The 55260-nt window shown below is 40.1% G+C and carries 36 protein-coding genes, 1 pseudogene and 1 CRISPR repeat array; of the genes and pseudogenes, 19 read left to right on the top strand and 18 right to left on the bottom strand.

Translation table 11 applies throughout. From position 1 onward, the window contains the following. Nucleotides 1-41 precede the first annotated feature (41 nt). Nucleotides 42-11541: direct repeats of the CRISPR family, unit length 28 nt; unit sequence TTTCTAAGTGGCGTATGTCGCCATGAAC. A gap of 132 nt (nucleotides 11542-11673) precedes the next feature. From cas6f to cas1f, 6 genes are all read right to left on the bottom strand, one after another. Further along, the gene (cas6f, locus tag J500_RS13455) at nucleotides 11674-12267 is read right to left on the bottom strand and encodes a type I-F CRISPR-associated endoribonuclease Cas6/Csy4 (RefSeq protein WP_004998561.1); all 594 of its coding nucleotides are present in this window, start codon (nucleotides 12265-12267) and stop codon (nucleotides 11674-11676) included. A 1-nt stretch (nucleotide 12268) separates the two neighbouring features. After that, nucleotides 12269-13282 (bottom strand): type I-F CRISPR-associated protein Csy3, encoded by a 1014-nt coding sequence (gene csy3, locus J500_RS13450; protein ID WP_004998562.1) that lies wholly within the window; start codon nucleotides 13280-13282, stop codon nucleotides 12269-12271. A gap of 24 nt (nucleotides 13283-13306) precedes the next feature. Beyond that, on the bottom strand, nucleotides 13307-14191 hold the full coding sequence (csy2, locus tag J500_RS13445; protein ID WP_004998564.1) for a type I-F CRISPR-associated protein Csy2: 885 nt from the start codon (nucleotides 14189-14191) through the stop codon (nucleotides 13307-13309). Then, on the bottom strand, nucleotides 14191-15441 hold the full coding sequence (gene csy1 / locus J500_RS13440; protein WP_004998567.1) for a type I-F CRISPR-associated protein Csy1: 1251 nt from the start codon (nucleotides 15439-15441) through the stop codon (nucleotides 14191-14193). The genes csy2 and csy1 overlap by 1 nt, the downstream gene beginning before the upstream one ends. A gap of 23 nt (nucleotides 15442-15464) precedes the next feature. After that, nucleotides 15465-18854 (bottom strand): type I-F CRISPR-associated helicase Cas3f, encoded by a 3390-nt coding sequence (gene cas3f / locus J500_RS13435; RefSeq protein WP_034699998.1) that lies wholly within the window; start codon nucleotides 18852-18854, stop codon nucleotides 15465-15467. Nucleotides 18855-19263: 409 nt separating this feature from the next. After that, on the bottom strand, nucleotides 19264-20235 hold the full coding sequence (cas1f, locus tag J500_RS13430) for a type I-F CRISPR-associated endonuclease Cas1f (RefSeq protein ID WP_004998573.1): 972 nt from the start codon (nucleotides 20233-20235) through the stop codon (nucleotides 19264-19266). Between the two features lie 571 nt (nucleotides 20236-20806). On the opposite strand from cas1f, the gene J500_RS13425 reads away from it, so the two are divergent. Beyond that, a complete protein-coding gene (locus J500_RS13425) occupies nucleotides 20807-22639 on the top strand; it encodes a monovalent cation:proton antiporter-2 (CPA2) family protein (protein WP_004998579.1) in 1833 nt (610 codons plus the stop codon). 63 nt (nucleotides 22640-22702) lie between these two features. Here the strand turns inward: J500_RS13425 and J500_RS13420 are convergent, their stop codons facing one another. Continuing rightward, nucleotides 22703-23047, bottom strand: a complete 345-nt coding sequence (locus J500_RS13420) for a hypothetical protein (protein ID WP_004998581.1) — start codon at nucleotides 23045-23047, stop codon at nucleotides 22703-22705. Between the two features lie 225 nt (nucleotides 23048-23272). Next, nucleotides 23273-24199 carry a LysR family transcriptional regulator gene (locus J500_RS13415; protein ID WP_004998583.1) on the bottom strand — a complete coding sequence of 309 codons (927 nt, stop codon included), beginning with the start codon at nucleotides 24197-24199 and terminating at the stop codon, nucleotides 23273-23275. A 143-nt stretch (nucleotides 24200-24342) separates the two neighbouring features. On the opposite strand from J500_RS13415, the gene J500_RS13410 reads away from it, so the two are divergent. The 3 genes from J500_RS13410 to J500_RS13400 all read left to right on the top strand — a co-directional run bounded on the left by J500_RS13410 (nucleotide 24343) and on the right by J500_RS13400 (nucleotide 27623). After that, nucleotides 24343-25398 (top strand): aromatic ring-hydroxylating oxygenase subunit alpha, encoded by a 1056-nt coding sequence (locus J500_RS13410; RefSeq protein ID WP_004998585.1) that lies wholly within the window; start codon nucleotides 24343-24345, stop codon nucleotides 25396-25398. A 196-nt stretch (nucleotides 25399-25594) separates the two neighbouring features. After that, the gene (gene greB, locus J500_RS13405) at nucleotides 25595-26077 is read left to right on the top strand and encodes a transcription elongation factor GreB (protein WP_004990130.1); all 483 of its coding nucleotides are present in this window, start codon (nucleotides 25595-25597) and stop codon (nucleotides 26075-26077) included. 433 nt (nucleotides 26078-26510) lie between these two features. Beyond that, the gene (locus J500_RS13400) at nucleotides 26511-27623 is read left to right on the top strand and encodes a transglycosylase SLT domain-containing protein (RefSeq protein WP_004990131.1); all 1113 of its coding nucleotides are present in this window, start codon (nucleotides 26511-26513) and stop codon (nucleotides 27621-27623) included. An 80-nt stretch (nucleotides 27624-27703) separates the two neighbouring features. On the opposite strand, the gene J500_RS13395 is transcribed toward J500_RS13400, so the two are convergent. Both J500_RS13395 and ttcA read right to left on the bottom strand, forming a co-directional pair. Beyond that, nucleotides 27704-28087: an SCP2 sterol-binding domain-containing protein gene (locus tag J500_RS13395; protein ID WP_004990135.1), complete on the bottom strand. Its 384-nt coding sequence runs from the start codon at nucleotides 28085-28087 to the stop codon at nucleotides 27704-27706. Nucleotides 28088-28299: 212 nt separating this feature from the next. Further along, nucleotides 28300-29205 (bottom strand): tRNA 2-thiocytidine(32) synthetase TtcA, encoded by a 906-nt coding sequence (ttcA, locus tag J500_RS13390; RefSeq protein ID WP_004990137.1) that lies wholly within the window; start codon nucleotides 29203-29205, stop codon nucleotides 28300-28302. 506 nt (nucleotides 29206-29711) lie between these two features. On the opposite strand from ttcA, the gene J500_RS13385 reads away from it, so the two are divergent. Both J500_RS13385 and htpX read left to right on the top strand, forming a co-directional pair. Next, nucleotides 29712-30569, top strand: a complete 858-nt coding sequence (locus J500_RS13385; RefSeq protein ID WP_004990140.1) for a lytic transglycosylase domain-containing protein — start codon at nucleotides 29712-29714, stop codon at nucleotides 30567-30569. Nucleotides 30570-30718: 149 nt separating this feature from the next. Then, nucleotides 30719-31624: a protease HtpX gene (gene htpX / locus J500_RS13380; RefSeq protein ID WP_004990141.1), complete on the top strand. Its 906-nt coding sequence runs from the start codon at nucleotides 30719-30721 to the stop codon at nucleotides 31622-31624. A 69-nt stretch (nucleotides 31625-31693) separates the two neighbouring features. On the opposite strand, the gene J500_RS13375 is transcribed toward htpX, so the two are convergent. From J500_RS13375 to J500_RS13365, 3 genes are all read right to left on the bottom strand, one after another. Continuing rightward, nucleotides 31694-32269, bottom strand: coding sequence for a DUF4112 domain-containing protein (locus tag J500_RS13375; protein ID WP_004998590.1), 576 nt, complete (start codon nucleotides 32267-32269; stop codon nucleotides 31694-31696). Between the two features lie 131 nt (nucleotides 32270-32400). Further along, nucleotides 32401-33750, bottom strand: coding sequence for a magnesium transporter (gene mgtE / locus J500_RS13370; RefSeq protein WP_004990145.1), 1350 nt, complete (start codon nucleotides 33748-33750; stop codon nucleotides 32401-32403). 239 nt (nucleotides 33751-33989) lie between these two features. Beyond that, a complete protein-coding gene (locus J500_RS13365; protein ID WP_034699996.1) occupies nucleotides 33990-37088 on the bottom strand; it encodes an efflux RND transporter permease subunit in 3099 nt (1032 codons plus the stop codon). A gap of 385 nt (nucleotides 37089-37473) precedes the next feature. On the opposite strand from J500_RS13365, the gene J500_RS13360 reads away from it, so the two are divergent. Then, a complete protein-coding gene (locus J500_RS13360; RefSeq protein WP_004998595.1) occupies nucleotides 37474-37854 on the top strand; it encodes a diacylglycerol kinase in 381 nt (126 codons plus the stop codon). 175 nt (nucleotides 37855-38029) lie between these two features. Here J500_RS13360 and J500_RS13355 read toward each other — a convergent pair whose 3' ends face one another. The 5 genes from J500_RS13355 to J500_RS13335 form a co-directional block, all read right to left on the bottom strand. Beyond that, nucleotides 38030-38308 carry a gamma-butyrobetaine hydroxylase-like domain-containing protein gene (locus J500_RS13355; protein ID WP_004998596.1) on the bottom strand — a complete coding sequence of 93 codons (279 nt, stop codon included), beginning with the start codon at nucleotides 38306-38308 and terminating at the stop codon, nucleotides 38030-38032. Beyond that, a complete protein-coding gene (locus J500_RS13350; protein ID WP_004998599.1) occupies nucleotides 38298-39290 on the bottom strand; it encodes a HEAT repeat domain-containing protein in 993 nt (330 codons plus the stop codon). Before J500_RS13350 ends, J500_RS13355 begins: the two co-directional genes overlap by 11 nt. Before the next feature lie 63 nt (nucleotides 39291-39353). Then, nucleotides 39354-39599 (bottom strand): 4Fe-4S dicluster domain-containing protein, encoded by a 246-nt coding sequence (locus tag J500_RS13345; protein ID WP_004990164.1) that lies wholly within the window; start codon nucleotides 39597-39599, stop codon nucleotides 39354-39356. An 18-nt stretch (nucleotides 39600-39617) separates the two neighbouring features. After that, complete coding sequence (locus J500_RS13340; RefSeq protein WP_034700009.1) at nucleotides 39618-41357, bottom strand: fumarate reductase/succinate dehydrogenase flavoprotein subunit; 1740 nt, start codon at nucleotides 41355-41357, stop codon at nucleotides 39618-39620. A 147-nt stretch (nucleotides 41358-41504) separates the two neighbouring features. After that, nucleotides 41505-42248, bottom strand: coding sequence for a GntR family transcriptional regulator (locus J500_RS13335; RefSeq protein ID WP_004998605.1), 744 nt, complete (start codon nucleotides 42246-42248; stop codon nucleotides 41505-41507). Between the two features lie 552 nt (nucleotides 42249-42800). Between J500_RS13335 and J500_RS13325 the strand changes: the two genes are divergently transcribed. The 12 genes and pseudogenes from J500_RS13325 to J500_RS13275 all read left to right on the top strand — a co-directional run. Continuing rightward, on the top strand, nucleotides 42801-43295 hold the full coding sequence (locus J500_RS13325; RefSeq protein WP_004998607.1) for a rhodanese-like domain-containing protein: 495 nt from the start codon (nucleotides 42801-42803) through the stop codon (nucleotides 43293-43295). A 50-nt stretch (nucleotides 43296-43345) separates the two neighbouring features. After that, the gene (epsC, locus tag J500_RS13320; RefSeq protein WP_004998609.1) at nucleotides 43346-44284 is read left to right on the top strand and encodes a serine O-acetyltransferase EpsC; all 939 of its coding nucleotides are present in this window, start codon (nucleotides 43346-43348) and stop codon (nucleotides 44282-44284) included. Between the two features lie 255 nt (nucleotides 44285-44539). Next, on the top strand, nucleotides 44540-45472 hold the full coding sequence (locus J500_RS13315) for a family 2A encapsulin nanocompartment shell protein (RefSeq protein WP_034699991.1): 933 nt from the start codon (nucleotides 44540-44542) through the stop codon (nucleotides 45470-45472). Continuing rightward, complete coding sequence (locus J500_RS13310; RefSeq protein ID WP_004998611.1) at nucleotides 45447-47399, top strand: family 2A encapsulin nanocompartment cargo protein cysteine desulfurase; 1953 nt, start codon at nucleotides 45447-45449, stop codon at nucleotides 47397-47399. Before J500_RS13315 ends, J500_RS13310 begins: the two co-directional genes overlap by 26 nt. A 360-nt stretch (nucleotides 47400-47759) precedes the next feature. After that, nucleotides 47760-47881, top strand: a pseudogene (locus J500_RS17730) (transposase); the annotation flags it as partial. Nucleotides 47882-48045: 164 nt separating this feature from the next. Beyond that, nucleotides 48046-48573: a sigma-70 family RNA polymerase sigma factor gene (locus J500_RS13305; RefSeq protein WP_004998613.1), complete on the top strand. Its 528-nt coding sequence runs from the start codon at nucleotides 48046-48048 to the stop codon at nucleotides 48571-48573. A 9-nt stretch (nucleotides 48574-48582) separates the two neighbouring features. After that, on the top strand, nucleotides 48583-49584 hold the full coding sequence (locus J500_RS13300) for a FecR family protein (RefSeq protein ID WP_004998617.1): 1002 nt from the start codon (nucleotides 48583-48585) through the stop codon (nucleotides 49582-49584). A 149-nt stretch (nucleotides 49585-49733) separates the two neighbouring features. Next, nucleotides 49734-52325: a TonB-dependent siderophore receptor gene (locus J500_RS13295; RefSeq protein WP_004998621.1), complete on the top strand. Its 2592-nt coding sequence runs from the start codon at nucleotides 49734-49736 to the stop codon at nucleotides 52323-52325. A 14-nt stretch (nucleotides 52326-52339) separates the two neighbouring features. Further along, a complete protein-coding gene (locus tag J500_RS13290) occupies nucleotides 52340-52669 on the top strand; it encodes a DUF3649 domain-containing protein (protein ID WP_004998624.1) in 330 nt (109 codons plus the stop codon). A 1-nt stretch (nucleotide 52670) separates the two neighbouring features. Further along, complete coding sequence (locus J500_RS13285) at nucleotides 52671-54332, top strand: PepSY-associated TM helix domain-containing protein (protein ID WP_004998626.1); 1662 nt, start codon at nucleotides 52671-52673, stop codon at nucleotides 54330-54332. Next, complete coding sequence (locus tag J500_RS13280) at nucleotides 54329-54616, top strand: DUF3325 domain-containing protein (protein ID WP_004998629.1); 288 nt, start codon at nucleotides 54329-54331, stop codon at nucleotides 54614-54616. The genes J500_RS13285 and J500_RS13280 overlap by 4 nt, the downstream gene beginning before the upstream one ends. 270 nt (nucleotides 54617-54886) lie before the next feature. Continuing rightward, nucleotides 54887-55260: IS1595 family transposase (locus J500_RS13275; protein WP_034700000.1), on the top strand; the 374-nt coding region annotated here is incomplete at its 3' end.

The raw sequence follows: 55260 nt of genomic DNA, 5'->3' as shown, positions 1-55260 counted from the left end.
GCCATGAACACTATTCATTGTTTATGACTGCCGCAATGCAATTTCTAAGTGGCGTATGTCGCCATGAACGCAGGCAAGCGGATGGTTTGGTCATTTTTGTATTTCTAAGTGGCGTATGTCGCCATGAACGAGAATCATGAGGCTGGTCAAGAGTTTGATCATTTCTAAGTGGCGTATGTCGCCATGAACGCTGAACTGCTTGTGTTGCACGTTCAGCCACATTTCTAAGTGGCGTATGTCGCCATGAACTATTTCTATTTATATTGGTTATCGCATAATTATTTCTAAGTGGCGTATGTCGCCATGAACATTGTCCAGTCGATAATAGTCTTGATCTATTATTTCTAAGTGGCGTATGTCGCCATGAACGTGAAACATTATCTAGCCCAGCGTTAATTACTTTTCTAAGTGGCGTATGTCGCCATGAACATTGTCCAGTCGATAATAGTCTTGATCTATTATTTCTAAGTGGCGTATGTCGCCATGAACGTGAAACATTATCTAGCCCAGCGTTAATTACTTTTCTAAGTGGCGTATGTCGCCATGAACATTGTCCAGTCGATAATAGTCTTGATCTATTATTTCTAAGTGGCGTATGTCGCCATGAACTCCATTATCAACATGCATGCATTTATGCATATTTTCTAAGTGGCGTATGTCGCCATGAACCGTTCATATCCATGATTTAAAACACGATGTTGTTTCTAAGTGGCGTATGTCGCCATGAACACGAACACCAGATAGACTTTATTAATAATCTTTTTTCTAAGTGGCGTATGTCGCCATGAACAATAATTGCATTCATGAATCAATCCTCAATATTTTCTAAGTGGCGTATGTCGCCATGAACCAGCGCAGTTAAGTGTGTTGCGCGATGCATTATTTCTAAGTGGCGTATGTCGCCATGAACACACCTCTTTTTCACTGAGCTTGACCGGTTCATTTCTAAGTGGCGTATGTCGCCATGAACGCGTGATTGTTCCGCTGTTAATTTCAATGCTTTTTCTAAGTGGCGTATGTCGCCATGAACTGATCATGGCTGAAATGACAGGCTGGTCGTCATTTCTAAGTGGCGTATGTCGCCATGAACAGTTTTCATCGGGCGCAGCAGCTAGCGAGGCGTTTCTAAGTGGCGTATGTCGCCATGAACGAACTAGCTCTTATTTTTTTAGCAGAGAAAGATTTCTAAGTGGCGTATGTCGCCATGAACGGGTTACTAATTGTTAGCTGCTAGGTTTTAAATTTCTAAGTGGCGTATGTCGCCATGAACCAGATGGGAAAAAGAATCGAACCACCGCAGCATTTCTAAGTGGCGTATGTCGCCATGAACAGAAATTAGAATGACCGTGACGCCTCCAGTCTTTTCTAAGTGGCGTATGTCGCCATGAACCCACATACCAACATCGAATCCCGCCTTTAATTTTTCTAAGTGGCGTATGTCGCCATGAACTTGAAGCACTGGAAAAAGAAGCTGATCGAACATTTCTAAGTGGCGTATGTCGCCATGAACTGGGGCAGCTTATATTTGACTATTCTTGCAAGTTTCTAAGTGGCGTATGTCGCCATGAACGCCTGTTTGATTTCTTTTGCTGCCAACCATAATTTCTAAGTGGCGTATGTCGCCATGAACTTGAGTATGGTTCAGCAGTTAAATCAACAAATTTTCTAAGTGGCGTATGTCGCCATGAACATTAATAAAATATATTGCAATGCACCGTTAAACTTTCTAAGTGGCGTATGTCGCCATGAACCAGAACCATTCGGCAGATCTCGCCAATCAAACTTTCTAAGTGGCGTATGTCGCCATGAACCAGCACTTTTATTCGTAGCTTCCATTTCTGGTTTTCTAAGTGGCGTATGTCGCCATGAACAGCAGCAGTATTTAACGTTAAGAAAGAGTTAACTTTCTAAGTGGCGTATGTCGCCATGAACTCAGTCATAACGCTATCGCCTTATTAATTAACTTTCTAAGTGGCGTATGTCGCCATGAACTGCAGGAACTGTCGCCGCACCTACGGCTGAAATTTCTAAGTGGCGTATGTCGCCATGAACAAAGAATATTTTGAATTAATTCCGCTCAACGATTTCTAAGTGGCGTATGTCGCCATGAACAGTGTCACGTGTAGCTGTATGTCTTTTGCCAATTTCTAAGTGGCGTATGTCGCCATGAACATGACACGATCAACGCAATTGCGGAATATACATTTCTAAGTGGCGTATGTCGCCATGAACAGCGACTTGCTAGGCGTCTACCTAAAGCACGGTTTCTAAGTGGCGTATGTCGCCATGAACAAGTTGGCTATAGCGACCCGATGCTGCAAGTCTTTCTAAGTGGCGTATGTCGCCATGAACATGTTGAAACGCGCGTACAAATATCCAGTTGCTTTCTAAGTGGCGTATGTCGCCATGAACTTGATAATAATTAGTTTGTCCAAAGCGATTTTTTTCTAAGTGGCGTATGTCGCCATGAACAAGTCAAAGTATTGGCATCTTCATCATATTTATTTCTAAGTGGCGTATGTCGCCATGAACGTTGCTGATGCACATACTGATGCAGTGTTGGATTTCTAAGTGGCGTATGTCGCCATGAACTCTTCGGCAGCAGCTTTGCCAAATAGTGTACTTTTCTAAGTGGCGTATGTCGCCATGAACTCGATGATATTGAACAGACGATGGCTGGTTATTTTCTAAGTGGCGTATGTCGCCATGAACAGAGAATAATATTGCTCTGCGTAATCGCTTGCTTTCTAAGTGGCGTATGTCGCCATGAACTTGTTCGGGGTTTTTTATTGCCTAAATTTTCTTTTCTAAGTGGCGTATGTCGCCATGAACAGTTCTCCAGTACGGACAATTAATGACCCACTTTTCTAAGTGGCGTATGTCGCCATGAACGGGAGTCTTTTTAGGACATCATGTAAATGTTCTTTCTAAGTGGCGTATGTCGCCATGAACGGTTTTAGACAAGCTTATGAATCAAACTTCATTTTCTAAGTGGCGTATGTCGCCATGAACACGCAGAGCTTTGGAGAAAATGGCGTCCCTACTTTCTAAGTGGCGTATGTCGCCATGAACGTAGTTAAATGGTCTATCACCATCTTCAACAATTTCTAAGTGGCGTATGTCGCCATGAACAGGTTAATTAAAATGGCTATATATCTTACAACATTTCTAAGTGGCGTATGTCGCCATGAACAGTTCTCCAGTACGGACAATTAATGACCCACTTTTCTAAGTGGCGTATGTCGCCATGAACATGCGCTGCACAAAATGATTCGTCACTCGGACTTTCTAAGTGGCGTATGTCGCCATGAACAATAAGCGCTATTTTTATTAAATCTTTCGTTTTTTCTAAGTGGCGTATGTCGCCATGAACTAACGCCAATTTAACCCCACCAATTCCACGCTTTTCTAAGTGGCGTATGTCGCCATGAACGCCAATCGTTGCTGCAACTGAAGTTTTGATAATTTCTAAGTGGCGTATGTCGCCATGAACTATTTCCTGCACCATCTTTAACAGAACCAACATTTCTAAGTGGCGTATGTCGCCATGAACAGTTACACCTGTCGCGGTTGCAGCAGGCAAGCTTTCTAAGTGGCGTATGTCGCCATGAACTTAACGCTATTGATTTAGCATCGGCGACAATTTTTCTAAGTGGCGTATGTCGCCATGAACAAGCCACAAGTAGCATTTTTGAATCCCTGAGATTTCTAAGTGGCGTATGTCGCCATGAACTTTGGAACAACCAGATAAAACCTTCAGGTAGTTTTCTAAGTGGCGTATGTCGCCATGAACGATAAAGGCAAGTCCTGCGAAATTATTGCAAGTTTCTAAGTGGCGTATGTCGCCATGAACCTAGTGCGGACCAGTACAGCTCGCGTAGTTCATTTCTAAGTGGCGTATGTCGCCATGAACGGTTTAGACAAATCTATGCCACGTGTCTATGATTTCTAAGTGGCGTATGTCGCCATGAACCACACTGCCGTATGCGGGATCTAAACTTTCACTTTCTAAGTGGCGTATGTCGCCATGAACGTATTCCATTTATATTCGAGCTCATCGAAATTTTTCTAAGTGGCGTATGTCGCCATGAACTCGATGTGAATCGGCGCTTTGTCACGCACATTTTTCTAAGTGGCGTATGTCGCCATGAACCGCCTGAACCTGAGCTTTTAGCGGATCTGACCTTTCTAAGTGGCGTATGTCGCCATGAACAGTCGATATAATCAGTTGTGCGGACTTTTTCATTTCTAAGTGGCGTATGTCGCCATGAACATTTACTTTCCTGACGTGTAGGTTGTGCAGGTTTTCTAAGTGGCGTATGTCGCCATGAACCATGGGTGATGAAGCGAAAAAGATTGACGACGTTTCTAAGTGGCGTATGTCGCCATGAACAACCACTTGAGGAGATGCGCTTGTTGCACAAATTTCTAAGTGGCGTATGTCGCCATGAACAGGTAGATGGGTATTAGACTACTTTGCACCATTTTCTAAGTGGCGTATGTCGCCATGAACCAGGCGGCATTGTATACAGTCTTTGAAAAGTTTTTCTAAGTGGCGTATGTCGCCATGAACCACCGAAACGTCACATCATGCAGATGCTTCACTTTCTAAGTGGCGTATGTCGCCATGAACCTCAAATGTGTTGGCACACACAGGAAGCCTAATTTCTAAGTGGCGTATGTCGCCATGAACCGCAGCGCAAGTACCGAAAGCACCTTCTTGCATTTCTAAGTGGCGTATGTCGCCATGAACGAGTTTTCACTATTTTTAGTGATGGCTCTGGTTTTCTAAGTGGCGTATGTCGCCATGAACGCAAAAGGCATGTTTTTAGAACCGAAGCCTTTTTTCTAAGTGGCGTATGTCGCCATGAACAAAACCCTACGAGTGGGTCGATTTCTTCGGGGTTTCTAAGTGGCGTATGTCGCCATGAACCAAACTACTCCAATTTTATATCAACACCCTACTTTCTAAGTGGCGTATGTCGCCATGAACTTTTGGTTTGGATCTCAGATTTAAACACGCTCTTTCTAAGTGGCGTATGTCGCCATGAACAGACACGAGTTAGTAACAAGCGTTATGACTCTATTTCTAAGTGGCGTATGTCGCCATGAACTCAACTGCTTAAGACCTGTTATGTCCTTATCATTTCTAAGTGGCGTATGTCGCCATGAACGTATTGCGAATACGCTCTATACCGATTCTGAGTTTCTAAGTGGCGTATGTCGCCATGAACTTTTGATGTAATTCGGGTTGCTTTTTAAGACGTTTCTAAGTGGCGTATGTCGCCATGAACCGCCACCATCAATTTTATCTAATACATTTGAATTTCTAAGTGGCGTATGTCGCCATGAACACACAAGGATAAAATGTTCTATACACAAGAGTTTTCTAAGTGGCGTATGTCGCCATGAACAAGCGGTGGGCTTTACTGGAAAGCAAGTCGATTTTCTAAGTGGCGTATGTCGCCATGAACTTATTGCAAGCTTCATTAATGCTTCCACCATTGTTTCTAAGTGGCGTATGTCGCCATGAACATGCGCTTATTGCACAAGGGCAACTTCGAAATTTTCTAAGTGGCGTATGTCGCCATGAACTTTGAACGTAATCTTGTCCTGCCTGTGTGCGCTTTCTAAGTGGCGTATGTCGCCATGAACGATATAATAGTAAAGCCAGAACTTTTGCAGTGTTTCTAAGTGGCGTATGTCGCCATGAACTTTATGCGGAACTTAAACTTATCTCCTAAGAATTTCTAAGTGGCGTATGTCGCCATGAACAGGTGCTTGAAGAGAAAGGATACCCAGTACGATTTCTAAGTGGCGTATGTCGCCATGAACTTAAAGTCTTTTTCAGGAACCAATACCTCTGATTTCTAAGTGGCGTATGTCGCCATGAACTTGTTGCTGTTGCGCACGTTGTTGACGTAATTTTTCTAAGTGGCGTATGTCGCCATGAACATTGCTTAGGGGACCTTCGCGCATTGCAAAAATTTCTAAGTGGCGTATGTCGCCATGAACTGGAAGGGGTATGCGGAACGCAATGGGGTGTTTTTCTAAGTGGCGTATGTCGCCATGAACCTTTTAACAAAATATGTGGAGTGCCGATAGTATTTCTAAGTGGCGTATGTCGCCATGAACACCAAGAACGAGACGAATTAATCAAAGAGGCTTTTCTAAGTGGCGTATGTCGCCATGAACTTCAGTCAGTTTGCGATGAAACAGCTTGGTTTTTTCTAAGTGGCGTATGTCGCCATGAACCAAAGCCCTGTGAAATCACATTACCTGTATCTTTTCTAAGTGGCGTATGTCGCCATGAACGGGCGACAGGATCACGCCCGTTTTACGATCACTTTCTAAGTGGCGTATGTCGCCATGAACCAGAACACGCACAGCGTATGAAAAATCTAAGATTTCTAAGTGGCGTATGTCGCCATGAACTGTGGAAAATTTAATTTTAGACGTAGAACTTTTTTCTAAGTGGCGTATGTCGCCATGAACCTTAATACCGTTTTCACCAACTTTTGATGCACTTTCTAAGTGGCGTATGTCGCCATGAACAGAACAGCGCCCTTCTCGTTGGCAGTATGTTTTTTCTAAGTGGCGTATGTCGCCATGAACCTGGTGGTGAATAAGCGAGCTATGTGCTCTATTTTCTAAGTGGCGTATGTCGCCATGAACATTATTAAACTTTCTTCAGACTGTCGCCTTGTTTTCTAAGTGGCGTATGTCGCCATGAACTTCCTGAAAAGGTAAATCTCTATCTTGCATAATTTCTAAGTGGCGTATGTCGCCATGAACATGTTTAAAATACAAGGCCGTAATCCTGATAATTTCTAAGTGGCGTATGTCGCCATGAACTAAGACTGAGGATTGACGCTTACACTAGAAGCTTTCTAAGTGGCGTATGTCGCCATGAACGCCTTGTGGCTTGGCTCTCAGCAAGAACACAATTTCTAAGTGGCGTATGTCGCCATGAACTTGCGCTCATTGCACTGGCACAAAAGCTTCGTTTTCTAAGTGGCGTATGTCGCCATGAACGATCAGTTGCAAAAATCAAAACACCTTACGGTTTTCTAAGTGGCGTATGTCGCCATGAACTACCCCTTGTAAAGCTTGTACGTTTGGTTTGCTTTCTAAGTGGCGTATGTCGCCATGAACACACTTTTTGACTCATCGATGGGCTTGCGCATTTTCTAAGTGGCGTATGTCGCCATGAACGAATTTGTGCCGTACGGGTGTAGTTTTCAAAGTTTCTAAGTGGCGTATGTCGCCATGAACACATCAGCTGTATCTGTTGCGCTCATTGCACTTTTCTAAGTGGCGTATGTCGCCATGAACTTCGAGTTGCCGTGGCTGGTGACACTACTGATTTTCTAAGTGGCGTATGTCGCCATGAACCCATCAGCTAAGGTTTTTTGTGCATGTTCAATTTTCTAAGTGGCGTATGTCGCCATGAACTAATATTGCAGCGGATTTAAAAAGCTTGGTTGTTTCTAAGTGGCGTATGTCGCCATGAACAATTTCTAGGTGCAGTTAAAAAATATGGTTTATTTCTAAGTGGCGTATGTCGCCATGAACTGACCTTCAACAAGTGGTGTACAGTTAGAAACATTTCTAAGTGGCGTATGTCGCCATGAACAGCAACATTATGGCTCTGCTTCTAAATTTCTATTTCTAAGTGGCGTATGTCGCCATGAACAAGAAAACGCTGCTCGCGTAAAGCAACATTATTTTCTAAGTGGCGTATGTCGCCATGAACTTTGGACAAATGATTGAGCCGTTTTGCGTTCTTTTCTAAGTGGCGTATGTCGCCATGAACAATTGCTCTGAACATTCGGAGTTTCATTATTTTTTCTAAGTGGCGTATGTCGCCATGAACGAAATACAATCTTGATCATGATTAATGGTCGTTTTCTAAGTGGCGTATGTCGCCATGAACTTAAGCAGTTGATCTGGCGTGTAGAACAAACATTTCTAAGTGGCGTATGTCGCCATGAACACACATCACAACAACCAATTATGACAGTAACATTTCTAAGTGGCGTATGTCGCCATGAACATCGGTAAAAAGTCTACTGATTACAAGATTAATTTCTAAGTGGCGTATGTCGCCATGAACTTATGACAGTAACAGGCATCCGTAAAGCAGCGTTTCTAAGTGGCGTATGTCGCCATGAACTTACCCGCAGATGCAAAGATGATTTTTGATTGTTTCTAAGTGGCGTATGTCGCCATGAACATTCCGATCGTGAGAAAGAGCAAGGCGCGATCTTTCTAAGTGGCGTATGTCGCCATGAACCTTTTGATCTTCAAAGTCACCCGCTGCTTTACTTTCTAAGTGGCGTATGTCGCCATGAACAGCGTATCCGACATTAGCTCGAATGATCGATTTTTCTAAGTGGCGTATGTCGCCATGAACATTATCCATTTGCTTTTGGCTAAGTTGTGTCTTTTCTAAGTGGCGTATGTCGCCATGAACCAAACCATGCCGATGTTGATTTACCCCAGTGTTTTCTAAGTGGCGTATGTCGCCATGAACGGGGTGCTGCCGGCTTTGTAATTTCCTTAAAATTTCTAAGTGGCGTATGTCGCCATGAACCCAAAATTATCTTTACCCGCTTTAACTTTTATTTTCTAAGTGGCGTATGTCGCCATGAACCAACTGGTGAATATGGCGCAGCATCGGCAACTTTTCTAAGTGGCGTATGTCGCCATGAACGCATGGCGTTTTAGCCGAGTAAACGGTGTAAATTTCTAAGTGGCGTATGTCGCCATGAACGCAACTGGAAACCGTGGCGCAGCATCGGCAACTTTTCTAAGTGGCGTATGTCGCCATGAACTCAGGTACTCAGACTGCAAACGTCCGTACATTTTTCTAAGTGGCGTATGTCGCCATGAACGAATGAATAAAATCTCATTACCGACTCGGCAATTTCTAAGTGGCGTATGTCGCCATGAACAAATAAGGTATGCGCCAAAGTTCCAAAATCGATTTCTAAGTGGCGTATGTCGCCATGAACGCAACTGTTTTATCGGTTCAACACGTTCTGATTTTCTAAGTGGCGTATGTCGCCATGAACGCACTTCATCAGCCGTTCGCATGATTGTTTGCTTTCTAAGTGGCGTATGTCGCCATGAACCAGCAGATAAAGTAAGCCATATGCAAGATGGCTTTCTAAGTGGCGTATGTCGCCATGAACGCTAAATACCAAACCGCCTTTAACATCCACATTTTCTAAGTGGCGTATGTCGCCATGAACGATCTTGTGGCATCTGGATACGCTCTACCTGTTTTCTAAGTGGCGTATGTCGCCATGAACCAACTGGTGAATATGGCGCAGCATCGGCAACTTTTCTAAGTGGCGTATGTCGCCATGAACGATTTTTTATCAATGGGTTGGCATCGATTAAGTTTCTAAGTGGCGTATGTCGCCATGAACTAAACTTACTCTGAGGTTTCTCATACCACTCATTTCTAAGTGGCGTATGTCGCCATGAACAGCCTGCTTTTGCTTTATTTGCGGTCGTCTTATTTCTAAGTGGCGTATGTCGCCATGAACCATCAAGTTGAAACAGTAATTGAGCTTCAGCATTTCTAAGTGGCGTATGTCGCCATGAACTAGTAACAAGCGTTATGACTCTACGACTTACTTTTCTAAGTGGCGTATGTCGCCATGAACCACGCATGAAGAAGCGTTGGTTAGAACGTAATTTTCTAAGTGGCGTATGTCGCCATGAACAAACTGTAACAACTGTGTTGCTCCAGTCGATATTTCTAAGTGGCGTATGTCGCCATGAACTTTTTTTATTTCGCCAGATGCTTTGTGTAGCATTTCTAAGTGGCGTATGTCGCCATGAACTCATCTGTTAAGCGCATGGTTTGACCTTTTAATTTCTAAGTGGCGTATGTCGCCATGAACTATCTGAGGCCGATTGTAAAAAATGGCTATCCTTTCTAAGTGGCGTATGTCGCCATGAACTTGAGGATTAGAATAATCTGGATGGGTATGATTTTTCTAAGTGGCGTATGTCGCCATGAACAATACTTAGGTTCAAGCTTAGGAGCTAATTGATTTCTAAGTGGCGTATGTCGCCATGAACTCCAGTTCCAAGTTTATGCGCTTTTATGAACGTTTTCTAAGTGGCGTATGTCGCCATGAACAGCGTTCAGATCAGATGCTTGGACGTTTGCAGTTTCTAAGTGGCGTATGTCGCCATGAACTCTAGTGATGTTTGTATTAGTGATTTGTGGATTTTCTAAGTGGCGTATGTCGCCATGAACTTATAAAGCAGTAAAGGATACAACTGCTGAAATTTCTAAGTGGCGTATGTCGCCATGAACTTCGTTGGATTGATAATCCATCTTCTGGTATTTTTCTAAGTGGCGTATGTCGCCATGAACGCAAAAGCTAATCGCATTATCTAAAGCCAATCATTTCTAAGTGGCGTATGTCGCCATGAACACCCAACCCATGTGCGGCGATTGCTTTAACAATTTCTAAGTGGCGTATGTCGCCATGAACGCTGTACGATCAATCTTAGCTTTGTAAAGCATTTTCTAAGTGGCGTATGTCGCCATGAACAATTATGACATAAAGCTGGCGAATGCTTACAATTTCTAAGTGGCGTATGTCGCCATGAACCTGGCAATCAAATTCTAATAAGCGCCTTCTTATTTCTAAGTGGCGTATGTCGCCATGAACCAGGTTTAAAGAAGTTAAGAGCATCGCAAACATTTCTAAGTGGCGTATGTCGCCATGAACAATAAAGATTTGTGGTTAATCACTCAGGATTCTTTCTAAGTGGCGTATGTCGCCATGAACTATGACGATGAATAGTTAAATCTTTAATCATCTTTCTAAGTGGCGTATGTCGCCATGAACTCATACGGGTGCAGATCTTCGAAAAAAACTAATTTCTAAGTGGCGTATGTCGCCATGAACTACTGCTAACAAGAAAAAAATGGGTACTGTTGTTTCTAAGTGGCGTATGTCGCCATGAACCGTGAATGAAAGTTACACAACAGGCTTCAATTTTTCTAAGTGGCGTATGTCGCCATGAACCGACACATTGTAAAGCGATGGTTGAAGCGCAATTTCTAAGTGGCGTATGTCGCCATGAACGTCTTTTTAGACAATTGGTAACACGTTCTTTATTTCTAAGTGGCGTATGTCGCCATGAACTGATGTAACACCATGAAGAACAACTGTTTCATATTTCTAAGTGGCGTATGTCGCCATGAACAGTCATCTATTGTGTACCTCAAAGAACTTATATTTCTAAGTGGCGTATGTCGCCATGAACCTTTTGGGATAAAGTAACTGATTGGTTTTCTTTTTCTAAGTGGCGTATGTCGCCATGAACATTCTGTGATTGGGCTGCTGATAACTGCGAATTTTCTAAGTGGCGTATGTCGCCATGAACGAAGGACAGGCTGCGTTACTTGGCTTAAGTAATTTCTAAGTGGCGTATGTCGCCATGAACTCCAATCTGGAATAACACCTCGGTTGCAGTCTTTTCTAAGTGGCGTATGTCGCCATGAACAATAAGAATAAAGCAAAAAATAAAGTTATAACAGTGCTTTAACCCTAAAAAGTATGTAATACCCAAAGTTTTAAAGCAAAGTTATAACTTATTGATTTTATTAAGCTGTTAAAGAGTCTAAAAAATATTGGGTTAAAACTCGGGTACTGTAGATGTACGACTTAATCCATAGCTTCCAAATTTTCCAATATTTGCTTCATCAACACGTCTTTTTCCAATAATCAAACGGAAGTTCATATCATTAGTTTGACTTTTCATATTAATATAAGGTTCAAAAGTCTCTGTCAGATCCAATGCTTTAAAGTGTTCCTGTGCTTCTTCAATTGAGATTCCACGACGTTTTGCCTGATGAACAACACGCTGCTCAACCGTCAATTTTGGATTAACTTTAAAATAAGTAGCATAGCCGTTGATCTTATCCTCAGGAACTTTACGAGCAGATAAGACATGTACATAATCTTGCAGCCTTGCTAACCAATGAGTTAGATTCAGTTGCTCCAATGCTTCGACTGAATCCGCAAAAATACGAATTTTATCGCCTAAATAACCCAATTTTTTCTGTTGAATTAATCGATATTTAGGAAAAGATACACCGTAACTAATCTTTCCCTCTTCATCGGCTTGTTCAACAAAAGCAATATGTAATTGGGTATAAACTTTTGACCAAATTAAATGCAGAGGTATTTCCTCCTGCTCTAATAAAGTAATTTCTAAATAATAGAGCATATTAATCCTTGCTACTTTGACCAAAGACACCACCCCGTACTAAAACTGCCATGACATAATGCTCTTGTTCAGGATTTTCAAGTGATTCACCCAAAGCATATTTATCAAATAAAGTAAAAAAGTCTTTTTTATCTTTCGGGGTACGATAGGCTTTGCCAAGGTTAGTCACAGCACCATATGGCTCAATCGCAATTGCTGTTTTTTTCTCATCAAATTCTGGATACCAAGTATCAATTGTACGTAAAGCATTGCCTAACTTTTGTGAATGTATTGCTGCTACCTCATTGACGTGATAAAGAATTTTACTTTTTTCACCTTTACCTTTATCTAAGACAAGCTCTTCACTTGGATAAACCTCCTGTCCTTTACCTACTAAAGCATAAGCTTCAACTTTAATCAGTAAATATGGAACTTCTCCTTTTAGGGCGCTTGCAATTTGATGAGCCAGATTTTGTATATTTTCATCACTAGCATCAAAATTATGCAACGGATAATTTAAAGCATTAAATGTCACTGCTGCTTGATCATTCACAGTCACAACCACTTCTACTTTTTCAGCACCTACGCGGTTACGCCATAAAAAGCGCGCATTGGCAATATTCAGTGCATAACGTTTTGCAAGCTCATTAAAGCCATACGTAGTAATATAATTTTTAGCAACGTCATTATATGATTTTAAGAAAATTTCATTATTACAAGCAGATGGATGTTCAACTCCACCCAATACTTTTAGGGTAAATCCAACTTTTAAAGTATCTTGATTCTCACCTAAAGCACAAGCATCAACCTTTTGTAAATTAGCCTTTTCAACTTCTGCATTCAACTTTAATGGATCACCTGCAACCGCGGGTTTTAAACGGTTTGAGATCGTACCACGCACAGATTTTTCAATCAGTTTTAAAGCGCTTTGTTCATTTCGTTTATCCCAATTTGTTCCATATAAATAACCGTCAGATGGAACCAATTTTTTTTCAAATGCAAGTACACTTGCAACTACTTTGTCATTTTTAGCCATGATTTTTCCCTTTTAAAGATTAAATTAGTTTGTTGTTAAGTTTTGGCAAAGATACAGATTATTTTCTAAATCAACATGATATTGCCATAACAGTTGATCAATATTTTCAATGCGATAAGGCATAACAAATTCGCCTAAAGTTAAAACAGCTTCAGCAAAACGGTGTGGTGTGTCGGCATCACGCTGGTTTTTAGCAATACCTAATTCAGAAATTCCCTGAAAACCCACCGCAATAGGTACAAACCACCCCTTTTCTTTTCGGCTACTTGACCATGTGATTTTTCCATTCTCATCAATTTGTGAACTATGTTTGACTTTTAAATGGTCTAAAACAGCATCTAGAGCATCCTGCCCATCTTGCATACTTTGAATGACTAAATCACGACGCTCGATCAACACGTGACCAAGCATAAGTTTATTTAAAATTGGCTTGAGCTCTTGATCTTTTTGACCGTCTTCATCAAAATCTAAAATTTGCTGGTCGTACACAGCCAAAACATCCCCACCCGCAAACTTCATACTATTTACAATTTCAGGCAGAATAGTTAAAAGCCCCTCTCTTTGTTTTTTTCCCAAATTTTCTACTTCAATTAAAAGAGAAACCTCTAAATGACAACGTGCTTCTTCAATAAATGCAGGTCGGCTACCATCCTTATCTAGTGGATTTGCTGTACCAATAATGGAATGAACAAAATCACTTTGTCCTTTATGTGTTTGCAAGCTAAAGTCATGACAACTCACAGCAAGTCGCCTCAATTCAATATCATGCCCCTTGGCATTTAATTTACGCTGTAAGGCATGCATTGCCCCTAGCCATGCCGTTATCGCAGGAAATCCAATGCTATACGGACTGCTCATGGCATTGGCATTATGAATTTTTAAATGTGGAATTAAAATAAACCGGCGCATTAAAAAAACTCCTTGATCTGTTGTAACGATTTCTCAATACGCTGTTTTACATCTAGCAACTCACCAGTTCCCAATATATAAGCATCGCTAATCACTTTTTCATAGCTACGAATGATCCATCGTGCAATTTCTCGACTCAACTCATCTCGCCATTCTGTATTTTCTTCACGTTCTTCTTTATAAATTTGATCCAACCAAATGCGTTGTAATTTGGGCAATCCAACATAATAGTCCTGATTTGACCATCCACTTTCGGCATATTGTCGTGTTTTTAAAGCCTGTAAGAGAACTTGATCAATGACAAATTGAATAATATTTCGAATCGCTGTACGAATATCAATATTATTCAGATCCAATTGCATAAATTTATGCAATTGAACAAAACTCTCCTGATAATTTCTTCGATATAAACACTGTGCAAAAAAATCTGTTTTAGGCAAACGAATCGCTCTTTTTTCAATTACAGGCGGACAGCTTGAAAGTAAATAAGCTCGCCCTGCATTTTGACTATTTAAAACACTCACATTTTGTGGTTGAGTTCCGCCATAGGCAGTCACTGTTAGATCATAAATATCAGCATAACCAATCTCATTTAACTCATTCTTCTTACGATTTTCTTTAGCTTGTTTGGTTTCTTCCGAAAAACGAATTTGATCAATGGTTTGTTTTAACTTTGTGATTAAACCTGATGGCGTTAATAACGACAATAAATGATATTCGCCCTCTGCTATTGGAAAATACACCTGTTTTACCAAATGATCTGTTTTCACAGAAGAATCCGTTGTTTTTATTTTTAAAAACTCAAAACTTAACTGTTCAAAATCAAGCTTATTTTGAACTAAAAGTTTTTTTAAATCTTCATTTTGCTGCTCAAATCCATCTAACACTGTTGATTGATCAGTCAAAGGTAAAGATAAAAATTTAAAAACATCCATTGCAGCCGCATTACCAAAAACATCCAAACTATAATCAACATTACCGCTACGCAGATAACCATCACTCTTCTTATTCGATGTAGCAATCACACTTGATGTTTTAGCGCTTGGATGGCTGAATTTACTTGGATGGCTCACCATTGAAAGCTGAGAAACACGCTTTGCCGCATCAGGCAACCATTCATTTAAGCTAAATTTATCATCTGCCTGTTGATTTAATTCTAAGATTACAGTTTCATCTTCTGCCTTTTTTAAACGATCTTTTAACCACAATTCTTTACGCTCGTTTAAAAAAGCATGAATATTCTCAGTCATACTTTCCCCCTATGTTGTTATTACTATAAAATGGTTAGTCCAAATTGTTCTGAATAATTTAATTGTTTATCTTCATCATATTTGGGCAACATAACTTCCCCATAACGCCTTGATAATTTTTCAATCTTTGCATTAATATCCTCATTTTCATTTAATTTATCAAGTGCCATACAACTTAAAATGTCGTGATAATCACGATTTAACCATAATCGCTGTTGTTCAATGACATTTAATTCATACGGCTTAATCTTGTAGAGACCACTACGATCAATATACTCACCAAAATCATCTCGTTCACAAAATGCAAGCTTGCCATTTTTCAACACAGCAAAAAGCTGAATGTTGGCGGTACTCTGTCGAAATGGCATAAATTGCTGCGGCAATGCGGTTAAAAACCATTTTTGCGTCAACCATGCATTCAAGGGTTTAGCACCTTGTTTTTGATATGATGTAAGCGCATCAATCATGACCGCATGCTCAAGATCTGCTAATTTTTTAATTGCCTGCAAAGGCTCATTGGCTCGAATTCTTGGAATGGCATTAACTTGTACTAGATTTTCAATATCAATCAGTTTAGATAAATCTTTTGTCTCCAAAATAAAATTCGCTTTAGCAGAATCAACCTCAAACCCTGGTTTTTCAAAAGCAACTTTCGCCCCTCGCAGACCTTTCAAATTATATTGCATCAATGCAATATTCGGCTGCTGTATATCTCGCTCTAATTTTCGATGCCGTAAAACACGTCCTGCTAACTGAATAATCGAACGATAAGATGATGGCTCGATAATAGCCCAATCAAAATCATGATCTCGTCCGACTTCTTCAACTGGTGTTGCAACGAGAATAAAAATTACATCACCGCAATCTGTGGTATCTAAATGTTGACGAATAACCCCATCATTGCCTGTTTCTAAAAATGCCTTAGGCTGTTCACCCTGTTTTTCTTTACGTTTCAGCGTTTCATCTAAATGTTGTTCTTGTTTACTACGCAATAACAGCACCTGCCGACTATGATAAGCCATCACCCGTGGTGCAACATTTTCCGACCATTCGGCGTTTAACAAATATCGGGTGAGTGCAACACAAGGCGAAATATTGGCAACACGTATCACGCCAAAAGAAACTTTTTTCCCAGTTTTGGCATCAATACTATGATGTGCTTGATGCAGCTTTTCAGCTTCAATTTTGATTCGTTTGAAATATTGCTGTTGAATACTTTCTTCTAAACGGGGCTGTTCTTTTTCAGCCACCAAATCCTTACAATCAACAATATAAGCTTTGTGCTTAATGATTTGCTGATTTAAGGCATCTGCACGGATTTTCACAAATTGAGCATGCGCCGTTTGATAGTTTTGAATACTATTTTTTGGCTCAAGTAAGTCAATCGATTGAATTTGCGTTTTAAACTCATCGACCCACATACACTGCACATCTGTTTTTTTTATTTTTTTAAATGCACAATACAACTGCCACCCTTGCTGGTACGCATTGAAAAACCCTTCTGCTAAAGCAGGTGGAATGGTTGCCGATGAAATCATGACTTTACGTCCAAGCATGCCTGCCAAATGCACCAGTCGCGCAATCGCAATTAAATCTTGCCCATTAAAATCATCCACTTCATCAATCACTAAATCGGATGATGATAATCGCAAACTCGGTAAAATGTATTTTCCACCTCGTTTGGTTTCAGTTGCCGAGATAATGTGATCAATGGTACAGACTAAAACAGGTTTATATAAAAAAGCTTTGTTGCGCTCGGCTTGATGTTGAGGGAATAGTGCATCCATAAAATCAGCTTTTGGCATATTGTCATAAATCAGTTCATTGCCTAATAATTCTTCTAAAGACTCAGAACCCAGTTCCTCAATATCCGCTTCTTCAGATTCATGAATCGATTTATTTTTTTGTTGATGTAATTCCTGCACTGCTTTGGAACCAATTAGAATTGCCAACTCATCTTTAGCTAAACCAATATCATGTTGATAAGAATCACCCGTTTGCAAAGTTAAAGTTCTTAACCCTAGTGCCAAAATATAACGTAATGATTGCGCATCTTTCGAAAGAGCCTGCATAATTTTGGCATTGGCAATGGTTTTGCCTTTACCTGTACTGGCCATATTGACAATAAACCAGCCTTGATCGGCTGCAATTTCATTTTTCTGGATAAAATGCTGAATGCCTTTAACCGCTTGATCTTGCCATTCAAAACCTTCTGGGCTTTTCTTTTTTAGCTTTTTCAAGTCATAAGCGGGTTCCATCTCGTCAGCCAAACGACTCAAAGACTGCGCGACTCGCATGGCATTATCACTGACACGCACCAAATGCTCATCAAGCTTTTGTTTGCCCTGTTTAGTTTTTGGATCGGTATTCGCTATGAGCGATAGACTGGTTTTCCAATTTAAATCAGCATTACAAGATGAATAATAATGATCGCCTAACATTAAGCAGAGTCGAGCATGGTGTAAAACGACTCGCCAACTGCCATCGTTAAAAATTTGCTCAAAGGAGCTTAACTCTTGGACTAAACGTCCCGCCCATTTTTTTAATTGTTTTGTCCATTCAACCGATTGGCTTAATAGTCCTTGTTCAAACTCGAAACATAGCTTTAAACGTTGCTTGTACTCCGTTTCATCCTGTTTATTTTGATAGCCCCAATTAGCCTCAATGAAATCAAATAAATCTGTTAAATTTTTGGCAGGTTCATCTATATATGACTTTAGTTCTTTATCATCCCGAATATTAGGCAACCGATGGTGCGACACGATCAACCATGCCACTAATTGCGCCAATGGCGGGAGTTGGTCAAGCACTTTCGATTGATCTGTATTCTGTAACAGCGTATTTTTGAGTGTTTGTTCATCCCAACTGTGTTGCATGAGTAAACCTAGCCATGCTTCATCAGACTGATTATTTCCTGATGATTGCACCAAAGCATTGAGTAATAAACAAGAAATCCATTCATGTCGTAAGGTATCTCCTTTTTTTGCATTTTTACTTTTGCGCTGTAATTTTTCTTGAAATAGAACAGTAGCTTTGCCCCAATCATGCAATAAAGCAGATACTGCCACCAATGCTTTGATTAAGGGCAAATAATGCCAATCGTTTTCCCATTTATTTTGATCTAATTTTTTCTGTGTGGTATTCACAGGAACAATACCTTCACTATTAAACTTGTTCCGATTCCCTACAATCCACATCAACTCACTTCTACGCCGCCCGCGTATCCAGTGACATGAAACAGCGGTATTTTTGGTCACAGTTTTCTTGAGGAGACGCTTAACCGCTAATAATCCATCTTCGGTAATGACCGTTTGCCATGTGTTATCACCGATACGATCTGCAAAAGCATCAAGGACACGACGCGTGCGGGGAATCGCTTTCTTTTCACATTGGGAGATAAAGGTGACGATCATGGCTAAACATCCAGTGAATAAGTTTTAAATTTATCAGAGAAAAAATTCCTCTGATAAATAAGGTTTTAATTTATAAGCGGCGTATGTCGCCGTGAAATTAACAGCATATTGCACATTTTCTAAGTAGCGTATATCGCTGATTTTTCTAAAAGCCTCCTACATTAATTACGACAGAATTATTATTGAATATTTGATTACCTGAATAAATAATCAACATCACAATAAAAATCAAAACTCTTTTTTTATACATACAACCCTCCTTACATTTTTTAGTTGATGTAAGAAAAGCATAAAGCACTATCCGCAAAATTAAAATAATTATCCATGTGAAATATACTGTTAAATATTCATAAATCGCAACAAAATGTTTTAATTCCAAATAATATTCATACAAATTAAATTAACAAGTCTAAGAATCAGAATCACTCTTATTATCTTTAAGATCTCTACAAGCTTGTAGTTTCACTTGATCAAACATCCAGTCCAGACACCGATATTCTGTGAATTTTTGCAACAGCTGCTGACGAAACTCCTGCTCAGACATCCCCTCTTTTGCACAAATAAATGCCCACGGTAAAACCACGGCATCTTTAATTAAATCAGCTACATCAAACACCAATGCACCACGGCGGGTTTTGCCGTGCATGACTGCAAAACTGTGTGAAATACCTAATACCCAAAGTGTCGTAGCTGCCAGTCCATAAGCCAAATAGTTGCCATGATTTAAAAAATCGTTGGCTAAATCCCCTTGCTCAGGGTTTCGCTCAAAACTGAGTTTGCAACGCGTCGCTGCGATTTTATAAAGTTGCTTGGTCGTCTGTGCTTCAGCAAGCAACAAATCACCGACTTTGCTTTGATGTGGAATTTTCTTTTCAAAACCCGTTAAAGCTTGTTGAATATCTGCATCATCCAGATAAAAGCCTTCATCTTTGAGGTCTTTGTCTTTTGCCCAAATTTTGCGAATAAAATCGATGCGGGCAAATTGGAACTGTTTTGCGACATCTAGCCGTTTAGCATCGTCAAACCAGAAACTCATCCAACCTTGCATATATTCCGTTGGTCGATATTCACTTTGCGGCATCATCCATTCAATTTCGGATCCCATAAAGAGAGGTGTGCCACCACCACCTGTAAATCCAACCAGTACCCCTGCACTGGCTAGCATACGCATGGCTGCTTGCGTAATCGATGTGCCTGTCCCTAATAAAATTACTGTGGTATTGGCAATCGGAATATTCCAGTATTGGTTTTCATTTTTGGCTTCGGTTAGATAAAGAACTCGCCCATCTTTTTGCATGACTCGACAGTGTTCGAGATAGTAAAGATTTGCTCGCTTAGAATGTAATATCGCTTTTAAGTCTGATGGTGAAAGTTGTTCCATTTTTATAATCGTATTGCTTTGATGTTATTAACTAAATTAACATACCTCCGTTTTTTGTTTTACATCATTTTTCTGTTAAACGTCATCAAATGTCGTGTATATTTATCCTTAAAGACAAAAAATATTTTAATTTGCGATCATCACTATTCGCTTTAAATCAAGTATAAAATTGCTTTCATATTGATCAAATTTCTCTTTGCCCTACAGATATCAGTTTAAAATAAATTTTATTATGACAGATCAATCTAACTGATAATTTAAACACGCAATCTCTCCATCAATCTCTAATTTGTATGATGATAAATGAATCAAGTAAGATGATTAGATCAAGGTGTATTAGTACAATATTTTGAACGTTTTATGATTTTTTAATCATTTTAATTTCAAATCTTCCAAAGTCTTTTTATGATTTTCACTGATTTATCAATAAATTTAAGCAAATTTTCAGAAAAACTTGAGTTAAAAACTCAAGTTTTCTCTATATAACAGCAAAACATTGCTATGATCTATCTGACATATAAACAACGATGATCTATTTTTTAACACCATTTTGTTCTTTGGACACATTTTCATGGCAGCAGAAGCACATTCTCTAGGACTACTCAGCCCTGTTATTTTACTGGCTGCGGCTGTGATCGCAGTCCCAATTTTTAAACGCTTAGGGCTTGGATCAGTCCTTGGTTATCTTATTGCAGGCTTAATTATTGGTCCATTTGGTTTTGCGTTTATCCATGATCCCGCTTCTATTTTACATATCGCTGAACTCGGCATTGTCATGTATCTGTTTATCATTGGGATGGAGATGCAGCCTTCTCATTTATGGAATATGCGACGTGATATTTTTGGTCTAGGCACACTACAAATCACATTTTGTACAGTAGGACTCACTGCAATTGGTTTGCTGTATGGTTTTGCATGGCAAATTGCCTTTATTGGTGCGGCAGGTTTTGTTCTCACATCAACAGCCATCGTGATGCAAATTTTGGGTGATCGTGGTGATTTAAGTCAACCCAATGGCCAAAAAATTGTCGCTATTTTATTGTTTGAAGATCTCCTGATTGTGCCATTGCTTGCCATTGTTGCATTTATGTCCCCCAATCAAGTGGTTGAAAGTACACCAGATCGTTTAAAAGATATCGGAATTGCACTGGTAGCTATCGCAGGTCTCATTGCGGCTGGCTGCTGGTTGCTCAATCCATTATTTAAACTTCTGGCAGCTGCCAAAGCGCGTGAAGTCATGACAGCCGCAGCATTGCTGGTCGTTTTAGGCGCAGCATTACTCATGCAAGTCAGTGGTTTATCTATGGCAATGGGCGCATTCCTTGCAGGTGTTTTACTCTCTCAATCGACTTTTCGCCATCAGATTGAAGCTGATATTGAACCATTTCGCGGTATTTTATTAGGTCTATTTTTCCTTAGTGTAGGAATGTCACTTAATCTATCGGTTGTACAAAATAACTGGCTCCTTATTCTCAGTAGCGTCATTGCGTTGATGTTCACCAAAGCTGTCCTCATTTATTTTGTTGCGCGTCTCACGAAAAGTAGTCATGCGGTTGCTTTAGATCGTGCGGTACTGATGGCTCAAGGGGGTGAGTTTGCATTTGTGCTTTTTACAGCCGCGGCAAGTGCGCAAGTGATTGATGAAACAATCAAATCCAATCTCACGGCGATTGTGGTTTTATCCATGATTTTTACCCCCCTGCTTGGTATTTTGGCCAAACGCTTCATCAGTCCAAAAAGCTCTGCCTCTCTTGACCATATCGAAGTCGCCAATAATTTACATGGGCGTGTGTTACTCATCGGATTTGGACGTTTTGGACAAGTTGCCAGTCAGCTTTTACTGGCGCGTGGCGTGGATGTCACATTGATCGACACTGATATCAACATGATTCAAAATGCCACAAAATTTGGTTTCAAAATTTATTATGGTGATGGAACTCGTTTAGATATTTTACATGCATCTGGAGCCGCAAATGCTCAGGCAATCATGGTATGTGTGGATGATAAAGAAACGACCAACCGTATCGTTGAATTAGTCAAACATGAATTTCCACTGGCCAAATTGTTAGTGCGCTCTTATGACCGTGAACATTCATTATCATTGGTCAAAAAAGATGTCGATTACCAAATTCGGGAAACCTTTGAATCAGCATTGCTGTTTGGCGGTGCCACACTTGATGCTTTGGGAGTAGAGAGTAATGAAATCCACGCGATCACCAAAGAAATACGAGAATTGGATAAAGAGCGTTTTGAAACTGAAATTGCAGCGGATGACATTGATGCAGGTATAGGTTTTCAATTTTCAAACACTGAACATCAACCTCGTCCAACTTCACCACTGATCAAACCTAAAACCCACAGTCAAATTTTAAATGATTCAGATGAGTCGGCTATGAAACAATAACTGAATCTTTATATCCTTCTTTTCCGCAAATATGAATAAAACCGAGTTGGACATGATTCGGTTTTATTTTTTTACTGTTAAAAGACTATCAGCAGGTGTGATGACTGCTCTTTTCTGCTGTCTTTGATACAAGCAAAGTTCACGTCCTTTTTTATTCTTCATATGTTTCTGCGGATAATTTCCTTCTAGGACTACAGCCGAATAACCCACACGATCATCAAATAACATAATATCGCTGACTGCTTTTACATTTTTTAAGGTACTGGCTTTCGCACATGCAGTTTTAATCGCCTGATCGTGCTGTTTCCATGCCTGATCTGAACTTGCATGCGTCATTCCTGCAATAACACTACATACAATTAATGATAATTTGAAAAAAATTGACGCTTTATCTTTACAGTATTTCATTATAAATACTCAATCGTTTATTCACATTTATCATGAAATGAATCAGGACAAACTCATAGCGTTTCACACAAGATTTAACAGCATTACTTGGAAAGATTACATATGTAGTAGTCAAAGCAAATAAACTCTAAATCTTTTATTTTAATTATGCAGGAGACCGCTTTGATCATTGTTTAAATCCTCTTGATTATTCTCCCATGTGACGCTTTTAAATAGGCTTACAAATTATTTTTGGTCGTTAACATGGACTTTTAATGTTTCCATCTTTTGACTCAATTGTTGTATCAAGATTTGAGAAATTCTGGAAAGTTGACGACGTTGCCCTGCACAAAGCGCCAATGTTAAAGGCTGAATCCCCTTTTCATGAATCGGAACAAACACTAACTCTTTATTTGCAACCGCTGTGTAAACATCCAGATAACTTAAAATTGCAATGCCCATATTTCTTTTTAACATGGAAATCATAAGACGAATATCATTGGTCAGGGTTTGATGTATAGGCACGATATGCTGCTTTTTATACATAGCCATCACTCGCTCATGAATAATTAAAGGAGCATCTGCCATGATATGACGACTTTCAAAGGTATCCGCCAGTGTGAGTTTGGACTGGTTAGCAAGAACATGATCTGGACTCATGACAAAACCGATTGGAATTTCAATGAAAGATAAAACATCAAGTTGAGTATGAATGATAGGATCTAAAATCAAACCAAAATCGATTTCGGTGTTGATAATTTTTTGAATAATCACTTTACTTTCATGGGTATGAATATTGAAGCTAATCCACGGATATTGCTGCTGTAAATCGGCCAAGGATTCAATCACAAAACCATCACTCAAAGCAGAAATCAATCCTAATTCGATAGAACCACGCTTTAGCCCCTGTATCTCATCAAAACGAATACGGGTTTGCTGAAATTCTTTTTTCCAACGTAACAAATCTGAATAAAGCAATTCACCTGCGAGCGTTAGTTTTAAACCATTGGGCAAACGTTCAAAAAGTGCAATATCTAATTGTTCTTCAGCGAGCGTTATTTGGCGGTGCACTGCTGACACAGAAATAAAAAGCTGTTCTGCCGCTTTGTGTAAATTTTCGGTTTCAGCCACCACCAAAAAGTACTCAGCAAAGCGTGAAAATGGGACGTTCATCAATGTCATGGCCTAGCAAATGCATCACGTTTAAGATCATTCTGTTTTTTAGAACAGTTTATACAAATCATTCTAATAGATAATATACAGCATCTATTCAATACTGCATCCAATCTCAGCACAATTATCTACAAGGTGCAGCCATGAATGCCATCCCAGTGATCAATTTAATCAATAAACCGTGCAATAGCCAATTCGAAGATCGGGATTGGGAAATTCTTTCTCAACATTGGTATCCAGTGGCTCGCATTGAAGATGTTTCAACTCAACCGCAACAAGTGACATTGTTAGATGTCAAAATGGCATTGTATAAAACTGAGTCTGGCGACATCCATCTGGTACGGGATATTTGCCCACATCGTGGTGTTCCTTTAACAAAAGGATGGGTGGAAGGTGAAGAAATTGTGTGTCCTTATCATGGTTTACCCTATAACGCAGCAGGCCAATGTACAAAAATACCTGCGCAGCCAGAGCTGACCAAGATTTCAGATCGCTTTCGTCTAAGCAAATTTCCTGTTGTGCAAAAATATGGTCTGATCTGGACCAGCATCCAAAACCACGATGTCGAATCTGCTCATTTCCCAGTGCTTGATACATGGAAAGATCCAGCTCATCAAGCCATTTTACCACCTTATGTAGATATCGCAGGTTCAAGTGGTCGTCAGCTTGAAGGATTTATTGATGTGGCACATTTTGCATGGGTACATCATGAAGCTTTTGCGAGCCGTGAAAATCCTGTCGTTCCTAAATATTCAACTATCAAAACAGATTATGGCCTACAAACGGAATATGTCAGCGATGTAAGCAACTACCCGCACGGTTTGCAGCACTTAGCTCCTGAAGGTTTTTTATGGAAACGTGTGTTTGATGTTTATCCACCATTTTCGGCCATATTAACTGTTCATTTTCCTCATGATGGGATCCTCAAGATTTTAAATGCTTGTTGTCCAATGTCTCATAATAAAACTCGTTTATTTGTACCACTCACCCGTAATTTTGATACAACAGGTGATTTACAAGCTGTGTACGACTTTAATGCACAAATTTTTGCAGAGGATCAAGATATGGTGGAAGCACAAAAGCCTGAAGAATTACCGCTTGATTTGATGATGGAAGCACATTTTGAAGCCGATCGCTCTTCAACAATGTATCGTCGTATCTTGGCGGACTTAGGCTTGAGTAAACGCTATACAGTATGATGTATAGCTCAGGCTTTAACTCGACAGTCTACGGTTAAGATACATCGGGTTGTGATCATTCCATTATTCAAAGTACTGAAAACATAAAAAAACTTGTCGAAACTTTACAATGCAGTTTTAACATGTTGGAGATAAAAATGACCACCAGTTTGCGGACTGGTACAATCAGTTACTTTTTTGAAATATGGAGGGGTGGATGAACCGAAAATTATTAACAGCGGAAGGCTATCAACGTTTGCAAGATGAGTTAAATCATCTGGTGCGCAAAGAACGACCTGAAATTACTAGTATTGTGTCTTGGGCAGCCAGTCTCGGCGATCGGTCTGAAAACGCAGACTACCACTATAATAAAAGAAAATTAAGAGAAATTGATCGTCGAATCAGATACTTGACCAAACTTTTTGAGATTGCACACAAAGTTGAATATAGTCCCGAACAAGACGGTAAAGCATATTTTGGTGCATGGGTGGCGTTAGAAAATGATGACGGAGAAACCATTCAGTTTCGTATTGTCGGCGATGAAGAAATTTATGGTCGCAAAGATTACATTTCCCTCCAGTCACCTATGGCAAAAGCGTGTTTAGGGAAAAGCATCGATGATGAAGTACAGGTCTTAACCCCCTCTGGCAAGAAAAACTGGTATATCATTGGGATCAGTTATTCAAATCCATCTGCATGAATCTCATGCCAGCCTTTAAAAAAAGCCAACTGGTTTGGTTTTGCGCCGATGATGCTCTTTAAGTGAAATTTCATGATCTCCACCAACTAAAACACAACATTGTCTTTACAAGAATTAGCATTTTATCCGTGATTTCAACATGTAGAAATTATATAAATACATCTCTTTTTTAAATCATTAACTTAGCAATTGGTCGGTATGTTTTTTATGCAAAATATTTGACATTTAGATTCAAGGTGATTATTATTCGCCCTGACTTACATTTGGTCATTTTTTAAACTATGTAGTATTTCTACATAGTGTCAGTTTTTCCATAGTCATTTTTTGAATGACGTCATGACTGCCCACCCCTCTTGGATTTACCAACTTGTTGAAAATCTGGAAGCATTTTGTCTGGATTTTTAGGGCGTAAATTATCTGTAGCGGAGACAACATGCACAGTAGTTCAACCACTGGATCGAGGCTTGGCCTAAATTCACTATTTCCTTCCATCCCATTTAGAGCCTTAGCGCTAAGCACCGCCCTCATTCCTTTTCATAGTATTAATGCGGGTAAAACACATCAATATAATGATGTCGTAAATAGCAGTACACTCACCGTTGTCGCAGTTGAATCTCCCACGACTGTGTTTAAAGAAGGTCAGTTTTTACATGGTTTTGGCTACGACCTTACCAGACAGTATGCAAAAAGTTTAAATGTTAAGCTGAATTTTAAAACTGTGAAAGACAATGCGACCGCCTTAAATATGGTTGCACAAGGTAAAGCAAACTTTGCCATGACTACTGCAACTTTTAAAACGGTCGAAAATAAGCATTTGATTTCATTTTCAGCCAGTTGCGGTGACGACGCCAATTTGGCCAAAAATGGTCTAAATACTCAACTGAATTGGGTATTTAAATATGCCGACGATCCACTTTCACAAACGGCCAGTGGATTTATTTGTCAAAGCAAACAAAACGGTATTACCGGCCAATTAGCGTCATTTTATAATCGCAACGTGGTTACACCTGAATCGTGGCCCACCATTAAACGTGATTTAGATAATCGCTTACCGATCTATAAGGCAAGTTTCAAGAAAACTGCTGAAAAGTATGATTTGGACTGGCAACTACTGGCTGCGATTGGTTATCAGGAATCGTATCTGAAGCCTAATTCAGTTTCACCTACAGGTGTCCGTGGGCTGATGATGCTCACCAACAATACCGCACGGGCAATGGGTGTAACCGATCGTGTTGATCCAGCACAAAGTATTCAAGGTGGCGCTAAATATTATGATCTGATGCTCAGTCAATATCAGGATATCCCCTACCCAGACCGTAACTGGTATGCCTTAGTGGCTTATAACATGGGACCAGGTGCCGTGAGTCAGATCCAGAAGCGTTTACAAAACCAAGGTAAGAACCCAAATAACTGGGTAGTTTTTTATGATTATTTAAATCGTAATAAAGCCAGTAATGGTCGTTATCGTCAGGCTGTACAGTATGTCACTCGCATTCGAGCCTATGTAGAGCACATTAAAACCAGTGAACGCTGGATTGATGTTTAATATTTGGATTTATCTTAAAGTCTGTTGCTGTTTAGAAAAAAGCTTAGTCCAAACAGACTAAGCTTTTTTATACCGCACGATTATGCTGTTTGTTCAAGCACTTTTTTGAACAAAGTTTTTTGTTCCTGACTCGGTTTAGCAGTCTGCAATGCCATCAATTGAGACATATCACCCTGTACTTTAATTTTACCCGTCATAAATGCCTGCATAGCCGCAGCCATATCAAACTCTAGAAACACTTTACGAAGAGTTTCAGCATCCATATTCAATGTTGTTTTTGCATTTGATGACAAACCCTTTTGAATTTTTCCGCCATCTAAAGCTAATTCGGTGTTGCCAGTAGAATCGGTAACAACAAGATTAATTGCCAAATTCGCCAATGCTGGTGGTAAATTTAAGTCACCTGCCTCAGCAGTTAATTGGTCGACAGTAGAAAACCAGTCATCAGTTAAAAATGCAGGCATGTTTTTTCCTCAAATATATTTGTTCAATTCCTTGTGTTGACTAAATCAAGCATAGACAACATCATTTTGAAGCAATTTGCTTGTGCATTGTTATAGCACGTTCTTTTTATTTTGAGCTAACCTTTTTTGTACGCACCATTCATTTCTGATTATTTTCAAACTCATTGTGTAAAAAAAATGCTAACTTATAAGTAAGTTAGCATTTAAATCGCTTATTCGGCAGCAAAACTCAGATTAACAACATCCAGTTTTTTCTTGATTTCTTCAGGGTCTTTAAAATCCAATTCACGTTGTGAATCAAGTACTTCAAAATCAAACAATTCACGATCTGCCAATTGTGATGGTGAGACATTTTGCAAAGCACCAAAGATACTGTGTAGGCGTTTTGGATACTGTTTGTCCCATTCACGTAACATGTCGTTCAACATGGCACGTTGCAGGTTTTCCTGAGAACCACACAAATTACATGGGATAATTGGGAACTGACGCATTTCGGCATATTTGATGATGTCTTTTTCTTCAACATAGGCCAAAGGACGAATCAAAATATTCTTTTTATCTGAAGATAAAAGTTTGGGTGGCATCGCCTTCAGACTACCGCCATGAAACAGGTTTAAAAAGAAAGTCGCAATAATATCATCACGATGATGTCCAAGCGCGACTTTGGTCGCCCCAATTTCCTGAGCAAAACCATAAAGCGAACCACGACGTAACCGTGAGCAAACGGCACAATAGGTTTTACCCTCAGGGGTTAAACGCTTGGTAATGGTATAGGTGTCTTTTTCCAAAATGTAATAGGGAATATGATTTTCTTCCATATAACGTGGCAAAACATCTTCTGGAAAACCCGGCTGTTTCTGGTCCAAATTTACTGCAACGATATCAAAATTAATCGGCGCGATACGTTTAAACTGCAATAAAATATCCAGCAAAGTGTAGCTGTCTTTGCCACCAGACACACACACCATGACTTTATCGCCATCCTCAATCATCTTAAAGTCACGAATCGCATGACCGACCTGACGGCGGAGCTTTTTGAGCAAACGATAATATGCTGAACTGGTTGGCAGCTCAGGTTTAAAATTAAATCCCTGATCGGACTCAACTGGCGAGTACATAGACACACGTTACCATAAGAAAAATACCGCATAATTTTATCCGATTCATCCATGAAGCGCACCTAAAGAATTTTAATTTCTCTGCTTTGTCATTTTTAAGATTTATACTGGTGAGCTTTAAAGAAAAAATTAAGCCTGATTGAGTAAGATTTGGTCAAGATGCTTATATTTTGGACTTTTCCACAGTTTTCCACAAAACCTGTGGATAAAATTGTGGATTTCTTTAGGCTTGACAAAGTATTGTGATGTGAAAATAAGGCTTTTGTTTAAATTGATCATTTTTTAATCAATTATTTTTATTTATATTTTTCAACAATTTAATCATGTCAAGCAGACTTTTCTAAAATATTTTTTAATTTTTTTTTGATGAAGATTCAGACAAAAAAACTTGATTTTATTTGTCAAACAGCTTTAAAAAAAACTAACATCAAATCTAGCCAATTTACTTTTTTTTGTTAAACTAGATTACGTGACGTTACACATTTTGATACAGCGAATAATATACAATGAAAAAGAGTGTGCATTTTTCTTTACATTTTATTTTGGGGGCAGTCGTTACAGCCATAATGACTGTAGCTACGCATGCTGGACAAATTTACATTTATAAGGATCGAGAGGGCGGCACCTTACTGACCAATCGAAAAAGTTCGGATCGCTCACTGACAAAAATTAAAGCCACGTATTATCCAGACAGTAATATTCATTCTTATCGCAACTGGGGCAACTCTGAAGCCGCCGTTTTACCAAGCTATAGTAAAAATAAGAATGCATTTGATCAAATTATTCGTCAGGCGGCTCAACAGCATGGTATTTCTGAAGGTTTGATTAAAGCCGTCATGCATACTGAGTCGGGTTTTAATACCAATGCCCGCTCGCCTGTAGGTGCACAAGGTTTAATGCAACTGATGCCTGCGACAGCGAAGCGTTTTAATGTGTCTAATGTTTATGATCCCTACGAAAATATTTTTGGCGGCGCCAAATATTTAAGCTGGTTGCTGAAACGCTTTAATGGTAATACTCAACTCGCATTGGCTGCGTATAATGCAGGCGAAGGTAATGTCGATAAATATGGTGGCATTCCCCCTTTTCGTGAAACACAAGACTATGTGCACCGTGTGACCAGTCGCTTTAACAATCTTTACGCCTCAGGGGTGAGTAATAGTTCGACGACCACACCAGCGCCTCAAATTATCGCCCAGTCTGCCAATTATAGCTCGGCGACAGCCGCTAATCCGCGTACCGATAACCCAACTAAATATAGTCGTCAGGTTATTTCTGTGTCGAATAACAGTTTTACCGATGCGCCAGGTACCTATGTGACTGATAATGCGACAGCATCTGCCAGAATTCATATTTCAAATTAGAGAGTTAGACTACATACAATAGTTAACTTAAAAACTCCTTAAATAAAATAATAGGTCTTGAATTTTTAAGAAAAGCCCCTCATATTTAGCCTAATGATTTTAGGATCATGCTGTATTTTATTTTAATACCCTAAAAGAGGATTTACTCAATGATGCGGATTGGTTTGTTTTTGCTAACCAACCTCGCGGTACTGGTTGTAGCTGGCATTATTTTGTCACTCTTCGGTGTCGGTAGTTACCATGGCGCGGGTGGCTTAAATCTAGGCAACCTCTTGGTCATCTGTTTTGTGTTTGGTATGGTTGGCTCTCTCGTTTCACTGTTCATGTCTAAATGGATGGCGAAAAAAACCACAGGCACAGAATTGATCGATCCGAATGCTCCACGTAATCAGGCGGAAGCATGGTTATTGCAAACTGTTGCAGAACTTTCGCAACGTGCAGGCATTCAAATGCCCGAAGTGGGAATTTTCCCCTCTTACCAGTCCAATGCATTTGCAACCGGCTGGAACAAAAACGATGCGCTTGTATCTGTGTCAAGTGGTCTGCTTGAGCGGATGAATAAAGACGAATTACGTGCAGTACTGGCACATGAGATTGGTCACGTTGCCAATGGTGATATGGTCACGCTTGCTCTGATTCAAGGTGTCGTCAACGCCTTCGTGATGTTCTTTGCGCGCGTGATTGGTGATTTTATCGATCGTAACGTATTTGGTCGCCAAGACGGCGAAGCGCCAGGCATGGGTTATTTTGTCGTGACCATTGTACTGGATATCGTGTTTGGTATTTTGGCTTCAACGATTGTGCTATGGTTTTCACGCCAACGCGAATACCGTGCCGATGAAGCAGGTGCACGTTTAGCCGGTAAACAAGCCATGATCTCTGCATTGTTACGCCTACAAGCTGAATCTGAACTGCCTGATCAAATGCCAAAAGAAATGAAAGCATTTGCGATTGCTGAAGGTAAAGAACAAGGCTTTAGTTTAGCCGCATTGTTTCATACTCATCCGAGCATTGAACAACGTGTTGCTGCGTTGCAACAGTTAAATTGTCCATAAGTTAATGAAGCAATGAAAAAAATGCCAGTCCTGATTGACTGGCATTTTTTATTGATGGGATCACAATCACTAACGACTTTGATACAGTGACCAAAGATAATGCGTTCCCATCCACAGACCGGCGACTAAGAATATTAGAAAAATCAATCCAATCAAATCTGGTAAATGCAACCAAATCCAGCTCACCACAGGATTTCGCCAAAATGCAGACTGTTGCTGTTTTCTTTCCAGCGCTTCATGCAGATACGGGTGTATCAGATGTGATTGACTTTGAATTTGATATTCTTCACGAATATGTTCATGTACGATATCCAGCGCCTTGCGACTCGGGCGAATAAAAATATCAAATAATGTTCCTGCAACTGGAATACAGCCTACCACCGCATCCATCGCAGCCAGTTTTATTACTGGATTCAACTTATGTTGCGGTACGCCAATTTGCCTGGCTTTGTAAATGGCATAACAAGTCAACGCAAATCCTGCTGCATCGCCAGCAAAAGGAATTGTACTTAAGGCGGCATCTGCTCCTACGCCTTGCTTGGTAAAAGGAATACGCACCACGCTATCCATCATATTGGCGAACTTGGCCAAATCGCGCTCTAGCTTAATGACTTCGTGTTCTGTTAATTTTTTTTGTTCCGTCATAAAAACTCTAAATCAAATGGATTGAAGTAGTTTAATGCATTCCAGTATTTTTGTTCTGACTTTCATCAAGGGTCTGGTGATCTTTCACAGATATTACAACTAGGAATGAAATGTCAGTAGATCGTAATTCTCTAGATGTTCACTTGATTCAACAACTGAGCAGCAATAAATAAATAAATGATCACTCCTGTTGCATCACAAATCGAAGTGACTAATGGAGCTGATGCACTAGCAGGGTCTAAACCGAGTTTATCTAAAATAAAAGGCAAACTCATTCCAATGATACTACCAATCAAGACAATGCCGATCATGCTTAAAATGAGCACTAATGCGACCATCGCATCGCCACGAATATAGCCTAATATTGCGACTGCAATGGCCATGGTAATTCCTAACCCTAAGGCGACCAGACATTCTCGACCAAGCAATTTAAACCAGTCTTTCATGACCACGTCACCCGTGGCTAAAGCACGAACCATCAAAGTGGCCGATTGCGAGCCTGCATTTCCTCCACTTCCAACCAATAATGGCAAGAAAAAAACCAATACAATATTAGATTGAATCACCGATTCAAAATGTGAAATCCCTAAGCCTGATAACAAACTGCCAAAGACCAGAATCACCAGCCAAAATACTCTTTTACGATAAAGTAAGAAAAGCGATGCTTCCTTGATATTTAAACTGGGTGCTGAAGCCTCTACCCCACCCACTTTTAAAAAGTCCTCATTGGCTTCTTCACTGGCGACATCCATGGCATCGTCATAAGTTACAATACCCAACAAAGTCCCTTGATGGTCAATCACTGGAAGTGCAATTAAGTCATAATGCGCGATTTTCTTAGCAACTTCATCTTGATCATCATCCACATAGGCACTAACCACATCAGTATTCATTAACTCTCGAATCAACTGTTGTAAGGGCGCTAAAACCAGTTCATGCAATGACACTACCCCGATCAGATGACGTTTTTCATCAATAATATAAGATTCATAAATGGTTTCCGCATCAGGTGCCTGTAACCTGATCGTCTGCATCGCCTCTGCAACAGTCATGTCCTGATTTAGCGTGACATATTCTGATGTCATGATTGCGCCAGCGGTTTCCTCCTGATAAGTCGAAAGACGGCGTATATCTTCGCGTTGTGCTTGAGCCAACGCGGGCAGTAAAGCTTGTTGTTCTTGAGAATCCAGACGTTTGAATAAATCGGTACGCTTATCTGAGGGCATTTCAGAGACGATTTCAGCTAAACTCGCTCGTGAAAACTCATGTACCAACTTGGCTTGATAAGCAGGATCAATTTTGGCAAAGATTTTCGCACGGCGCGGTAAGTGTTCCAAAAGCTGACAACTGAATTGTGCTGGCATGTGTTCTAACACTTCGGCAATATCTGCCTTTTTCATGCCCGCAACCAATGTAATAGCTCGCTCAATATCAAATTGAGTCATCGCTTCATAGACTTGAGACAAAAGCGCAGCATTCATGATCGACCCTCAAAAACTGAAGCAGTGCTTCAAACTTCATCTGTTTATGCTTATAAAGTATGCCTAGACACGAATAAAAATTAGACTATTCTGTCTGACTTAATTTTATTTTTTACCTGAATTAATCGATCGAATACATATCAAAAAGGTAACGATGACTTGAACGGCTATCAAATTTTCAATCAAGATTCAGCCGTTCAATTTTTGGTTTTGTTTTTCATCAGATAATCTTTTTGATTTCATCGTTTAGCTGGCTGGTATTTAAACATAGAGCGAATCACGACATACATCAATGGAATGAATAGAAGAACCAGAATCGTGCCGAATAACACCCCACCAAAAACACTATAACCAATGGCCTGACGGCTGAGCGCACCTGCGCCCGTAGAAAACATCAACGGTACCACACCTGCACCAAAAGCCAGTGAAGTCATGAGAATAGGACGTAAGCGCAAACCCGCAGATTTTAAGGCAGCATCAATTGCACTGGCACCCTGCTCTTGCAAGTTCGCGGCAAATTCCACCATCAAAATCGCATTTTTACAAGACAAGCCAATCGTGGTCAGTAAAGCAATTTGAAAATAAATATCATTGGCAAAGTTAAACCAATAACTAAACAGAATGGTTCCACCAATGCCTAATGGAATCGCCAGCATCACCACGGTTGGAATCGACCAACTTTCATAGAGCGCAGCCAAGCATAAAAAGATAAATGCAATCGAAATAATATATAGCCAGATCGCCTGATGACTCGATTGCAATTCTTGATATGAGAGCCCACTCCATGCCAAACCGATATCTGGCATATCAGTAACCATTTGGCTGATCTGCTGCATCGCCTGACCTGTACTAGAACCATTGGCAGCATCGGCTTCCAGTTCAATCGCAGGATATCCCATAAACCGCTCCAACAAGGGCGGCGCACCTTGCCATTGCACAGCACTAAACTGATTAAACGGGATCATTTGACCTTGGCTATTTTTGACAAACCAGTAACTTAAGTCTTCAGGTTTAGAGCGATAAGGGGCATCACCTTGCAAATAAACCCGTTTGATACGACCACGATCAATAAAGTCATTGATATAAGTACCGCTCCATGCGGTTGATAAAGTTCGATTGATATCATTGACATTGACACCATTTGCCATCGCAATCCGATGATCGATTTTAATGTTTAATACCGCCTGATCATCATTACCTTTTTTATCAAGATTGCTGACTTGCTGACTCTTTGCACTTTGCTGTTGTAGATTTTGAAAACTAGCAATCAGTTTGTCACGCCCCAAACCTTTGACATCCTGTATCCAGAAATCCACTTTATCTGAATTCCCCAAACCACGAATCACTGACGGCATTAAGACATTAATTCGTGCCTGATTATTTTTTGAAAAATATTTCGAAGCTCTGGCACGAATTTGTTGTGCGCTATTTTGATTACCCTTACGATCATCCCAATGTTTTAATGATACATAGGCTTGCCCTAGATTTTGCCCTGTTCCTGAAAAATTACGACCATTAATCACCATAATGCCATTGGTGTTGTTCTTTTCAGTGGTCTGAAAATAATCAGAGATTTGTTTACCAACTTCTTCAGTTTTACTCAATGGCGTCCCTTCAGGTAAAGTGAATTGAACCATTAAGGCGCCCTGATCTTCCTGTGGCAGGAAACTCGTCGGCAATGCCCGATAAATCAAAACAAAGCTGACAATCAAGAGGATAAAAGCAGCACCAGAAATATATTTAAAATCAATGGATTTTTTAGAAAGTGTTAAATAATGGTTTTTAAGTTTATCCAGACTGCGATTAAACCACTGTGCCCATCGGTACTGCTTGTTTTGGGGTTTGAGAAGTACAGCACATAAAGCAGGCGTTAAGATCAAAGCGACCATTAAAGACAGTGCCATCGCTGCGACAAGAGTAATCGAAAATTGTCGATAAATAATTCCCGTTGCGCCACTAAAAAATGACATCGGAATAAAAACCGCGGTGAGCACCAAAGTAATCCCCACCAAAGCGCCACCAATTTCCTGCATGGACTCAATACTGGCTTGTCTGGCATCGACCTGTTGCTCATGCATAATCCGCTCGACATTTTCAACCACCACGATGGCATCGTCGACCAATAAACCTATTGCGAGTACCATGGCAAATAAGGTCAAAGTATTAATACTCATCCCCAGAACGGACAAAATCGCAAATGTCCCTAATATCACCACAGGGACGGTGATCGCGGGGATTAAGGTGGCGCGCCAATTTTGTAAAAACAAAAACATGACCAAGACCACCAATACGATGGCTTCTACCAATGTTGAAACGACTTGAGAGATTGACTCTTTGACAAACGGCGTATCATCACGTGGATAAATCACAAAATAACCGTCTGGTAAATTTTTCTTGAGGGTTTCGACTTCGGCGTACACCGCTCTTGCGGTTTGCATCAGATTTGCACCTACTGCAAGGGAAATCGATAATCCTGAACCTGGATAACCATTGAGTCGGTTAAACACCTGATAGTTTTCAGCACCAACCTCGACCCTTGCTACATCTTTAAGATAGACAAAACTGCCATTTTGATTGGCTTTGATAATAATATTTTCAAATTCTTCTGGCGTTTGCAGCAGTGAACCCGATGTCACTTTGGCATTCAGATATTGATCATGACTGGCTGGTAATTCACCAATTGCCCCTGCCGCAACTTGGGTATTTTGATTTTCAATTGCAGTACGGACATCACTGACCATAAGCTGATACTGTCTAAGTTTGGTTGGATCTAACCAGATCCGCATCGCGTATTGCGAACCAAAAACATTGACCTCACCAACACCTTCGATACGGCTTAGATTCAACTCAAAGTTATTGCTTAAATAATCAGAAATATCAATATTGCTTGAGCGACCAGAGCGATCACCCAATCCAATCACCATAAATGAATCACTTAAGGATTTACGAACCGTAATCCCTTGACGCTGTACATCATCTGGAAGACGATTAATCGCACCATTCACAGCATTTTGCACCTGAACCTGTGCTTCATCAGGATCTGTCCCTTGCGCAAAATACAGGCTGATGCGACTGCTACCATTGGCATCACTACTGGAACTAAAGTACAGTAAATGATCAATTCCCTTGATCTGTTGCTCCAAGACTTGAGTCACGCTATCTTCAACAGCCTGTGCATCGGCACCGCTATAGCTTGCAGAAACCGTAATCCGTGGTGGCGCAATATCTGGATAACGCTCAACAGGCAAATTTAAAACTGAAAACAAACCCACTGCCATCACAATAATGGCAAGTACACAAGCAAAAATGGGACGATCAATAAAAAATCTGGAGAGCATGAGCGCTTTACTTCCAATGTAAGGGAGCGAAATGTCAAATAAAAATGTTCAGTTGCAACGATGATCAACTTGAATAATCTATTGATAATCAATGAGTCTTTGCTTAAATACAAGTATTTTTAATATAAATTTTCGGAGAAGAAAAAAAACGGATAAATCATGGAGATTATGTATAAAGACTGCGATTTTAAGGGCTTTTCTTCATCAAAAAAACATCAAAACGTCATCACCTTGTCAAATTATATCGTCATGCTACCCAATCAACTTTTTTTAAATCAGGTTGTTGAAGATCGATAACAATCATCAAAAAATTTCTACATTCCTCATATAGTCTTAAGTAAAATTCTTCAAACTTCAAAGCATCTTTTGATAACGGTAAATGTCCATGAAAACCACGTCTCCTTCTCCATACAAAGGTCAGCACGGCATCAAGCGCATTCTCAATGCGACAAGCTATTCCATTTCGGGTTTTAAAGCTGCATTTAAACTCGAAGCCGCATTTAGACAAATTATCTTGCTGAATATTGTGTTATTGGTGGTGAATTTCAGTCTGGATTTTAGCCCAGTTGAACGGATTTTACTGATTGGCGTTGGTTTCATTGCCATTATTGTTGAATTATTTAATTCTGCGATTGAAGCTGTGGTGGATCGAATTTCACTTGAAAAACATGAACTGTCTAAAAATGCCAAAGATATGGGTAGCGCTGCTCAATTTGTTGCCTTAAGCCTGATCGCAATCACTTGGTTGATTGTTTTATGGGGATAAAAATAATATCTCTAATTTTATGATGGGCAAGGCAAAAAAATCAAAGATGCTTATACCTATTTAAATAAGCTATAAACATCCCAATATCAAAGCCATATTTTACAAAGTTTAGAAAGGAAAAAAGTAAATAAGGAGACCCTAAGCTTTTAGCCAATAGGCTAAAACAAAAAGTGAGCTATAGATCAAGATTTTTCAAAAATACCCATGGAAAAATACCTTGATCATGTCCATCACTAAAACAGATTTGAGCGCCATATCCCTGATCAAACATAGCGGTAACTTGCACAGTATGTGCATCTACAACCGCTTGGTGACGTAGACGTTTGGCCTTACAGAAACCGCAAGGACAGATTTCACGAAGTTGTTGATGGCTGATGAACAGATCCTTATCTGGCCATTTGAATGCAACGGTGTGTTGCTGTACATCGACATGGATATTCGGTTTAAGTTGCATGCGCATATTCTCGAATCTGATCCAGACCGATACGAATTGCTTTACGTACTTCAGGATCAGGATCCTGTTCATGATCGCGGAGTAGTTGCATAGATTGCTCGCCACCAATCTCCCCCAGTGCCAGTGCAACTTCCTTACGTAAATTACTGATCTCATGCTTGAAATTTTCTGCCAGACCCTCCAATGCCAATCTGGATTTTAACAACCCCAGACTTCTGGTCACCGCAATTCTGACCTGCCAGTATGGATCCAGCAATAATGGCAATAAGGCTTGCTCAAGTGCAGTCGCCCTAAGTTTACCGATGGTCAAAGCTGCTTCGACCCGCAATTGCCAATCAGGAGCGTGTAAAGCACTTTCTAATGCAATGCTGACTTGCGTCGATATCTGCTGAGTATAGCTCAGCCCCCCAGTCGCAATACGACGTGTTTCTTGATCAATATCGTTCTGAGCAATATCAGCCAAAATGTCTACGGCCTGCTGCTGTTGCAACCAGCTTAAAGCACTGACTGCCTCGCGACGTACATGAATATCGCGATGTTGGGTATGTTGCAAAATACGGTCATATGAAGCAATTGATCGTAATGGTTTAAGTGCACGTAATATGGCAATTTTTACCATGCTATCGTTGGAGTCCAGATAAGCTGCAAGAATCTTGGCAGATTCAGGATTTTTTACTTCACTCAGGCTGTGTGTCGCCGCATCGACCACCATCATTGAGTCATCATTCAAGGCATTTGCCAATGCCTGTAAGGATGCAGGATCTTCCCAACCCTCTAGTCGTTTTGCCGCTTCCTGACGAACGATTACTGCGGGATCATGCTGTAGTGCATAATGTAACCATGGTAAAAGTTCTTCGCGTTCTTCTTCTGCAATGTGCATCAGGGTAATGAAACGAATTTTTTCATCATTTGTATTCAACTGCCTAAAAAAATTTTGATTATCTTCATCAAGATCAAGCACTTGTGGGTATTGAATAGACATGTATTATCCTTTTACTATGTTATGAATGCAGCTGTTAACCCTCTAGATCATTCTTCCAATAAATTATTTCAATAAATATGGAATATTGACCTGAATCGCATCTGTCGGGCAGTCCTTTTCACACGGCATGCAGTACCAGCATTCATCAAACTGCATAAAGGCTTTTTGGGTATGCGGATCAATCGCCAGTAAATCCAGCGGGCAGACATCTACACAAACCGTGCATCCCTTGTCAGCAATACATTTATCTTCATCGACCAAAACCGGAGCGACGCTACGATGATTAATTTCTTTAAAAATAAGTGCCATTTGTCATGATCCTTCTATTTAACCTGTCACAGTTTCTTTATGCGTTTTCTGGATACGAAGCTGATCATAGGACTGCGCTTCACTTTCATGAATCGGAATCACATAGGGTTCAATGGCCTTCTTAAAACTCACCATGTTGCCATGTTCATCTTTTTTCAAATGGGCATGACAAAACCAGTTTTCGTTATTTTTTTCGGGAAAATCTGCACGGTAGTGGTATAAGCCCCAACGACTTTCAGTCCGAAAGAGTGATGCTCTAGCTGCCATTTCAGCGCAGTCCCGAATCACAGATACCTCTGCGGCGCGCATCAACTCATGTGGGTTGTGGACCGCAATCTGCAAAATATCCTGCTTGATTTCTTCAAAACGGCGCAAACCGATTTCCATCTTTTGTCGTGTTTTGGGCGGCTGTAAATAATCATTCACAAAGCGACGTAATTTATATTCGACCTGTTCAGGTGATAACCCTTCCTGACGAGATAACGGTGCATAGATTCTGGCTTTTTCCAGTTCAATTTCCGCCTGATTGAGGTTACTGTCTTTGACATCCATCACATATTGCGCGGCATTGACCCCAGCAAACCAACCATAGGTAAATGCACCTAACATATAATTGTGCGGTACAGCGGCCATATCACCCGCACTATATAAACCTTTGACCGAAGTTTCCGCTTTCTCGTTCACCCATACGCCTGATGCACTGTGCCCACTACAAAAACCAATCTCGGAAATATGCATCTCGACCATATCTTGACGGTAATTTGTACCTCGCCCCTGATGAAAACGACCTCGGCTCGGACGCTCATTGCTATGTAAAATCTCCTCAATCGTCTGGATAGTCTCTTCCGCCAGATGATCAACTTTAAGGAATACAGGACCATTGCCACTTTCCAGTTCCTGATAAAATTCCCACATCATCTGTCCGCTCCAGTAATCACACTCAATAAAGCGTTCACCTTTACTATTGGCGGTGTAACCGCCTAGTGGTCCAGTAACATAAGCACAGGCAGGACCGTTATAATCCTTAATCAGTGGATTAATCTGAAAGCATTCCAGATTGGATAATTCCGCACCAGCATGATAAGCCATGGCATAACCATCACCCGCATTGGTCGGGTTCTCATAAGTACCCATGAGATAGCCTGATGCTGGTAACCCCAGACGACCTGCGGCACCGCAGCATAAAATGGCAGCTTTGGTTTTGATCACATAAAACTCACCAGTACGACAGTCAAAACCGAGTACACCATTAATCGCCCCCTGTTCATTCTTCAACAGCTTGGTGGTGACAATACGATTATTAATTTTTACCTGCGCACGCTTGAGCTGGCGATACAACACTTTCTTTACATCATGCCCTTCAGGCATCGGTAATACATATGCCCCCATGTGGTGGACTTTTTTAACTGCAAACTCGCCAGTTTCATCTTTCTCAAATTTAATTCCCCATTCATTCAGTTGCTGAATGGTTTTAAAACTATGTTGAGCATAGGCATAAATCGTGGTCTGGTTGACGACACCATCATTGGCAATGGTAATTTCCTTGGTATATTGTTCTGGCGTGGCATAACCGGGAATGATGGCATTATTCAGACCATCCATGCCCATTGAGATTGCACCACTACGTTTTACATTGGCCTTCTCAATCAGCAAGACATTAAGAGCAGGATTTTCCTTTTTGGCTTTAATCGCCGCCATAGGTCCAGCCGTTCCTCCACCAATCACCACGATGTCAAATTCCAGATATTTAGTTTCCAGACTTGAATAATCGCTCTGGACATGATTCGTTTGAGATTCCATATCTCTCTCCAAAATGACAAAGCCTGTGATCATTCCAAAAGCGTTGTCATCACTTAAAATATGTTTGTAAATAAAAGTTCGGAATGGATTGATCCGACATTCTTCCTAACGATAAATACGTAACTGGTACTGAAAACTTTCCCCTGAAAAATACAAAAACTCATAATCCAGCGGATGGTTTTGGGCATCATGAGTCAGGCGTTCAACCCTTAGGATTGGTGTATGCACATCGATTGACAGCAGTTCAGCCAACTCATCGTCGGCAGTAATCGCATCGATATTGAGATCGGCATAACCCAGTGGAATCTGTAAATCCTCTTCCAGAGATTTGAAAATATCCGTGCTGCGCAAATCTACCTGTTGCTCGAATAATTTTTTGCCGAGGACTTCGGGTAAATAAGTCAGTTCATAAGACACTGGTTCGTTGTTTAATAGACGAACCCGTTTGATTTCAGTGACTTCGCTACGGACAGGCAACTTAAGCTTTGCCGCAACTTTTAAAGGTGCCGCCACAAACTTTACCGATAACACCTCATTGACAATATGATGTCCCGAATTAGACATTGCCTCGGCAAAGCCCTGTAATTGGCTAATGTTCTGATAGGCTTTGGGTTTACTGACAAATGTCCCCTTGCCATGAACCTTAAAAATCACGCCTTCCTGTGACAACCTGTGCAAAGCTTGTCGAATCGTAATTCGACTCACATTGAATTGTTCCGATAATTCATGCTCGGACGGAAGTTGTGCTAAAGGAAGGTAGGTTCCCTCATCAATTTTTGCCAGCAATTGCTCTTTGACTTGTTCATACAACGGTCGCTGGCTATTTGGCTTGCTTGTTTGTTCTATCATGTCGATAAACTTGTTATAACAACTTGGTTAAATAATAAGTTGAATTTTTTTCTGCTTAAAATAAGGATTCCTCATATACTTAGTTAAAAAGTAAAAATAAATATTAACTAAGAAAAAAATAAGAATTAATAATATGATTTTTATAGATTATTAAAATTTTTATCAGATTTAATGCAATCAATATCAAAATAAAAGATAAAGAAGATCGCAGTTTTAAATAGCTCGACTTGTATTAGTTTAATTTCAATAAAATGTCTAAAATATTCTAAGTGGATCTGAGAATTTACTAGACTTCTTTCATCATGGTTGAAACCCTCTTTATTTTTTCCCATAAGGAGAAATAAAAGAGACGGATGAAAGAAATTTATTCATCAATCAGCAAAAAAGATTAAAAACCTGATCATAGGATTAGCTTGATTCATTTAAAAGGATCAACATTTTGTTTTTCATATTTCATATATAGAAATTATATTTACTTATTTTTAAGAATAAAGAATTAGGCATAGCATATTGTTAATACTTATGATGATTAACGATAAGGATGTTTGTTTCATGAATGCCAAAATTAACACACCAGACCATTTACCATCTTCTGAGAAAGTGTCTTCAGCGCATATCTTTCAACAGGCACAACAATATGCAAAACAACACGAGCTTCACTTTACCGGTAGTGTCTCTCCCGTAGATGCATGGCATTTAATTCAACAGGAACACGCCGTTCTGGTTGACGTTCGCACCAATGAAGAACGTAAATTTGTCGGCTATGTTCCAGAAAGTGTGCACGTCGCTTGGGCAACCGGTACTGCTTTTAACCGAAATCCGCGCTTCTTAAAAGAGCTTGAAAATAAAGTCGGTAAAGATAAAACCATACTATTACTTTGTCGTAGCGGCAAACGTTCGGCGCTTGCCGCGGAAGCAGCATTTCATGCAGGTTTTCAGCACATTTATAATATTTTAGAAGGGTTTGAAGGTGATCTGAACGAACAGCAACAGCGTAATAGTCATAATGGTTGGCGCACGCACCAACTGCCATGGCAACAGGATTAACTCAGCATTTATACAGCCAATCATCTCAATCACTAAATCAAGGAATCAATGTGGCCAAATGGGATATCTCTCCTGTTGTGCAAGGTTTACAACAGGCGCGTCATGAATGGCGTGAACGTCAAAATCGGATCAAGGAAATCGGGGGGCGTGAGTTACCATCCAAAGAGATTTTAAAATCAATTCTTGAGGATTTGTGTGGCATCCTTTTTCCAATGCGTCTGGGGCCAACAGATTTACGTCAGGAAACTGAGGATTATTATATCTCTTATACCTTAGATCGTGTTTTGAATGGGTTATATGCTCAAGTAAAACTGGCCTTGGACTATGAGTTAAAAACCAAATCTAGACCTTCATCCAGACACAGTGACGGGCATGATCAGGTAGAAATCAGCCAAAAAGCAGAAATTATTGTTCAGGATTTTGCCAATACCTTGCCACAAATACGGCGCTTATTGGATGCAGATGTTTGCGCCGCCTATGAGGGCGATCCGGCTGCACATAGTGTAGATGAAGTCTTGCTGTGTTATCCGGGTATATTGGCGATTATTCATCATCGTCTGGCTCATCAGCTCTATCCGCATGTTCCTCTGTTATCAAGAATTATTTCCGAACTGGCACATTCTGCGACCGGCATTGATATTCATCCAGGAGCAAGCATAGGTTCAGGTTTCTTCATTGATCATGGCACTGGTATTGTCATTGGAGAAACGTGCGTTATTGGTCAAAATGTCAGAATTTATCAAGCGGTCACTTTAGGCGCTAAACGTTTTGAAACAGATGCAGATGGGACGCTTAAAAAAGATTATCAACGTCATCCGATCGTAGAAGATCAAGTGGTGATTTATGCAGGTGCAACGATACTGGGCAGAATCACGATTGGTCGAGGTTCGGTCATTGGCGGAAATGTCTGGCTGACACATAGCGTACCCGCTGGTAGCCAAATTTTGCAATCGCCTTCTGAGTCACATCACCAGCAAAAAACAGCTTAACATCCAATTGATTTTTAAAAATATGAGGTTTTTAATTAATAACATGGGTTGTAAAGAAAATTAAATCTCTTTTTTATAATATTTTCTCATAAATATATATTTATGAGGAATAAGTGAAATATTAGCAGGAGGTTATATTAATTTATTATTTTTAAAAACTTATAAAGCAACTTAGTCTGCTAAGAGAAATAAAAACTCAATATTTAACGATTTACCTTATAAATAACATGACTGTCATATCAGGAAACCTTATCCATGACAAAAAACACCGACAAAGCGCAACTTGCACTTGGGGATCATGCAGCTAGACAGCTCGCAAATGCCACTAAAACTGTTCCCCAACTTTCAACAATTACACCACGCTGGTTGACTCATCTCCTACAATGGATTCCTGTTGAGGCAGGTATCTATCGGGTCAACCGCGTCAGTAACACCGATGATATTCAGGTTGCCTGTACACAACGCGATGAAGCCACCCTCCCACAGACCTTTGTCGATTATGACCCTCAGCCAAGAGAATATTTTCTGAATGGCGTTTCTACTGTTCTGGATATTCATACCCGTGTCGCTGATCTTTATAGTAGTCCGCATGACCAGATTAAAGAACAACTGCGTTTAACGATTGAAACCATTAAAGAACGTCAAGAAAGCGAACTGATCAATAACCCTGAATACGGTTTATTGGCCAGTGTTTCAGATGAACAACGTATTTCAACACTGAATGGCCCCCCTACACCAGATGATCTGGACGATTTGCTGCGTAAAGTATGGAAAGAACCTGGATTCTTCCTTGCGCATCCAGATGCAATTGCAGCATTTGGTCGTGAATGTCCCCGCCGTGGTGTACCGCCACCAACCGTCAGCCTGTTTGGTTCACAGTTCATCACATGGCGCGGGATTCCACTGATTCCTTCAAATAAAATCCCAGTTGAAGACGGTAAAACCAAAATTTTACTGCTTCGGGTGGGTGAAAAGCGTCAAGGGATTGTGGGACTATTTCAGCCGGGTCTTGCGGGCGAACAATCCCCAGGCTTGTCCGTTCGCTTTATGGGAATTAACCGTAATGCGATTGCATCCTATCTGATTTCTCTGTACTGCTCACTTGCGGTATTAACCGAAGATGCTTTGGCTGTATTGGATGATGTGGAGGTCGATAAATATCATGACTACCCAGTTAACTACAAATAATATTGCGGGTAGTCCAAACAGTGAAGTGGCTGGAATCTCACCTCCAGCCCACTTTCCTGATGAAGCCACCCTTTCACGTCTGGCAAGCGAATTTTTTGCCGCATTGCCAAGTTCTGGTGGTCATTCATCAGGTCTCAATCTGGACTTACCCAATGTCGGTACGCCGCCCCATGCGCCACAGCCCATCGAACCTGTGGCGGCATTGAGTGGACGTGCACCTAATATTGCTTACCAGAAAAGCTTGAATCCAGAATATCCTGAGCATATCCCCAATTATCCGGATTATCCTGAACGGCGTGCGATCGCCTCTTCTCCTGTGATTGGAGGAGCTAATTTACCACGTCCACCGATTGAACCTCATTTTCCACAAGTGATTCATCAGGAGCCAAATGTTCCTTTGCTGAGCCCAAGTGCGCCATCAAACAATGAATCCTCTCCTTTTTATTTCTTAAATGATTTTTCTGCCCCAACCACCTCGAGTTCAGATTTTGATGTGACAAGTCATACCACACCACAATCATTTCAGTTGCCCCAAGGGGAAACACTCAACGTGCTGTTACGAGAGGACAGTCCAAAGGTTGCAGCGGGAAATCAACCACATACGCCGTCATCAGGATTTTACTTTCTTGATATTCCCAAAGTTGATCAGCCCTATCAAAACTATGTACCCTCTCAATCCACATTTCTGACCAATAGTGCTCAACCCCTCGATGTACAAGCGATACGCCGAGACTTCCCGATTCTTCAGGAACGGGTGAATGGGCGGCCTCTGGTCTGGTTTGATAATGCAGCCACGACTCAAAAGCCACAAGCAGTGATTGATCGGATTGCTTATTTTTATCAGCATGAAAATTCTAACATCCATCGCGCAGCGCATGAACTTGCGGCACGTGCAACAGATGCCTATGAACATGCCCGTAATGTCGTTGCCAGATTTATTGGCGCATCGTCTTCCAAGGAAATCATTTTTGTTCGTGGAACTACGGAAGGCATTAATTTAATTGCCAAAACCTGGGGTGAACAAAATATTGGTGAAGGTGATGAAATCATTGTGTCGCATCTGGAACACCATGCCAATATTGTGCCCTGGTATCAACTCACCAAAAAGACCGGAGCCAAATTACGGGTGATTCCTGTTGATGATAGCGGTCAGATCCTGCTTGAGGAGTTACCTAAACTCATCAATGAACGTACCAAACTCATCTCCATCACACAAGTTTCCAATGCCTTAGGAACAGTCACACCTGTTGCTGAAGTCATTAAAATTGCGCACAGCAAAGGGGTTCGTGTATTGGTCGATGGCGCACAGTCTGTTTCACATATGCCAACCAATGTTCAAGCCATTGATGCTGACTTCTTTGTATTTTCAGGTCATAAGGTATTTGGGCCAACGGGTGTGGGCGCTGTTTATGCCAAGCCTGAAATTCTGGAGAGCATGCCGGTCTGGGAAGGCGGTGGCAATATGATTGAGGATGTGACTTTTGAACAAGTGATCTATCAACCTGCGCCAAATAAGTTTGAAGCGGGTACAGGTAATATTGCAGATGCGGTGGGTCTTGGAGCTGCACTGGAGTATGTAGAACGCATTGGCATTCAGAATATTGCCCGTTACGAGCATGATTTACTTGAATATGGTCAACATGCCTTGAGTAGCGTAACTGGTTTACGCCCTATTGGAACAGCCAAAAACAAGGCCAGTGTGATGTCCTTTGTTCTGGATGGCTATTCTACGGAACAAGTGGGCAAAGCTCTGAATCAGCATGGCATCGCTGTGCGTTCTGGACACCACTGTGCACAGCCTATTTTACGCCGTTTTGGGGTTGAACAAACAGTCCGCCCATCGTTGGCTTTTTATAACACCACTGAAGAAATTGACTTAATGATCTCGGTTTTACATCAGCTTAGTCGAAACAAACGTGGTTACTAAATCTATGAAAGTTATAAGTTCAAAGCTGCTTTTGCAGCTTTTGACTTAACCCAAGTGCTGCTTAGAATCATTAGTTTGCTTGGGCCACTCAACTAATCGCTTTTGCTCTTTTTCATATCAATTTTTTATCTGTAATTCAAATTACAAGAGATGGTGGATAAGAGTGAATTATCAAGAGCTGACTAACATAGAACAGTGTGTATTTACGCAGGATTTGTATAGATAATAACTTGTTTTAGGAAAGTCAGTAATAAATCTCTGAATAGCCACTGATTTTGTAAACAGCATTAACTTAGATATGGACTGCCACAACTCTCCTAGACAAATTTCGTCTATTCTTTTTGCATAGGAGAAAACATTATGAGTGGGCAACGATATACCCCAGAATTTAAAGATAAAGCTGTAAATTGATTACCGAATGTGGATATTCTGTCACTGATGTTGCAGAACGTTTGGGCGTATCACAGCACAGCATTTATAAGTAGTTAGCCCCCTTCACCTCGTATTTCAAAATTAGCAATGTAATCATTCAGTTTGGAACATACCAATATTTTCTGATCATCATCAATCAAAAATAAATGGTAATTATTATCATTTATATTTAATATACGTATACCTTAGCAATTTTTCTATGCGAGGCTCTTAAATGAAAGAAGCCCATACATTTATTCAAGATCATAATGAATGTTTTAGTTGTCTCTATGCAGAAAACTATGCATGGTTGTCACGTTGGTTATATCGACATTTAACTTCTACACTATATTTAGAAGATATTCTTCAAGATACTTTTTTAAAGTTATTCATTTCTAAACAAGCACATCAAATTCGAGAACCCAAGGCATATCTGGCTTCTACTGCCCGCTGTATTGCAATTGATAAAGCACGTAGAGAGATTATCGAAAAAAAATATCTAGAATTCTTAAAAGATAATCCCAATACCACAATACAGGAATCACCTGAACAAACCCTGATCGTCATTGAATTATTACAGAGAATTACTTTAGCGATTAGTGACTTACCTGATCGACCAAGATTATGCTTATTATTGTATTATATAGAAGGACTTAAACAGGCTGATATTGCAAAACAGCTTAATCTGACCACACGCACTGTACAGCATGATTTAGCCAAGGCTATGGTACATTGTCATCAATGGATTCAAAAAAACACCTGATTATCTCTTATGAACCAGCATTCACAACAGTCCACAGATGAAGTATCTGATATTGAATTGATGGAACAGGTAGCGATCTGGCTATTGAAACTCGAAAGTGAAGATTGTACCGAGCAGGATCGTATTGATTTCATTCATTGGCAACAGCAAAATCCAAAACATGTTGAAATACTGAAACAAATGCAGAATACCTTTGAGCAATTCTCAGGCTTAAAAAAACAGTCTAAATCGATTCCCTATAAAGTGATTGAGCAGACCATTCAGCAATCAAAAACTAGATCTATTTTTAAATCCAATCCAATATTCATTGTTATCCTGACAACATTATTAACCAGTACTTTTTTATGGCAGATCCTACCCACTTCTTATTGGTTAGCAGACACTCGAAATAATTATAATCAATGGTCTGAACATACATTAACTGATCATTCAGATATTAAAATTAGTGGAAATTCTGCGTATAACATTTTATTTGATAAAGAAAACCGTATCATTGAATTGCTTAAAGGTAATATTCTGATCGATGTTGCAAAAGATACAAATCGTCCATTTATTATCAAAACAGAGTCTGCCCAGATTCGTGCATTAGGTACACGTTTTATTGTACAACATAACAAGCAGACCACTGTATTGACTATGCTGCACTCAACCACAGAAGTTACAGTCAAATTAGCAAATGGACAATCACAGGTACAACAGGTTCATGCTGGAGAACAGATTATCATTGATCAGGATGGGTTGCATCCTAAGCAAAATATTTCTGTTGAATTGACAGAAAAAGCATGGAATGAACAAATGCTGATGATTAATCTGATGCCACTTGATCAATTACTCAATATTTTACAAACCTACGAAAAACAAAAGCTTAAATATGATGCCGCAACCTTACATCCAATTGAAGTCACTGCCACATTACCTCTTGATGGAACTGGTTTAAAATTATTACAACGTAGTTTACCCATTACAGTCCAAACCGATATGTTTGGACGAAAAGTTATTCAAAAAAAATAAAATTCTTTTTAAATCAAAATTTAAAGAACAATATTAAAAAATATTTACCTTTTTATTTCGTGTTTTTGCTTCTCATCCGTCCTACATATGAAAAATGCAAAAGTTTAGGCTTTTTATCTGTCATTTCATTCTTTGTTCGGGGGACCAAAATGAAAGAAACCCATCATCGTTCCAGTTTTATCGTGAAACCCATTGTACTCTCCATTCATCTTGCTTTAAGCTCAGGCTTGATCTTATCTAGTCCATCGGCTTTAGCTAAAAGCAATCAGAATATCCGTTATAACATTCCAGCAGGAAAGTTAAATCAGGTTTTAAATCAGTTTGCAGCTGTTTCTGGCGTTGCTATTTCCATGAATGCTACTGAACTTTCCAAAATTCAGAGTCAGGGACTAAATGGAACATACACCATTGAACAGGGCTTTATTACCTTATTAGCAAACACATCTTTAAAAGCACATAAAACAGCTGATGGTTATATTCTAAAAGATCGAGTAGTTTCCAAAGATACAGCCCCGCCTACCTTCCGCTCCTCCTCCCAGCAGAATGAAGTATCTTTACCCATAATTACTGTGACTGCTGACCAGACCAATCCTTATTTGGCAAATAGTCCAAGTTCCGTCGCAACCAAAAGTGAATTAACTCCCAGGGAGACACCATTTACCATTAATCAGGTATCACAAGAACTGATTCAAGAACGTGGTGATCAGTCAATTTTTGAAACTCTAGAAAGTTTTGCAGGAATTACCAGTGCCAGTAATCCAGGTAACATCGGACAAGGTATGAATCGTAACCTGAGTGTGCGTGGTTTTGAAATGGGACAAACCCTACTCAATGGTCAACGCATGTACAGTACAACAGGAGATGCACAAAACACCGATAATTTAGAAAGAATTGAAGTATTGCGAGGACCTGCTGGATTGTATTACGGTTCTGCCGAACCTGGTGGTGTGATTAATTTAAGTTATAAAAAGCCTAAAGCAGAAGCTGCTTATCAATTCATTACCCGAACCGATAGTAAAGGATCTTACGGTGGTATGTTTGATGCTACAGGATCGCTTACATCCGATCAAAAATTACGTTATCGGGCAGTTGTTAGTTATAACCATCGTATTGATGATCAGGAACATACATGGTCAGAACCCCAAAGTGGTATGGTCGCATTAAGTTATTTACCTACTGACAATTTTGAAACTTCTTTGACCTATGAAAGACTAGAGACAAATTCTATTCCTGAACGGGAAAATAATTCGATTGATTACCGAACAGGAAAATTTTATGACATCCCGAGAGATTTTTTCTGGGGAAGTCTTGATGATCTTGCAACACAAACCACAGATAATATTTTGTGGGATATGAAATGGCAGCTTTCAGATGCCCTTAAAGTAAGTGCTAACTGGAATATTCAACAAACTACACAATTTTGGCAAATTACTCGTTCCGTTACAGGTAAAGGTGGAGCATCCGATTTAGAGGGTAATGTTGACCGTTTTGTGAATGCTCGTGATGCTAAAGGTCATAGCTATTCTGGAAATATTGATATCAGTGGCAAATTCAACCTCTGGAATTTTGAAAACCAATGGTTGGTTGGAGCTGGCTTAGGTTCAACTGATAGCAGTGCAAGTAGCGGAAGGGCTGTATCATCAGGTTCAAGAATTGGTCAAAAAGCTCATGTCGGCACAATCAACATTTATGACCCGATTTATCATGACTGGAATCACCGTGAACTGATTTATGCTGATGCCCGAACGCCTAGGGGTCAGCAGGAAGATAAAAACGTGTATTTACAAAATGTTCTCACTTTTCCTAATCAAAAAACTCGTCTGATGATAGGTGCGGGATGGACAGAATATAAAAGTACACCAGGTGTCGTAAGTACAACCGATCCAGTTAGAACTGAAAAAAAATGGACTCCTCGCATCGCAATAATGCATGACGTACTGCCAACTGCTACAGTCTATGCCAGTTATGGTGAAAATTTCACCCCAAATGACTTAGGCAAATATGATATGGCAGGGAAACAAATTACTGATGCTGTCCTTTCAAGCCAATTTGAAATCGGTTATAAGCAGGAACTTTTCAATCAACAAGCTTTGGTCAATTTGGCACTATTCAGACTGGATAAGGAAAATATCCTTTCCATGGTACAAAAAGATGGTGTGAGTTGTAATGCTGACCTAGAAACCATTCCTGATACGGCAGGGGGTTATGATCCAGTAAATTCAGATTGTCGTTATGCCTTGAATGGACTGGAACGTTCTCAAGGTGTGGAACTCAGTGTATCGGGTCAAATCAATGATTGGTGGTCAACTGATTTTTCATATGCCTACATCGACGCAAAATATAAAGAAGCAGATAATCCTATAAATGTGGGTCGCACCAAACCAAACATCCCTGAGCATAATTTTACACTTTGGAATAATTTCAAGCTCTATGACACTGACAGTTTTGGTCGTGTAAATGCAGGGATTGGTGTAAAAGCATGGAGTAAAGCCCACGATGCATGGGTACAGGACAGTTCAACTGAAGAAATTCGCAGCAATATTAACCCAGGTTACACCCTTGTCGATTTATCCCTATCATGGACAAAACAACTGACAGATAAACAGAAAGTTAATCTTGGATTTACTGTCAAAAATGCTTTGGACAAAACCTATTATGACCGCAGTCGTTTTGCTAATAGTGGCACGATTATCTGGGGTGATGAACGTCGTTATTTGCTTACTGCAAAGTATGATTTTTAAGTTAGGTGACGTTCATGCAATTCAAAAATTTTAATCTCCCCCTATTTCATCGATGGTCAAGTCTACCTGTACTGACTCGTTATCGTCTGGCCGTATTTTCTCGTTGTACAGCAGCAATCTTTGCAGGCTATTTACTTGCTGCATTATTCACAATGGTACTCAGTCTAACCTTACCGCTAGAGAAACCTGACATGGTACGGGTGGCAACCATGTTGTCATTTATCATTCACACCATCGCCATATTGTGGGTTTTTTTATGCCGTAATGCACTACAAGCTTGGTTGGGACTTTTAATTCCCAGTCTGTTCTGCTGGTTCATCTATTTAATTCTTCAGGTGGCATGACATGAGAATAGACAATAAAAAAGAAAGTGTACGTCAATCCATGTCATGGCTGCATACATGGTCAAGTCTGATATTAGGTTGGCTACTTTATGCAATTTTTGTGACAGGCACGTTAAGTTTTTTCCAGAATGAAATTAGTATCTGGATGAAACCTGAATTGCATCAGTCCCTCAATAATCATAACCCAGTACAACAAACAGAGCTTGCGCTTAATTATTTACAGGAACATGCACCTAATGCTGCTGCATGGACGATTAATTTACCTAATGATCGACAAACCACACTAGAACTGAGTTGGCCTAAACAAGGTAGTGGCGGAGAAAATCGTCGTGGTGGTGAAAGACGTACTTTAGATGCTGTCACAGGCGAAGAAATTCACGTCAGAAAAACTCAAGGCGGAAGTTTTTTATATCGTTTCCACTTTGAATTGTATGCCATGCCCCGTACATGGGCGAGATGGATTGTAGGCATCGCTACTATGTTTATGCTGGTTGCCATTATCAGTGGTATCATTACCCATAAAAAAATCTTTAAGGATTTTTTTACGTTTCGTCCAAAAAAAGGACAGCGGTCATGGCTAGATGCTCATAATGCTACAGCCGTAATTGCCCTACCTTTTCATATCATGATTACCTTTAGTGGATTACTGTTACTCATGTATATGCTGATGCCATGGGGTATCACTGCGGCCTATCAACAAAATCGGGATGGATTTATTGCTGATTTGCGTAGTCAGGGTAAGCCACCTCAAGCAGCAGTACGAAATGAAGACAGGCAAAGAAATCGTTCAAGAGAACATCGAAAAAGTGATCAGTCATCTCAGCCTTTGGCATTCACTCAAATAGAAGATATCACGCCTTTTATTCAAAAAGCCCGACAGGAATTCGAAGATATTCCTCTTAGTAGCATGACCATTAAAAACCCAAATACAAAGCGGGCTGAAATTGAGCTACGAGCAGCTTATTCACAAAGTTTACTAAAACGGGGCTCTGCTGAAACAGTCAGCTTTAATCTTAGTAGTGGTAAAGTAATTGAGCCAGAGTATCGAGCAACTACTGTGGCCCGAGAGGTTTATAGCGTTCTTACCACATTACATGTTGGGCGTGGAGCAGAAAGTTTATTGCGCTGGCTATTATTCTTGTCTGGAATCCTAGGTACAATCATGATTGCCACAGGATTAATTTTATGGGTGGTTAAACGCTTACCTGAACGGAAAAAATTAGGCAGTACACCTTTTGGTCATCGCTGTGTTGAGGTAACAAATATAGCAGCAATTGCTGGACTTCCTTTGGCAATTGGATGTTATTTCTGGATAAATCGCCTGCTACCATTACAGTTGGAAACTCGAACTTTGTGGGAAATCCGCTGTTTCTTTATTGTATGGCTATTGTCTTTTATCCATGCCGCCTTACGTCCTACTCGTCAGGCATGGCTTGAACAACTTTTCATTACCACGTTATTGTTTATCCTGATTCCAATTTTGAATCCATTGACTGGTGGGCGTGGGTTATGGAGTAGTATTTATCACGAACAATGGACTGTAGCCTCTTTTGACTTGATGTCACTGGCTCTGGCCGTTGTCTTCCTGATTTGTTTTATCAAAGTCAAAAATAAACCTGCTCCAATATCCAAACAGCAAGTTCAGGGAGGAACATGTCTATGATGTTCCTTATCCTAATATTTTTACAAATCATTGCGTTAAGCTTTATTGCTTTTAGCATAAGTAAACACCAAACTCAAATTTTTAATCGTAAGTTTTCAGATGTAGCCAATCGTACCTTATGGTGCATTGGATATTTACTCTTGTGTACAACAATGTATTTTGCATATTACATTTGGCAACTGAGTGTTGGCATCTGTATCTGGTTTGGCGGCTTAAGTTTTGCTGCTTTAGGCGTAGGTTTATTCATTACTTACTACCCTAAAAAGGAAATAGCCAATGACTAAATCAATGCAAGGTTTACTGTGACTAGGAAACTTGCATTTGACCTTGAAATCTTAAGAGAGTCAATTCAAAGCCTGCATCTACTGCTGCAATCCTTTTTTGAATATCTCGAACATTATTCAAGTTATGAGTCAACTGAGACTGTTCCCTTTTCGCTTCATCTGGGCATGATAGAATGGCGAGTTTGGATGTTTTACATGTCAACACGCCCTGATTTTAAAAAAAATTAAATTAGGGGCTGTACTAGATTAGCGTTGTTTTAATCTATGAAAATGAAGCTAACCAACTGTAAATTCAGCAAGAAAATACAACTTAAACTACTCGAGTTTTTTGTGCTTGAAGTGACAGCCAGATCAGCAGCAGATTTACTAGGGATTCACCCTAATTCTGCTGCTCTCTTTTATACCAAAACTCGTAAGATAATCGCCTATCATTTAGGGCTGGAAGCCCTCGAAGTGTTTGATGGTGAAATTGAACTGGATGAAAGTTATTTCGGTGGCACACGCAAGGGAAAACGGGGAAGAGGTGCTGCTGGAAAAGTGATTGTGTTTGGTTTGCTTAAACGAAATGGAAAGGTCTATACGGTTATTATCCCCGATACGAAATCAAGCACCTTAATGCCTGTAATTTCAGAGAAAATAACTCC

The sequence above is a fragment of the Acinetobacter sp. 479375 genome, from assembly GCF_000581715.1.
Classification (GTDB): domain Bacteria; phylum Pseudomonadota; class Gammaproteobacteria; order Pseudomonadales; family Moraxellaceae; genus Acinetobacter; species Acinetobacter ursingii.
The sequence above is the reverse complement of the archived record's forward strand: the minus strand, read 5'-3'. Positions and strand labels throughout refer to the sequence as shown.

Coding starts and splice junctions, on each gene's coding strand:
- J500_RS13345 (WP_004990164.1), bottom strand. CDS start 39,599: ATGGCACTTATTTTTAAAGAAATTAATCATCGTAGCGTCGCTCCGGTT.
- J500_RS13395 (WP_004990135.1), bottom strand. CDS start 28,087: ATGCCTGCATTTTTAACTGATGACTGGTTTTCTACTGTCGACCAATTA.
- J500_RS13355 (WP_004998596.1), bottom strand. CDS start 38,308: ATGCAACTTAAACCGAATATCCATGTCGATGTACAGCAACACACCGTT.
- J500_RS13310 (WP_004998611.1), top strand. CDS start 45,447: ATGACTACCCAGTTAACTACAAATAATATTGCGGGTAGTCCAAACAGT.
- cas1f (WP_004998573.1), bottom strand. CDS start 20,235: ATGGAACAACTTTCACCATCAGACTTAAAAGCGATATTACATTCTAAG.
- greB (WP_004990130.1), top strand. CDS start 25,595: ATGAACCGAAAATTATTAACAGCGGAAGGCTATCAACGTTTGCAAGAT.
- J500_RS13360 (WP_004998595.1), top strand. CDS start 37,474: ATGAAAACCACGTCTCCTTCTCCATACAAAGGTCAGCACGGCATCAAG.
- J500_RS13325 (WP_004998607.1), top strand. CDS start 42,801: ATGAATGCCAAAATTAACACACCAGACCATTTACCATCTTCTGAGAAA.
- J500_RS13415 (WP_004998583.1), bottom strand. CDS start 24,199: ATGAACGTCCCATTTTCACGCTTTGCTGAGTACTTTTTGGTGGTGGCT.
- J500_RS13290 (WP_004998624.1), top strand. CDS start 52,340: ATGCAATTCAAAAATTTTAATCTCCCCCTATTTCATCGATGGTCAAGT.
- csy3 (WP_004998562.1), bottom strand. CDS start 13,282: ATGGCTAAAAATGACAAAGTAGTTGCAAGTGTACTTGCATTTGAAAAA.
- J500_RS13375 (WP_004998590.1), bottom strand. CDS start 32,269: ATGACGGAACAAAAAAAATTAACAGAACACGAAGTCATTAAGCTAGAG.
- J500_RS13335 (WP_004998605.1), bottom strand. CDS start 42,248: ATGATAGAACAAACAAGCAAGCCAAATAGCCAGCGACCGTTGTATGAA.
- J500_RS13315 (WP_034699991.1), top strand. CDS start 44,540: ATGACAAAAAACACCGACAAAGCGCAACTTGCACTTGGGGATCATGCA.
- J500_RS13365 (WP_034699996.1), bottom strand. CDS start 37,088: ATGCTCTCCAGATTTTTTATTGATCGTCCCATTTTTGCTTGTGTACTT.
- J500_RS13285 (WP_004998626.1), top strand. CDS start 52,671: ATGAGAATAGACAATAAAAAAGAAAGTGTACGTCAATCCATGTCATGG.
- J500_RS13420 (WP_004998581.1), bottom strand. CDS start 23,047: ATGAAATACTGTAAAGATAAAGCGTCAATTTTTTTCAAATTATCATTA.
- cas6f (WP_004998561.1), bottom strand. CDS start 12,267: ATGCTCTATTATTTAGAAATTACTTTATTAGAGCAGGAGGAAATACCT.
- J500_RS13425 (WP_004998579.1), top strand. CDS start 20,807: ATGGCAGCAGAAGCACATTCTCTAGGACTACTCAGCCCTGTTATTTTA.
- J500_RS13280 (WP_004998629.1), top strand. CDS start 54,329: ATGATGTTCCTTATCCTAATATTTTTACAAATCATTGCGTTAAGCTTT.
- htpX (WP_004990141.1), top strand. CDS start 30,719: ATGATGCGGATTGGTTTGTTTTTGCTAACCAACCTCGCGGTACTGGTT.
- J500_RS13385 (WP_004990140.1), top strand. CDS start 29,712: ATGAAAAAGAGTGTGCATTTTTCTTTACATTTTATTTTGGGGGCAGTC.
- cas3f (WP_034699998.1), bottom strand. CDS start 18,854: ATGATCGTCACCTTTATCTCCCAATGTGAAAAGAAAGCGATTCCCCGC.
- J500_RS13410 (WP_004998585.1), top strand. CDS start 24,343: ATGAATGCCATCCCAGTGATCAATTTAATCAATAAACCGTGCAATAGC.
- mgtE (WP_004990145.1), bottom strand. CDS start 33,750: ATGAATGCTGCGCTTTTGTCTCAAGTCTATGAAGCGATGACTCAATTT.
- csy1 (WP_004998567.1), bottom strand. CDS start 15,441: ATGACTGAGAATATTCATGCTTTTTTAAACGAGCGTAAAGAATTGTGG.
- J500_RS13295 (WP_004998621.1), top strand. CDS start 49,734: ATGAAAGAAACCCATCATCGTTCCAGTTTTATCGTGAAACCCATTGTA.
- ttcA (WP_004990137.1), bottom strand. CDS start 29,205: ATGTACTCGCCAGTTGAGTCCGATCAGGGATTTAATTTTAAACCTGAG.
- J500_RS13400 (WP_004990131.1), top strand. CDS start 26,511: ATGCACAGTAGTTCAACCACTGGATCGAGGCTTGGCCTAAATTCACTA.
- J500_RS13350 (WP_004998599.1), bottom strand. CDS start 39,290: ATGTCTATTCAATACCCACAAGTGCTTGATCTTGATGAAGATAATCAA.
- J500_RS13300 (WP_004998617.1), top strand. CDS start 48,583: ATGAACCAGCATTCACAACAGTCCACAGATGAAGTATCTGATATTGAA.
- csy2 (WP_004998564.1), bottom strand. CDS start 14,191: ATGCGCCGGTTTATTTTAATTCCACATTTAAAAATTCATAATGCCAAT.
- J500_RS13305 (WP_004998613.1), top strand. CDS start 48,046: ATGAAAGAAGCCCATACATTTATTCAAGATCATAATGAATGTTTTAGT.